The sequence below is a fragment of the Clostridium sp. AF34-10BH genome, assembly GCF_003478095.1.
Lineage (GTDB): Bacteria > Bacillota > Clostridia > Lachnospirales > Lachnospiraceae > Acetatifactor > Acetatifactor acetigignens.
The window spans coordinates 1-57,671 of sequence record NZ_QUEC01000014.1; the positions used below are offsets into that span (position 1 = coordinate 1).

The following is a 57,671-nucleotide window of genomic DNA, read 5'->3' on the forward strand; positions in this document are numbered from 1 at the left end:
TTCATAACTTGTTTGTGCCTTGAGCGAAGCGAAAGGAATGACAAAAACTATGAATCACAAAAAGAATAACAGAAGCTCATTTTCCGGCAAGATCGGTTTCGTCCTGTCGGCAGCCGGTGCCTCGGTAGGTCTGGGCAATATCTGGCGTTTCCCGTATCTGGCAGCCAAATACGGCGGTGGTATCTTTCTGCTGATCTATATTATCCTGGCGCTGACTTTCGGTTATACCATGATCGTGGCAGAGACATCACTGGGACGCATGACAGGCAAAAGCCCCGTAGGTGCCTTTCATACCTTCGGGAAATCCAAATGGTTGTCCTTCGGTGGATGGATCAACGCTATTATTCCTATTCTGATCGTTCCTTATTATTCCGTCATCGGCGGATGGGTGATCAAATATCTGGTGGAATATGCCAAGGGTCACGGACATGATCTGGCAGCAGACGGTTATTTTTCCACGTTTATTTCCAATGGTGTCTCTACAGAGCTGTGCTTTATCGTATTCACTCTGTGTACTCTGGGAATCATCTACGCCGGTGTCCGCAACGGTATCGAGCGCGTATCCCGCATTATGATGCCGATCCTGGTAGTGCTCTCCGTGGTCATCACAGTCTATTCTGTTACCAGACCGGGAGCACTGAGCGGCGTGAAGTATTTCCTGATCCCGAATCCTGCGAATTTCTCCTGGATGACCGTCGTAGCTGCCATGGGACAGATGTTCTACTCTCTGTCCATTGCCATGGGTATTCTCATCACCTTCGGCTCTTATATGAAAAAAGATGTCTCCATTGAAGGTTCCACGAAAAATGTGGAGATCTTTGATACTGCCATCGCGATCATGGCAGGTCTCATGATCATTCCCGCCGTGTTCGCATTTTCCGGCGGAGATCCCGATACCTTACAGGCTGGTCCTTCCCTGATGTTCATCACACTTCCCAAGGTCTTCGATAGCATGGGAATGGGCACCTTCGTAGGTATTATGTTCTTCGTACTGGTACTGTTCGCAGCCATGACCAGCTCCATTGCACTTACCGAAAGTGCTGTGTCTACTTTCGAGGACGAGCTTGGCTGGGGTCGTAAAAAATCTACCCTGATCATGGGTGTGATCATGCTGGCACTGGGAACGTTATCCTCACTGGGTTACGGACCGCTTGGTGCTGTGAAGATCATCGGCATGCAGTTCCTTGATTTCTTCGATTTCCTGACCAACTCCGTGATGATGCCTATTGCTGCCATCACCATCTGTCTACTGGTGTCCCGCGTCATCGGAGTAAAGGCTGTGGAAGAAGAAGTCATGCACGGAGAAGCCGCTTTCCGCCGCAAAAAGATATTCAATTTCATGATCAAGTATCTCTGCCCGGTATTTGCTGCGATTATTTTATTAAGCTCTGTGGCAAATGCATTTGGACTTATTTCTATGTAAGATGCCAGGGTCATAAACAAGAACCCCACGCTGTGCTCGCACAAACGTGGGGTTCTTGTTTCATGACCCGCTCCGATATTCGCATAAAAGGGAAGCGTCAGCTTCACGATATGCGAATACCGGGCAGGATTGTGAGAGTGCGCAGCACGGAGCAATCCGTCAGGCATCTTACATCTTACTATATGTTAATGATCCGTCCTGTCTCCGCATTTACTCTATGTGAAATTGAGATTACCGTTCTTCCTTCCGAGGCACGCTTCAGTGCCTGCAGCACCTCTTCCTCGGTCTGGGCATCCAGATTTGCCGTAATCTCATCCAACAGAAGGAGCTTCGGCTTCGCCACCGCAGCTCTGGCAATAGATAACAGCTGCCACTGTCCCTGGGAGAAGATCTCCTGGGTACAGGGAGTGTCATAGCCTTTTTCCAATTGTTCTATCGTCGCATCCAGTCCCGCAATTCTTGCAGCCCCCCGTACCTCTTCCATGGTAAAAGAATCGTCAAACAGCGTGATCTGATCCTTCACGGTACCGGGTACTCTATGAAAAGCCTGCTCCACATAGCCGTACAGGCTGCGCTTTTCATGTTCCGGAATCTGAAAAGCATCTCTTCCCTGAATCAGCACTTTACCCTCTCCCGGCTGATAGAGTCCCAACAACAGTTTGAAGACCGTACTCTTCCCTGCTCCGGTTCTTCCGGACAGTGTCACCTGTTCTCCGGGATATACTTGAAAATTTAAAGCCTGCAAAATCTTACGGTCATCATCCTCATAGCTAAAGGTCACATTTTGCAGTTCCACAAAAGGTTTTTCCGATCTATTCTGTGGTTCTGCCGGTTTTCCCCCGGAATTTCTCTCCGGCAATTCCTCCAACGCATAGAATTCATTGATCCGGTGCACACCCGCAATGGCGGACTGTATGGTCTGGATCTCCATTCCCAGACTCTCCACAGGGGTAAAAATCTGTGAGATATAGTTAATTACCGCTACCGCTGTACCTGCAGACATACCGAACAATGTCAGCACCTTTGCATTACCGGAGGCAGAAAACAGCATCACAACCGCCACCACGATAGCATTCAGGATCAGGATCACCGGGGAATAAATGGCATCATAAAAATTCGTGCGATCTACCGCGCGGTAGCTCTCCGCAATATATTCATCATACCGCTGCTCCATATAGCGCTCTTTTCCCAGCGTATGAATGGTACGGATATTGTGCAGCGTCTCCGGCACATGTCCGGATGCTCTGCCCACGGCGCAACGGTTCTCGATCTGGGCTTTCAGCATGTTTTTCTGCACCGTCCGGGTGAACCAATACAGAAATGGAAGCAGAACCAAAAGTACGATCGCCAGTCCTCTGTTTTTTAACCAGATCACCACCAGGATACTTATAATCTTACAGGCATCGGCGAACATACTGATGATTCCGGAGGTGAACAGGTTCTCCACCGTATCCGCATCCCCTACGAACCGGGATACGATAGTACCGGGTTCCTGCTTCGTCAGTTCCCCTGCCGTCAGGTTCGTATATTTCTCCATCATGCTGCTCCGCAGTGCATGTGTGATCTTCTGACCGAAGACCGTCAGCAGACCTTCCCGAAGGCTTTCGGTCAGACCGGTGAGCACTGTAAAAGCAAAATATAGTATCACCAATGCAACCGGAACTGCGTTTCCTACAGTGATCGTATCCACAATACTTCCGAGAATCCAGGGTGGCAAAAGTGCGGTTACAATGGCACCTACGACTGCCAACAGGATTCCCAGTGACAGCCCTGCATAACCTGTCACAGTCTGCCGAATCACGCTGCGGACATTTTTCACATTCTGTCTCTTATTTTTCTGCATGATCCGGACCTCCCTCCTGCGTACTGTGTGCATCAGCGCCATCTGCCTGTGCTTCATACAGTCTCGCATATTCCGGGAACTTTTCAAGGATCTGTTCGTGGGTTCCCGCGGTCACTTTTCCAGCCTCCATCCACAGCACCTGATCCATTTCGGGGAACAGATAGAGTCTGTGGGACAGCAGGATCACGATACTGTCCGCTGTAAACTTCCGCAGATTGGCGAAGACCTCTTCCTCCGTCTCACGATCCAGTGCGGAAAAAGGATCGTCCAGGATCAGGACCGGACGCTTATGGCACAGGGTTCTCGCCAATGCCAACCGCTGTGCCTGTCCACCGGAGAGCCGGATGCCGCCATTTCCCACAATGGTGTCCATACCCTCTTCCATCTCTGCCACTTCACCGTCGAAGCAGACTGCCTTCAGATACTTCTCCGGATCGTCATCATCGCCCAGCAGTATATTGTTACGGACACTGTCATTGAACAGCTCCGGATCATGTCCCAAATATCCTATCATGCCGGTGCGCTCCGCTTTGGTCATTTCGGATAATTCTTTGCCGTGGAAACGTATCCTTCCTTCGTAAGGGTATTCACAGAGAAAGGTCTTACCCAATGTGGACTTACCACACGCCACTGCTCCGGTGACACCGATGATCTGTCCCGGAGTGGCTGACAGATTGAAGTCCTCATAGATCTTCTCTCCGCCGGGATAAGCAAAGCTTACATGGGATACTTCCAGCGTTCCCGACTTCTGTACCAAGCTGTCGTCCTCATAAGTGGCTTCCTTCATCAGTGGCTTGATACGCTTCCAGGAGACCTGGGCTTTATGTACCGCATTGAATAGCTTCGCTGCATGAGAAGATTTCACGGCTAACTTCAAAAAGCAGGATAAAAACGTGGTAAACGCTGCCACATCCCATGATTTCCAGCCGGTGCCCAGCACATTTCTACTGCCGAAATACAGGATAAACAGTACGCCGATCATGGAGATGATCCGGTACAGCGGCGGAAATGCGGTACTCCAGATATTGGCCTTCACAGCAGATTTTTCATAAGCGGTAAGGTTCGCTTCATAGGCCTGCCTGCGCTCTTCCTCTCTGCCATAGACACGGTAAGTAACCGCATTGGTGGCTCTGTCCAGTGTTGCGGCATTTAAATCTCCAGATTGCTCCTTATAAGCAGCTCCGGTACGCTGCACGTTACGCTTCATCTTCTCCGCCAGCACATAAGATACCGGTAAAAACAGCATACCCAGAATTGCCAGACGCCAGTCGTAGAATAACAACATTCCTACATATGCTGCCAGTGCCACACCGGTATCGAAGATCTCTGTGGTAAATTTCCGCATACCCTCCGCACAGTCATCCACATCCAGGATTGCCTTGGTCATGACATTTCCGGCACCTTCTTCCTCCAGTTCGGCACGGCTTCTGTGCACCAGACTGTGGTACAGGATCTCTTTCATGTCACGATTCACATTATTGGCAAATCGTCTGACATAAAAACGTTTGATATAACGGGAAAGCTGCACGATGGCAATAGATATCACATACGCAGTCACCAGCACCAGCATATCTCGATATCCGGCGTTCCCACCCAGAATGTCCACCAGACATCCCGTCATCCGGCCCTCGAACCACGGTCCTGCCAGCAGTCCGAGATTATAGATCAGACCGGAGATTGTTACTGCCAGCAGCACCGGCCACTGGGTTTTGAAATAATACAGGATTTGATTCTTTTTCACTGCCTCAGATATCTGTTTCATCCTCTCCGGCTCCTTCTACCACACATTTTGCCACATTGACAAATCCTGCCCGACGTTCCTGCTTGGAACGCCAGTACAATGTATCCAGCGTCTTGCAGAATGCTTCCTTTTCTTCCTCCGGGAGTTCCGCCAGCAGCCATTCATAGAAGGCACTCTCGATGGCAGCCTTGGAATTTTTCAGCTGCTCTGCTTTCTCCGTAGCATAGAGCAACTGACTCCTTCCGTCTTCGGGATTGGGCTTCCGATAGAGATATCCCTTATTCTCCAGGCTGGCAGCCCGTCTCGCCGCAGCTCCCTTGTCGATCTTCAGCTGTTCCCGCACCGCCGCCTGGGTGATCCCCGGATTATGCCGCACCAGATGGATAAAGTCAAATTCCGCAGTCCCAATCCCATCTTCCTTCATGGTCTGCACCGTGAATTTACTCACTTCTCTTGCTATTTTCGTCATTTTTCGTTCTGTTGCATCCATGGTTCTACCTCTCTGTGTTGTATTCAGATAGCAGAAAAAGATGTACCTGCATCCAAAATGGATGATAGTACATCTTTTTTGTTCTGTCAATGACTTATTTGACGAGTTAATGTTGTGTTTCTGGTTATTTTAATCTATATATGTTAAAAAAACCGATCTACATTTAGTAGAAATTTTTTCTTATTATTTAACCTCAGCCATAATAAATACCTCTCTTTATCTACACTAGTAGAAATTCTTTCTTATTATTTAACCAAATGGCAGAAAAGCGAATGTTCAGTGATCTACACTAGTAGAAATTCTTTCTTATTATTTAACCACAAGTGTATCATGTGAAAGGGGGATATCTACACTAGTAGAAATTTTTTCTTATTATTTAACCCCTTATTTTGTGGTATTGCACAATTTGGGGCTTAATATGCTTATGTTTTATGCTCTTTTTTGTTATTATTTCACTAATTTTTTTTACAATAAACCTATCTACAGATATTTGAGGCTAGGTTTGTATTTTCTGTAATTATATTATCCTTTATTCGATCACTATTGTCAATTTCAAACACAGAATATTGTATCCTATGTCCGAATCACTTTATGGGCATTTGTTCCGTTCATCTGCGCTTCGGTCTGATAGGTCAGGTTGTCCTGACCTCCATATAATTTATGAAAATATATGGAGGCCGGGCATAAAATCTTCCATCTACAAATACCTTTTTTTCTGCATAAAATCAAACCATGTTTTATTATCCTGCACAAGTTTGTTCCTTGGGAACTGTTCGTTTTCCTTCCAGTTTTCTTTAATCTGTTTTACTTCATAAAGACCTTTCAGAGCAATACAATATGCACCATTTGCATCTGCATCCTGAGGCAAAGTTTTATCTGCTGTTGCGGTATCAAAGAACTCACCCTTATCATTTAATACTGGAGAAATCAGCCTGTCATATTCTCTGTCTTCCGACTCACTTCGGCTGTTCCGCATCTGAACTGTGAGTCGAAAAATATCAATAATTTCGGCTTCAATACCTTTTTCAACAATTTGACCTTTTAAATCTTTTCCGTCGTGGTACTCAATCCCTGCCCTCTGCAACATTTTTTCCATAGCATCGGTAAGTTCTACCTCCATCGATTGACTTGTATATTTTCCATTGACAACTATCCTCTTTAATCTCGTACCGTTAGTATACACTTTCCATTTTGTTGAAGCTAACATTGTTCCCTTTTTTATATAATTATTATAGTCAAATGAGAACTCAAACATTTTCTTATCCCTGTCATATCTTATTTCATCAAACTTCCCTACAAAATCCTGTCTGCTCTCTCGATTTGTCAGATTCTTAAATGAAAAAAGATTTACAAATCCTGTTGTTGGATCAATTTTAGAAGTATACCCAGCAGGAACATAAAAAATAAATCCGCACTGTTTCCCGACTTTTTTAAGGCTTTCCGGAATATAAGTTAACTGATAACCTCTTAACACTCCTCCTTCTTCACATACTTCTCTGTCTTTAAATACCAGATAATGCAATTTTTCAATTAACATCGTTTCAAACTTCTGATAAACCTGCCTCTCAACTTTAAATCTTCCTGTTTTAAATCCGTAATTCAAGTCTTCCATGGCTACAACTGCATTATATTTCACAACCAGTTGCGCAATATAGTGAATTACCATGGATAAGTAGCCTTCTTTTAACTCTTTGATTTTTTCTATTTCTTCCCAATTTTTTCTTGCTGCATCCCTGCTCTTCTCCCTATCCTTTAACTTCTGTTGATAATCATACCCATTAACAATGTTAAAGGAACGCTGCTCCCGTATATTCCCATGCACATCTACTACAGAAATATACAGTAGATTTCTTTCCCCTCTGTCAATTCCAATAATATGAATATCTTCTTTTTTAGCAATATATGCCAAAGTCCTTTCATTTACTGCAATATCACTTTTTGCCTTGAAATTAATGGTTATGGGAAGATGCAGAAAATAGTGGTCACAACAATAGCGATAATTTTTTACAATATCTTTTGTCGCAGTGAAGCTTTTAATCTTGCGTTCCTCGAGATATCTTTGGGCTTCTGTAGACAATTTTCCCCTTCCTATATGGTTCAAATAATTGTATATTTCTGTATAGTATTCCTCCGGTATGGAAACTCTGATTTCTTTATCACCTACCGTCTGTGTATAACTTCTATTTACCAAAACAGATCCCTTCTTATGTACAACCGGAGTTTTTATACTTGCTTTTCGGAAAAATAATTCTGCCTCTCCATTTAATTTCAAAACAATATCTTTGAGATTCTCTTCACTAAATAAATTTTTGAGATACATCGTATGCAGATTATCTTTTCCTGTGCTATGAACGGAAAAGTCTTTATTATATATCTGAAATAAAAATATTTGCCCCTTCTCATCCAGCTTTTGAATCTCATCAGCACTAATATACGTCCACTTAATTTGATACCCCTGCATTTCTACTTCTCTGTAAAATCCACTGATATCTTCATAGTCTTTGGTATCTGAAAAGTGAAAATCGTAATTCTTCCAATCAGGGTGTTTATGAATACATTCTTTATAGTAGTCAATCAAATCCCAGCAATATCCCAAATCAAATTTGGGCGATGACTTAATATGTCTCTTTTCGTTATATCCATCTAAAATGTGTTTTGACGGTTTATATGTCTCCTGACCTGACCGTGAAGTAATAAAAACCTTAGGCAACATTTTTGAAGGCCCCGGAAGAAGATTATAAATCATTTTTTTATAATCTCCTTTTTCTTCTTTTTCATGGCCTTTTATGATTTGTTTATCCGGTTTATTCCTTACATTAAAAATTCCCAAATAAAATTTTTGATCCCGCATCAGCAAAATTGCATTATTATCGTACTCTTTGCTTTGACTCCATCCGTTTGCCAATGTAGGAGAGCCGAAATGAAGCTTAAATTTTACTGTACTATATGGCTTCTGCGTAACATAGCTTCGAACATGATTATAAAGCGTTGTAATCCCCTCGAAGTCTTCCAAAACATCTTCTAACTCAGAATAAAAATAACTATCTTTTTCTATTATATCGCTTACGATAAAAGTCTGTCCCCACTGATATACATGCAAAAAGGAATCCAATATTGTCTTGATTTCCGTTGTCTTCTCCTTATTTTGCAGCAATTTTATGTCACTATTGCATACCAGCGGATCTGTAGAAATTTGTCCTGCCATATCACAAATCTCAGTAATACATTTTTTTGCTGATATTGTTCGATCCATTTCCGATCCATATAAGGAAATTATTTTATCTATATCAGCAATACTTCTATACTCTTCTTTTTTTGCAGCTGCTTCTGCTTTCTCTTCTTTCTTTTCCCCCTTACCGGGCAGCGCATCCATATATTCTTCTTTTATACATTTTCTTATAGTATCCCAGCTTCCATATAGCGCATTTGATATCTGCTCATATTTATTACTACTAATATATATCTTCCCCAGGTCATAATCATCACATTTTTGCCCTAAATGTACACATCTGCAAATAATTTCTTTCTCCTTCATTGTTTTTATAAATTCGTTTAAGGCATCATATACTTCCTGGTCTGATTCAAATCTAAACGGGATCTCATAATAGGAAGATTTTTTGCATAGTATTTGTTTATGTAGCTTTTTCATCCGAAAATCATTTTTGTTAATTCTATTTTTCTGGCAGAATTGATTCATATGTTCATTTATTTTCCCGCAAATGCCATTGTAATATTCTATTCCTGGCTGTGTTAATACTCTGTCATAGAAGTCTACCAAATATATATGTTTCATCTGCCATTCCTGCAACATATCTTTATATTCTTCTTCCATTCCACAGACTTCCTCCGGGTATTGTTGCTCTATTCGCTGAAACGCCCGCATATTCTGTAAATGAATTTCTGAATTTTCATTTACAATCCGAAAGCTTATGGCCGTAGAAATATTATCTTCAGAAAAATTGTTTCTCCGCTGATTAAAATAATTAGTAAATGCAGTAGCAAAACGCTGAAATAACACCCGTGTCTGCTCTTTCTCTGCCTTCTCCTCCTCAGTATACTCTTTATTATCTTTTATAAAGTTTGGAAGGATATCCGTAATTAATTTAGCATTAAACAGATCCTTAAATCTTTTATCACTGGTAAAATAGCAACAGATTTCTTTTCTTTTTTCGTTTTGTATTTTATCAAGATCTTTTCGTACTGATATGTCCTCCATCGTTTCTTCCATTTTTTGGAATAAGGAATTCCATTGTATTCCTTGAATTTGACCAAGTTTTTCCTCAATAAATGCCCTATAATAGTCATCCATGATTTCCTTTAATTCCTGTTGTTTTTCTGCTCGCAATTCATCATCACGGATGACCCCCATCTCTTCCATATGGATCTTTGTACTCTCTGTAGGAATCAATGCATTTCTTAATGTCTTTGATAAGGATTCTTTTCCAATAAAATCTTCAAGGCCTGTTTTATAATTCATATATTTTCCTCCCCTTGTTGTAAAATCTTATATCTAATTATATCCTCTACTATATTTTTTGTAAAGCTGTGTTATGCTATTTTTTCAAATAAAAACGCTCAGAGAACATTCCCTAAGCGTTTAATCATCATTTTATTTAATTGTGTTTATAGCATATATTTTCTTTTTAACCTGACAGCTTTAATCTACCAAAGTAGAAATTCTTTACGCCTTCAAAATCTCCGAAAGGTTCCTCTGGATCCCTGCCGCCACATCGGGCTTGTTCATGGAATAGACATGGACATGCTTCACTCCGTTCGCCAGCAGGTCGATGATCTGATCGGTGGCATAGGCGATGCCTGCCTGTTTCATGGCTTCCGGGTTGTCTCCGAAGCGGTCTACGATATTCTTAAAGCGCTCCGGCACATTACAGCCGGACAGTTTTACGGCATTTCTCACCTGTACGCCGCGGGTAATGGGCATGATGCCGGGAACGATGGGCACGGTAATCCCTGCTTCCCGCACACGGTACATGAAGTTGAAGAAGATATTGTTGTCGAAGAACATCTGGGTCGTCAGATACTCACATCCGGCATCCACCTTTGCCTTCAGTCCCTGAATATCCGCATTTTTGTTAGCAGAATCGGGATGAACTTCCGGGTAGCAGGCACCTCCTACGCAGAAATCTCCGTTCTCTTTGATAAAGCGTACCAGATCTGATGCATGGGTAAAATCTGTAAATACCTCCCCATCAAAATCCTTCGGAATATCTCCTCTCAGAGCCAGAATATTCTCGATTCCCGCCGCCTGCATTTCTGTAAGAGCTGCGCCGATACTGCTCCTGTCAGCACAGACACAGGTCAGATGCGCTACCGTAGGCACATTGTGCTGCTTCTGAATCTCTCCTGCCAAAGCAATGGTATGTCCCTTGGTACTACCGCCGGCACCATAAGTCACGCTCATATAAGCAGGCTGCAATGCCGCGATCCCCAGTGCTGCTGCCTCCACATTTCCGAAATCCGTACTCTTCTTCGGAGGAAATACCTCAAAAGAGAGCGTTGCTGTATCTTTATTCAAAATATCTCTGATCTTCATACAATTCTTCTCGCCTTTCCATCATCTACATACCTTCAGGCTACGTAATTACCCTTTGTTTTCCCGCAAAAAGATTGGCAGGAAATCCTGTTTCTCCTCTTCTGCGGTCTCACTCGCCGCAATGACATTCCGGATATTCTGCATCCGCTTATCCAGCGCTGCGCTCTGCTGCGCACAGTCATACAGCTCATCCTTTAAAAACTTCGACTGACTTTCCGGAATGTTTTTCTTATACTGCAGCTTGTGCTCCAGGCTTGCCCAGAAATCCATGGCTATGGTGCGGAACTGCACCTCCACATAGACCAGTTTCTTCGTATTCTGTAAAAAGATCGGCACCTGCACGATCAGATGCAGGCTCCGGTAGCCGCTCTCCTTGGGATTCTTTATATAATCCTTGCGCTCGATCAGAGTAATGTCATCCTGCCGTAAGAAACTCTCCGCCAGTTCGTAAATATCATCCGGGAAGGAACAGATGACCCGGACTCCGGCGATATCCCGGATATTCTCTTCGATGCCTTCCAGCGTCATGGGAATATTTTTCCGACGGATCTTACGCAGAATACTGTCATACGATTTGACTCTGGTCTTGATCCCTTCGATGGGATTGCGGTCGTATTCCAGGGAATACTCCTGATTCAAAACCTTGAATTTCGTCTCCACCTCCATGATGGCGCACTGATAATACGACATCAGTTCGTCCATGGGGCGCTTGTTTTTCTCAATCAGATCGAGGAATTGATCTGATAATAAATGTTGTTTGAAAAATTTACCTCTGATTGTATCCATGATATAACTCACTCTTTTATTGTCTCTATTTTTTGATCAATATTTTTTATGATAATCTATGATGAATCATAGATTATCATAAAAAATGTCTCCTTGCATACGGTATATCCATAGTATATACCATAGACAAGGCGGTATCAATCACTTCATAGTGAATCGATAGACTGCACCGAAAGACACCATATCTCGAGTTGAACATTTGTTCGATTTGTGTTATAATGTTATTGTGTAATCGAAACGAAAGCGGATGCGATTTTCCGATTGTTAGATGCCCTCTAGTAATACAAAGGAGGGGATGCCCATGAATACAATGGAAGTACTTACTCTGTTGTTAGTTGTCTTTGCAGCTCTATCATACATCGACAGACATGGTGACGATAATAACAAAAAGAAATAGCATCCCCCGACCAAAGTGAATGCTATTTCTTTTTAAGCTGAACTGAGGGCGAATCGGAATTTTCACTTCCGACCACCTTTCTAAGTAGATTATACACTATGAGGGGTTGAGAAATCAATCCCTCTTTTCATTGAAGAAATTTCTAGATGGTAGATGCAATGATCTGCATCTTCCCCTGTAATTCCACCTTACCGTATCCATCGGGCAGAATCAGATGGTCTCCCTTTTTCAGTCTGGTGCCGTTCAGGGTACCTTCTCCCTCTGCCACACTCATCAGCACAAAGGGCTTATCCTGCGTGCATTTATCCGCAGAGCATAACTTTAGCGGAGAAAACACCATTCTGACAGGCAAACGTACTTGCACCACCGCTTTTTTCTGCAATATGTTGGATTGACTGGATGCCGACGCCGTTTCCCTTTCGTTTGGAGGATTGAAAAACACCGTCCTTCTCCCTGATTTCGCCGTCATAGGCATTCTCAACTTCGATCAGAAGCAGCCGCCCGGCATGCAGGTATGCAGTGATTTTAATCTGCCGTCTGTCTGGTGCAGTGCGGATACTGGCTTCGAGCGCATTTTCCAACAAGTTGGACAAGACCAGACACATGTTGATCTCATCGATTGGAAGAGTCTGCGGCAGATCGAGCTTTGCACAAAAGGGAATGCCTTCGCGCTTTGCCAGGGCACAATAATAGCCGATGACGCTATCTGCTGCGCAGTTTTCGCAGAAGTGTATACCGAGATCCGGGATGCGGGAAATGTTTTTTTCAAGGTAGCTTTTCAATCTTTCCAGATCGCCGGTCTCAGCCAGTGCGGAAATTTGATTCAGTTGATGGCGCATATCATGCCGCGCCTGCCGCACTTCTTCGATGGCAGCTTTGAGATTCTCATAGCGCTGCTGCTGCAGGAAAAGAAGCTGGTTTTCCTGCTGTAATCTCGCGTTGCGGTTAAGACTGGTGGCCATTAGCAGGAAAATTGCGTTGAACAAGAGCAAAAGCAAAAGAAGTGCAATACTTATCACAATATATCCCTGCAATACACGACCGGTCCTAAGTGTCGTCTGATAGCGCGGAATCATAAAAAGGTTCAAAAAAATGAACACCAGCGGCAAAACCCAGAACACATACCATGTTTGCGCAAAATTATCATCCTCGACCATCACACGAACTGCATGGGTTGACGGATAGAACGCTGTCAGCACCAAAATCCAGCAAACAACATTATAAAATACACAGGCTGCAAGGCAGAACCACGGTTCGTCCTGTGGCAGCTGCATATGCAGAGCAATCATAACACTGATAGCTCGAGACAAGCTGTTGATGCATGCAAATACTGCGCAAACAGTCAGTGCAATTGTTCCGGATTTCCAGAGGGAGATTTTGAGCGTTCCGGTATATAGCCCAATTGCAAGCAATGTGATCCCTGCCAGGGCAGACGCAGTGGAAGCATGCAGCTGATAGCAGACGATCCCACCACCGATACATAATCCTGCCATCAGGGGGAGAATCCGGGCGGCAAGCTTTCCGGGGGACTGCTTCAGATAGGATTTTACAGGGAAATATGCAAGTAAAAGACCGGGGAGTACGACGGACAACTCCAGGATCGGACGCAGAATATCTTTCATCTCATACACCCCCTTGCAGCAGAAATTCCATAAATGCCTGCCTGGCAGGCTTCAAAAGTTCCTGGTTGACATATACGCGGCTACCGTCGGTCATGCAGAAAGCGGCGGCCTGAAAATCAACGGCATGTTCTAAATTGACAATCGTACCGCGGCCGCAGACAAAAAAGCGGGGATCTTTTTTCAGCGGCTCGGTAAATGCCTTAAAGCTTTGCCGCGTGGCAAGCGTTTTACCGGCAGTCGTGCGAATGTTGATCATATGAGCAAAATGCTCGGCAAAGATGATGTCCCTATAGCGAAGGCGAACGTCGCTGCCACTGACTTTCACCGTCAGAATCGGCTCAGGACGCGGAAGTTTAGCGAGCAGTTCAGCAAGCAGACCGGCAAGTTCTCCCTCGGAAAAAGGCTTCACGAGATAGTGAAATGCCCGCACCTGAAATCCTTCCAATGCATGGTCGGTAGATGTTGTGGTGAAGATCAGAAAGCAGTCTGCATCCATCTTCCGAAGTTCCTTTGCGGCATCCATGCCGCTTAATCCTTTCATGTAAATGTCCAAAAATGCCACAGTAAAGTGCCGTTCTTTTTCTGCTGCGAGAAAGCTCTCGCTGCTGTCAAATTCTAAAATCTCCGTCTCTACACCGTACAAGTTCAGCTGTCGCTCAAGCCGCATTTTCAACAGCGCACGTTCGGTCTCAATATCATCCACGATTGCTATTCTCATACTGGACTGACTCCTTTGTAAAAGATTCCAACTAAATTATATCATACCTGTCCAACACCGGCACCGTGAAAAAATCAGATTTCGTGACAGAATTGAGGCTTTCGTGCCAAACAACTTGAAAAGCGTTTGCATATCCGTATACTGACAAGCAGAAAGCATCAATGACGGCAGAAAGGAGGGAGTGCCGTGTACCACATTGCCGTGCTGACAAGTAGTGAAACACAGGAAGCCTTTTATATAGAGCAGCTTTCACGGTTCTGCTTTGAACGCGGTCTGTTTCCCAAAATGGACTGTTACCGTGGGCAGGAGTTGTTCTTTGATGTGGCGCGTATAAATGCGCCAACCTGCACTGTGATCGCACTTCCGGGGGTAGCAGGGTTGAATGCGGTGGAGCATCTGCGGACGCTTTTTCCCGAAATGCGCATCATCTGGTGCAGCGATCTGGATTTTTCCCTGCATGCGTTTCGGCTGCGTGTAGACTATTTTCTGTTAGAGCCAATAACAGAAGAAGCGTTTCAGCAGGGACTTTCTACATGGTTAGATGGGAAAAAAACGTCTGCCTTATTCCGGGTGGATCACAATAAACATAACATTGAGGAGGATTATTGATGAAAAAGAGAAAAAAGATTTATTCTGTATTTAGTTTCCTTCTGGCGGGAACACTGTGCCTATCTATGGCGGCCTGCGGTGGAACGCCCACACCGGCAGAGGACGAAACAACATCTTCTGCACCGTTATCCGGTGCACTGCCCGTGAAGGCTTTACAGCCAAAACACGTGGATGAAAACCCTTATATGGCAAAAAGTGATGCAAACATCCATCACGACGGCTACAACACCGACTCAACGGATGAAATTCTGCCGCTCGGCATCTATCCGGAAATCAATGTTTCCTTTGAGACAACGAACCCGAACGCCTCACCCGCGATTTACTTTGACAACTACGGTCACGCAGTCGTGCCATTGCTCGGCGGCATCGCCATCCGTGATCTGAATGCAACAGAGACGAAGACGCTCGGCTATTTTTCACCGATGCAGCATGATGGCGGTGGTTACGTCATCCAGAGTTCCTACACATTCCTTGACTCTAAAAACCGTATCGTCTGCCCGACGAGCAACAACCATGTACTGATACTGTGTACGACGGAGGAAGACGGCAGCGTCATTCCGGAATTCGAAAAGGTTCTGGATATCGATATCAAAGCGGCTGCTGAGACCGCGCTCGGCAAAGAGCTGACACAGAATCTTCTGTCCGTGGTCTTTGACTACGACGGAAACCTTTGGTTCGCCACCGGCGGCTTCCGGATCTATCCTGAGCGACAGCAGCAGGGTGTTCTCGGCTACATTGCCCACACAGCGATAGAATCGATTCTGAACGGCGAACAACCCGATCTTTCAAAAGCTGTCTTTGTTTACGGGCTGCCCCTTGGCGAGGGCGCAGAAAACGGCATTGCTGCCTCCAAAGACGGTGCGGTCATTCTGACGAACCAGAACTGCTACCTGTTGCGCGCGGAAGAAGGTGTGAACGTTGTGTGGTGCACGCCATATGAGAGTGTCGGTGCGAAGGTCAGCCACGATGGCGATAAGACAACCGGAGGCGGGCTTGCCTGGGGTGGTGGCTGCTCGCCCACACTGACACCAGACCTTGTACTATTCACCGACAACGCTGACCCCGTTAAGCTTCTCGCGCTCGACATGAAGACCGGAGAGGTCGTAGCCAGCATGCCTGTTTTGGATGATCTGCCCGATGGGTATCAGGTGGCGGTTGAGAACTCTGCAATCGTTTATGACGACGGTGAAGGCACCGTCAGCACGATCGTCTGCAACTGGTTCGGCGCCGGTAACGCAGGGCTTGCCGACCCTGACAATGACTCTTCGATTCAGAGCTACGCCAACATTTATGACCAGAACTGGCTGATGAAGGGTAATGTTATGATCGCCCCGGGCGTTGAACGGGTGGACACCTTAAAAACCGCTGATGGCTATGAAATGAAGAGCGTCTGGAGCCGGAACGATCTGCGCGACACGGCGATCATGAAACTCTCCACTGCAACAGGCTATATCTACGGTTACGTACAGGATTTGGATACCGGCATGTGGCAGTACATTATTTTGGACTTTGCAACGGGCGAAACCGTCTTCACGATGGATGTGTCCAACAAATACGGCTACAATAATATGGCCATCGGCATGTACACCGGCAGCAACGGAAATACGCTCTACTGCCCGACAGGCTATCTGGAACTGCTGCGTTTGCAGGATCGCTTCGTGTACCTGCCAGAGCTTCCGTACCGTGAGGTTGATCTTGATCAGGCGGCAAGAAATGTTCTTTCGCAGGATCAGTTTGCGCAGGATGGCGGTGAAGGTACGGTTGCAAGCTGGCACAACACCGCGACCATCTGCAACGTGCATCCCAACACCATGGTAGCCTTCCGTATGAACAACCTGTCCGGCAGTGCCTCCGATCTGACGCTCTACGCCTATGGTGCAGACGGCAAGCTGGAAAAGGTTGGCTCTGAACTGTGGTCGCTCACAGACGAGACCGGAGCAAATGTGACGGAGCTGACAGACGGCGTGCTCTATGAACTGCGCGTGACCGTCTCCGACGGCGGTGATTTCGACCTGAGCGAAACAGAAAAAGAAATCAAGCTATCCGTTGTACTTGGAAAGTAAATCTGTTTTAAAGACAGCTGTCATTTACCGGCTTTTGATCTGGCGTAAGCTTAGATCGTAGATGCGATGATCTGCATCCTGCCCTGTAACTCTACCTTACCGTAGCCGTCGGGCAGGATCAGGTGATTGCCCTTTTTTAAATGAGTACCGTTCAGGGTGCCTTCTCCCTCTACCACACTCATCAGTACAAAGGGCTTATCCTGCCAGGTCTCCACACGATGCTCCACGTCAATGCGGTATACGGTGTAGTAAGGACAGCGGATCAGCTGCTGGATCGCATCGTCCTTTTTCTCGGTATGCACCACGCTGTTCTCTGCGGATTTGGCAGGAACAGTGATAACATCGATACTCTGAGCGATATGTAGCTGTCTGGGCTGGCCATTGCTCAGTCTGTCATAATCGTATACACGGTAAGTAATGTCGCTGCTCTGCTGTGTCTCAAGAAGCAGTGTACCGCCCTTAATGGCATGTACGGTACCGGGATCGATCTGGATGAAGTCACCGGGCTTAATAGGGATCTCACGAATGAATTCTTTCCACTTGCCCTCATGAATCATCTGTTCCAGCTCTTCCTTCGTCTTTGCATTATGTCCGACCACCAGCGTAGCATTCTCCTTACAGTCTAAGATGAACCAGCACTCGGTTTTGCCCAGGGATCCGTTTTCATGTACCTTCGCATAAGCATCATCCGGATGCACCTGGATGCTTAAATCGTCCTTGGCATCAATGATCTTGATCAGTAACGGAAAACGATCCATTCCCGTATTGCCGAACAATTCCGGATGCTTCTCCCACAGCTCGGACAGCTTCATTCCCTTATAAGCGCCGCTTGCCACGGTGCCGTCTCCGTTGGGATGGGCGCTGATACCCCAGCACTCACCGATGTCGTCGCCCTCGATGGGGTACCCGAATTCTCTGTTTAACCGGGTACCGCCCCAGATATTGTGGGTGCACACCGGTGATAAAAAAATAATATCTTTGTTCATGATCATCTATCCTTTCCCATGATACTTACTATGTATTGCACTGCATCTTTCCCGTTATTCCGCTACTTAGCTTTGCAACGTCCGTTTCTGGAAAAATATTCTATCTGATATGTAACACATTTCTTCCGATCTGTCTACCTGACTTCCGTACTATGCCTATTCCGCTTCTGTTTCTGTTCTTACCCCGGATACAATCAATGACACCAGATAAAATCCGGCCTTATCGTTCTCGTGTGTCTCCGTGAGCTCGATTCTCACCCGGTGTTCCCCATAGGGCAGATGCTCCGCAATCGTTGCCAGTTCCATCTTATCTCCCCAGGTCTCATCAAAGGTTCCGTCCAACACGCACGCCGTCTCAGGGTTCTCATCCACCACTGCCGTGGCAATGGGTGCAGGTCCGTCCTTCACTCGGCGGTATTGCACGGCGGCACCGGTTCCCCGAAAAGCGAACTCCAGATAAGCTCCTTTTTCCCCGGCGCTCCATCCGTTGCGGAAAATATCCGTGATATCTCTCTGCGGTGTCATATCTTCTACAAAAACACTCTTCCCCGGTGTGGAATTAGAATATTGCAGTCTCACGCAATGCTCATAGGCATTTTCTGTCAGCGGAGCCGGGAAAATTTCCTGCGGCTCTTGCGTTTTATCATGGATCACCTTTTCCAGGAAGTTCGTGATCACGGATGCCACCAGTTCATGTCCCAGATCATTGGGGTGCAGGAAATCCGCAGTAATCTTCTCTGCCGGAAGTCTTCCTGCTGCCACTGCCGGATAGATGCTGTTCTGTATACTGATACAGGGCAGATCATAATGTCGTCCTACCTGCGCATGATAATATGCCGCACTTTTACCGGTATCATAATAGACATTATGGATCAGCACCATTGCCGGTGCGCTCGCACTGCCATAAATCTGCCTCACCAGGCCTTCGTAGGTCTCACAGAAATGCGGCGTACTGTGATCGTTCACGGAAAATTCTACAAATACCAGATCCGGCAGCCGCTGAAGCAGGTCTTCCTGTACTCTCGCCGCGCCGAACTGGGAATCGGTAGCTCCGATTCCGGCGTTCACATAATCAAATTCCGTATTGGGAAATACCTTTTTCAGCCAGCCAAATGTCCTTGCCGCATAACATTTGTCCGGATCCGTAGCGGAAAATCCCTGGGTAATGGAACCGCCGATAAATCCTACCGTAAGCCGCTCTCCTTTGGCTGCACGGTTCATAAAACCTTTCAGTCTGGTCAGGTTGCCCCGGTTCAGGATTCCGGCTTCTTTATCAATGATGTTCCCCGCACTCTTGCGGTTCTCATAGATGCTGTTTTCCAGAGTGCAATAACGTTTCGCCTTGTTTTTCAGAGTCTTGCCGATGCGGAAAATTTCCTCCGGGCGGTATCCTCTGGACTCCAGATAATAAATGCCGCTGTACAGGTTGATCGATACATCGGGGTATTTATCTCCGATCATAGCTTCGAACATGATCATAATATGACCGATCTTCTCTGCCGCAGCTTCCACATGATTGTCCAACAGCAATAGGAACTCATCCTTTTTCACATGGCACACCATTTCCTGTCCCTTCAGGTGCTTTTGAATGTGCGTCCCCAGATGGTACAGAAGGCTGTTTTTCACTTCCTCACTCATCTTCGCGGAAATCTCATCGTAATCCCGGATGCCCAGAAATACCTCTGCATACTGACCGTCCTGCCAGGGCAGGATCTGTTCCAGTTTTATCGAAAAGCTTTCCGTTGTCTCCACTCTGGCATATAATTCCTCTTTTTCCATCATACGCTGTCTCCAAAACCGCAAAGGACCCGCTCATCGCGGGTCCCTCGATTCTATCTTCTGCCTTCTTCCGTATCGCTTGTTGTGACCACGCTGTGTTCTTTGATATAGTCAACCACTTCATCGATGGTCGTAAACGCCAGCCCTACGTAGCTGTCTGCTGTGCCATAGTAAATGGCGATCTTGCCGCTCTCGGAATCATGGATGGTAGCGCAGGGGAAGCATACATTCGGTACAAATCCTCTCTCCTCATACCACTCTTCCGGTGTCAGCAGGAAGTTCTCACAACGATATTTTACGATGGACGGGTTGTCAATATCCAGGATCGCTCCACCGATGGAATAGACATAACCGTTACAGGTTCCGCTCACACCATGATAGAACAATAGCCATCCTTCGGAAGTCTCAATGGGAGCTGCACCGCCACCGATCTTTAAGGACTCCCACCATTCGGAAGACTTGCCCATCACATGTCTGTGTTTGCCCCAGAATACCATATCGGGGCTCTCACTGACGAAAATATCACCGAAGGGTGTATGCCCGCTGTCGGAAGGGCGGGACAGCATCATGAAATTGCCGTGTACTTTTCTGGGGAACAGTACGGCGTTACGGTTAAAAGGAAGGAACGGATTCTCGATTCTGGTAAACGTCTTGAAATCCGTGGTTTTCGCAATACCGATGGCTGCGCCGTAGAAATCCTGACACCAGATGATATAGTAGGTATCTTCTACCTTTACCAGTCTGGGATCATATGCATAAATCGGCATGAAAGGCTTGCCTTCTTCATCTACGAACTGGATCTTATTCTGATCAAAATCCCAGTGAATAGCATCCTTGCTGCGTCCTAAATAAATATAGGGAATACCGTTGACCTGTTCACCGCGGAACACGCCGATGAATTCATCCCCATAGGGCATTACCGCACTGTTGAAGATTCTGGCTACTCCTTCTACAGGATTTCTGCCAATGATAGGGTTCTCACTGTATCTCCATACCGGTGCACCGGTATGTCCTTCCGGTTTATCCTGCCAGGGTACATTAGGTACTGCAGGGCTGATCATCTTAACTTTGCTCATTCGAGTTACCTCATTTCTGCGTTATTTATCTTGCTTCCTGTTTTAAGAACTCTTCATTTCTGCGGATGAGTTCACATCTCTGTGCCACACACTCCACGCTTCTTCCGGGATCGGAAGGGGTGTGGAATACATAATCCACAAGCTTATCTATGGTAGTCGTTGCCACATGCATGCGGGTATCGCTGGATGCGTAGTAGATAAAGACTTCCCCCTTCTCATTCGCGATAGCACCGTTGGTAAATACTACGTTTGAAACATCTCCCACTCTCTCTTCCCCTCTGGGACCGATCAGCAGGCCCGAAGGCTCTGCGATCACTTTTGCAGGATCTTTCAGATCCGTTGCAAAAGCATAAATGACGTAACGTAAACCGGCTGCGGTATTACGTACTCCATGTGCGATATGTATCCAACCTCTGTCTGTTTTGATGGGGGTAGCGCCCGCACCGTTTTTGGCCTCGGTAATGGTGTGATATTTCCGCAGACTGGTCATGCGCTCTTCGTCGATCACTGCATGAGTGATGTCGTCGCACAGTCCGAAACCGATTCCTCCGCCGCTTCCGGTCTCGATGAAGTCATCCATCGGTCTGGTGTAGAAAGCATATTTGCCATCCACGAATTCCGGATGCAGCACTACATTTCTCTGCTGGGGAGAACGAAGGGTCTTTAAATTCTCCAGTCTCTCCCAGTGCTTTAAGTCTTTGGTTCTTACAATACCGGCAGCTGCTACTGCTGCGGACAGATCATTTACGGAGGTATCCTTGCTCTCGGAACAGAACACACCGTAGATGTAACCATCTTCATGCTTGGTGAGACGCATGTCGTACACATTGGTCTCTTCCGGACAAGTATCGTCCAACAGGATGGGATAGTCCCAGAAACGGAAACCATCGACACCGTTGTCACTCTCTGCCACACCAAAGAAAGACTTTCTGTCGTTGCCTTCGATACGGGCTACCAGATAATACTTACCGTTTAATTCAATCGCACCGGAATTCATGACCGCATTGATTCCCAGGCGCTCCATGAAATAAGGGTTGGTCTTGGGATTGAGATCATATCTCCAGGTCAGGGGAATATGTTCTCTGGTCAGAACCGGATATTCATAACGGTCATAAATACCGTTGTAGAAATCAGACTTTACATTTTTCCGGGAAAGCAGCTTCTCCTGCTTCTCTTTTTCTATGTAATAACGCTCTAACATATTAGGTATCCTCTCTTAAAATAAATCAATTATTCTGGAATACGCTTCATAACCTCCTGGAGGTCCCCCGTTACAGTTTTATTCGGGAATACGCTTCATGATCTCCATGCACATCCTGCCGTTATGGTAAGGGCATTTCCAAGGCTCCACAATGGGGCGGTCAGGATAGGGATTTCCTTCCGGATCCACTTCCCAGAACCATTCGGAACCGGGTCTCTTATCGATCACATGATCTCTGATAAATGCCCATTCCTTCTCTGCGGCTTCCAGATATTCCGTTTTCTCCGGCTCTTTCTCATAGCCGTTTAAGAAACCGATCACGGTCTCCGCCTGTACCCACCAGACTCTGTGTACATTCACGACACCTCTGTCACATTCATTGGCCAGAGAGTGTCCGTCGAATGCCACCTTATAGATCTGTGCGGTAAGGTCTCTGGTGATGGCATACATCTTCTGCGTCAGTTCCGGATCATCCAGAACCTTGCAGCCTCTGTCGATCAGCCATGCCGTCTCGATGTCGTGGCCGTAGGAATGCAGATTCAGAATGGTATTATAATGCTTATCGAAAAATACTTCCTGTCTGTGGAGCTTCGGATTATAAACTTTCTCAGCGAACACATCCATGATCCACAGAAGGCGTCTGCGCACTTTTTCATCCCCGGATACCCGGTACAGCTCCGTATAAGCTTCAAAAACATGAAGCAGGGTATTCATGGTCTTGTCTGCCAGAACACCGTTCTCCGACAATTTCTCATTGGATTCCGGTTTAAAGTCTCTGGTGAATGCTTCCAGATATCCCACCTCATCCATACACGTAGTCTCAATCAGAGTAAACAGCTTTTTCGCCAGCTCCAGGGCTTCTGCATCCCCGCTGGCCTCATAGTAAGAGGACAGCGCGTAGATGCAGAATGCCTGATTGTAGGTATGTTTTGTGGTATCCTTCGGGGTTCCGTCATAGTTTAGGGACCAGTAGATACCGCCATATTCTTTGTCCAGACAATGGTCTTTCAGGAAATCGTAGCCGTGCTTTGCTTCCTCCAACAGACTCTCGTCCTTCAACAGTGTATATGCGTTGGAGAAGAACCAGGTGATCCTGCTGTTCAGGATACAGCCTTTTTCCGCCTTTTTATCCAGATTCAGATCGTAGTCCAGAAAACCGTAATAACCGCCGAACTCGTCATCCCGCATCCCTTTCCAGAAAGGAATGATTCCTTCGGTCAGATGCTTTTTGATCTCTTCTCTCATTTTCTTTGTTTCCGCATTTTTCATGTTCCACACTCTCCTTTGTATTAACCCTTGACAGCGCCGGAGGTGATTCCACTGTAAATCTGTTTCTGACAGAGCAGGAATACGATCAATGCAGGCAGCAGAGACATCAGTACACCTGCACAGATCAGATTGTATTTGCTGCCAAGAGGTCCGGTGAAGGTATACAGGGAGGTTGCTACCACACCGAGAGTCCTCTTGTCCTGCAGATACAGACTGGCGCAATAATACTCGTTATATACGCCTACTCCCTTAAGCACCATCGAAGTTACGATAGCGGGCTTCAGAAGCGGAAGAATGATCTTCCAGTAAATGGTAAAATAGGAGGCTCCGTCAATAAATGCGGATTCATCCAACGATACCGAAATGTTTTCCATGAACTGGATGAAGATGTAGATGGAGATAACATCCGTACCCATACTCATAATGATATAACCATACAGATGATTGATAAATCCAAGGTTACTCATGATCTGGTACACAGATACCTGCATGGCAATTCCGGGAAGGAGGGTTGCGAACAGGAACAGGCTGCGGATCAGGCCGTTGCCGGGGAACTTGAATCGGTTCAGTACATAAGCGAGCTGTGTTCCCACCAGGACGGAGCCTAACAGTACAAATACCAGGATGATCGCTGAATTCAGATAGGCTCTGCCCATATTGGCACGGTTAAATGCATCAATAAAGTTCTGGAAGTTCAGCCAGCTTTCCGGCAGGGTCATAACATTGGTGCTCTGATATTCTGCATCGGTCTTGAATGCTGTGATGACACAGGATACAATAGGCAAAAGTGCCACGAAGGAGAAAAATACCAGGCTGAAATATTTAATGATGATCCAGATGACAGCGCCTGCGCTGTAATGTTTGTGGTTAGTTTTCATCTTTGCCATTTTACACTGCCTCCTTCTTCCATCTTCTCTCTCTTCTGAGCCGTTTTCTTCTGGTATATTCTTCATTATCCGCATCGGAGCTTCTAAATACCAGTTTGAAGAAAAGCTTTTGTAAAATTGTTGCTGCAAAAATGATCAGTAACAGTACCACCGCCATAGCAGACGCCAGACCTACCTGCTGGTTGGTATGTGCGATCTTGTCCATCAATACGAAGTAGGTTGCGGTTCCGCCGCCACCCTTGGTGATAACGTAGGGAGGATCGAAAGCACTCAGGGAACCTGTGATAGACAGGATCACGTTCAGCGTAACGATGGTCTTAATGCTGGGTAAGATAATATGTATAAACTGTTGGAATTTATTGGCACCGTCCAGCTCTGCTGCCTCGTACATCTCGGAGTCCACGGACATGATGGCACCGATGAAGAGTACCATGTTGTTGCCGTAATAACGCCATACCGAGGAAGCCACCAGAGAGATATTGTTAACGCTCTTGTCCTTCAGCCAGAACGGAAGACTTTCTAAGTTAAATCCACACCACTGTAATACCGTATCGAATACAAATCCTCTGGTGTAGAAGAATTTGAAGATAAATCCAATGGCAATACCACTGATCAGATAAGGGAAGAACATGAATCCCTTGAACATATTGCCAAACTTGGTCTTAAAGCTAAGGATCGTTGCCAGGTACAACGCAAGTACCAGCTGCACCATTGCGCCTGCCATGTAATAAAGGCTCAGCTTCAAAGCACTGAAGCATTCATCTTTCTTAAATACGTCGATGTAGTTCCGAAATCCTACAAACTGTCTTTTGTCTACCGGGGTAGCATATTTCATTTTATAAAAACTGAATTTTACCATCTCTCCAAAAGGAAGATAGGTGAACACGAACAGCAAAAGCAGGGGAATGATCATGAAGGACAGTATGACGATGGTCTGTTGTCCGTTCCTGCTCTTTACCCATTTTTTCATGCTGAAGGGTTTTTTTGTTTTCTTCATTGTCTCTGCACTCATCGAAATACCTCCATACCCTTCTCTCTTAGATAAGAGGGAACCGGATAAATGGTTCCCTCTCACTTCAGAAGATTAAATTAGTTACCTATTAATTACTGGATCTCTACACCACAGCTCTCCTGTGCGGAAGTCCACTCTTCGTTCCACTCGTCGATGATCTCATCATAGGTCTTGGAACCATCTGCTGCACACTCTACCAGCTCCTGCAGCTTGGTCTCACCGTTGTTGTTGATGTTAAGACCACTTTCAGCATTCAGCTCGTTTAACAGATCCTCTTCGCCTTCGATCGCAGGCTCATCCACTACAAAGTCGATACCCTTGAATGCTGCGTAGAAATCCGGTAATCTGGTATCCTTGATAGCAACGGGAAGTCCGCCGCAGTCATAGGAGAATCCGGATTCTTCTGTCATGAACTTAACGAAGCACAGAGCTGCTGCCTGATTGTCTTCGGTGGTGCTGGCATTGATACCAAAGCTGTAGTCAGGGCCTACAGATGCTGCCTGCTTACCGCTGGTCAGGGTAATAGGGAAAGGCATATAAGCGATGTCGTCAGCGTTGTCACCGGCTTCCTTCATCTGAGGAACTGCCCAGGAGCCAAGAACCATGCAAGCGATCTGACCATTGTTGATCATACCCTTACAACCTTCCCAGTCCGTGGTGGAGTAGTCTTCCTCGGTAAGGCCTTCAGCAACTGCATCGTACATTACTTTGTATACGTTGTAAGCGCCTGTTCCGTCGCCGGGATCAGCAAAAGGATTGGCTGTGTGCAGTAACTTCTGGTTCATATAAGTGCTGTCTCCGGTAGCACTGCCGCTGATAGCGGGATCCCACTGGCCGCCCATTGCCCAGCCAGCTGCGTAGTTGGTGTACAGAGGAATGATGGAGCTGTCATACTCTTTGATCTGCTTTAATGCTGCGATGAAATCTTCGGGAGTCTTAGGCATCTCAGTGATTCCTGCTGCTTCGAATACTGCCTTGTTATATACGATACCACCGCTAACACCTGCGGTGTAAGGAACACCGTATACAGTGCCTTCGTACATCTGGTTGTAGTAGTTCAGCTGTCCGTCCATCTCGGTAGTAGTTCCAAGAGGAAGGAAGTATGTGCTTAAGTCAGCCTTGTCAACTGCGGGGATAAACATAACATCGCCCCAGTCACCACCCTGCAGACGAAGCAGCGTATCACTTGCATAGTCGGTGATACCTTCAATATCAACAGTGATGTTGGGATACATCTCGTTGAATGCATCAATGTAAGTCTGGAAAGGAACTGCTGCGCCGTCCTCTAACAGGTCGGTACGGTTAGTCAGGACCTTAATGGTCGTGGTAATGTCGGTGTAATCCTCACCCAAAGTAAGCTCTGCGTAATTCAGGCTGGTAACCTCTGCAGGTGCTGCAGCCTCGCTGGAAGCTTCTGCAGTTGCGGGAGTGGTGCTTGCTACAGAACTCTCAGCGGCGCCGCCGTTGTCTGTGCTTCCACATGCTGCCATAGACAGTGCCATGACTGATGCTGTGGAAAGAGCTAAAAACTTTTTCATCTTCATAAGAAATCCTCCTAGTTTTCCGAAGGAAAATCCGAGTCCTCTGACGAGGAGAGGATTTAGCCTCCTTGTTTTTTGCTATATTTGATAGCGTTTACTGTTTTGTAACTTAATTTAATTATACATAATCATATTAATTAATCATCAACTATTCTTGTTTTTAATCTCTTATTCTTGCTATTTTCGTTATTATCTTCTATTTTCACAAGTTCTATGCCTATGTTTTGTACATATTATACAATTAAAGTAATTAATTTGAATTAAATTAGCTGATTTAATTAACTAATTTTGTTTTCTTTGCATCCTTTGTCATTGAAACAGCTTAAATAATGGCTTATAATGTATTTAAGCTTAATTAATTTTTTCAAAAAAGCATGTTTCTAGTGTGAAAAATAAATTCTTCACATGAAGTTTTGTTCCTGCACAAGCTGCTAAAGCAGCCGAAGTTTGAAGATTGCGGAAAGGCAAGGTTTTTGTATGAACATTTCCACCACTTTTCTCAATGCATTGAGGCACACTTCCTCCGATGTGGAGGGGCAGCGTTCCCCGGAAATCCTGCTGGGGCAGATCTATAAAGTATCCCTGGAAGACAAGAGCTTTTTACTGCCCCTGGCCGGTGGAGAATTCCGGCTCTCGGATCCTTTCTATTATGAATGGAACCCTTTTCCCTCATATCTGCTGCTTTACACCTTAGAGGGCAGTGCCGTCCTTACTACCCTGGGCAGCGAGGTGGTCCTGGATCACGAGCATCTGTTGTTCTTAGATTGCAGCCAGGGGTTCTCTCTCCGGCTGTTGCAGGGAAAGTGGCGTTTTCAGATGTTTTTCTTAAGTGGAGCGGAGCTTTCTTCTTATTATAGCATATTTCAGGCTGCTTTTACCTGTTGTTACCCGATTCCCATCGGCTCCTGCGTTTCACAGCGGATGCAGCAGCTGACCAAATTTTCATTCACCCCGACTCCTGCAGAGCAGATACAGCTTCACCGGGAGCTGACCGACATGTTCGTAGAACTGATGCTGTCCGCCCTGTCCGTCTCCCGGGATGTGAAGCCCATTCCTTCTTATCTGCTGTCCATGAAAGCGGATTTTGAGGAAAACTATGCTGAAAATCACTCTTTGGAATACTTTGAGCAGACTTTGGGCATCAGCCGCTACCGTCTGTGTCGGGAATTCTCCGCTACATTCCATACTTCCCCGCTGCAATATCTTCAAGGGAAAAAAATAGAAGCAGCAAAATCACTGCTCCTATCTACGGATAATCCAATTCACGAGGTGGGGGCTATGGTAGGCATCGACAATACCAATCATTTCATCCACCTGTTCAAAAAGCACACCGGTGTCACACCCTTCGTCTACAGGCAGAATGCACCGCAGTCTATACGTGAGACACACTGTCCTTCAGTACCAGTCGGCCTTCCACCACGGTAACTCCGGACTTATAATTATCACTGGTGATCTTCTTGATCATATTATGAAGGGCTCTTCTCGCCATCTCTCCCATATCTACTTCATACGTAGTAATGCGGATGTCGCTGAGGCCGGGATACAGGTAGTTATCAAAACCTACCACGGAAATATCCTCCGGCACACGGTATCCGTTCTCTCTCAGCTTCTTGATGAGTAAGCTGGCGGTCAGATCGCAGTTGCATACGAAGGCCGTGGGCATATCCTTGGGAATCTGCAACATATTCACCGTATCGATCTTGCCGGTCTCAATATGACGGTCATCCAGCACCCATTCTCTCTTTTGTTCCAGCCCCAGTTCCAGCAATGCTTTCTGGTAACCGAAATAACGATCCGTGATACTCTCGGTGGCAAGTAAAGTTCCCACATAAGCAATTTTGCGATGTCCCATCCGATACAGATAGTAGGTCAGCTCATAGGTTCCGTAGTAGCTGTTGGAGATCACAGAGTCACTGGCTTCCCTTCCGTTATAATAATCCAGATAGATCACCGGGATCCCGGCTTCTGTATTCAGATGCTGCAGGTAAGTATCCATCATCTTACCGATAACGATAATGCCATCCACCTTGCGTTCCTGTACCAGCTTCGGCATTCTGCCGTTCTCTTCCTCTGACATTCCGATGACCTCCAGCATGGTAAAGCATTCCTTTGCCGTGGCTCTGGTAGCTACCACCTGGTACATCTGCCAGTAAAACGATTCATATTTATCAAGGAATCTCTCAGAGATCAGAATACCGATATTGTAGCTCTTCTGGTTCTGACTTTTTCTTGCCGCTGACGGCTGCTGATAACCCAGTTCCTCCGCAATACTGCGGATCTTCTCCCGGACTTCCTCGCTGACACCCTTTTGTCCGGACAATGCCTTGGACACTGTTACTGTGCTGACTCCAACTCTCTCTGCGATATCTGCTAATTTTACTGCTTTTGCCATAATCTTGTACTCCTTATCGCTGTTTTTTACACATTTCCCGATAAATCGTCAATTATACTTCCATATTAGATTTCTAAAAATCGTTTGTCAAGGCATGTCACTGCCTTAATTTTACACCTCGGTCAGGTGGATCAGCCTGCTGCGATAGTCCCCCCACAAAGGTGCCACCAATAATCCCGCCTGCATCAGCACATCACCGCCAGAGACTTCCCCTGTCTCCTCGATACGGTACTGCTTCTCCGGTGCCAGTCCTTTCAGACGTACTCTTCTGCTGTGGAAGTTGGGCCGGGAAAGTACCTGTACATAGGTTACCAGTGCCTCTGTCCGATCCTTGGAGGCTACCATGTAACAGTCGTAGTTTCCATTTTCCAGGAAAGAGGCGATCCGGTAATAGTCCCCTCTGCGGATCAGATCGTTGTATTTGTGATACATGGCGGTCTGTGCGGGAATCTGCTGTCTGTCCTCCTCCGGGATCTTCGTGATATCCAGTTCGTAGCCAAAGGTGCCTGCCAGCGCCACATGCCCTCTGGTCTCGAAAGGTGTCACTCTGCCCACCGTATGATTCGGGCAGTCCGACACATGGGCGCCCATGGTGGACAGCGGATACAATAACATTGTTCCTTCCTGGATCTTCAACCGCTCGATGGCATCCATATCATCGGAGCACCAGATCTGCGGACTGTAATACAACATACCTGGGTCGAATCTCGCTCCGCCACCGGAACAGTTCTCCAGAAGCAGATGAGGGAATTCTGCCAGCAGTCTCTCCTGCAGTTCATAGACTCCCAGCACATATCTGTGATACAGTTCACCCTGACGGTCTGCGGGCAGTTCCACGCTTCCCAGATCCGACAGTTGCCGGTTCATATCCCATTTTACATATTCGATATTGGCGCTGTGCAGCACTGCCGCCACGCTTTCAAAGGCATGGTCTCTGACTTCCTTACGGGACAGATCCAGAACATACTGGTTCCGGCATAAGCTGCCTGCCCGTCCCGGAATGGCGATGGCCCAATCGGGATGCTCTCTGTACAGATCCGAATCCGGGGAGATCATCTCCGGCTCAAACCAGATACCAAACTTCATTCCCAGAGCATTGACCTGATCCACCAGAGGCTTCAGGCCTCCCGGAAGCTTCTGTTCATTGACCTTCCAGTCACCCAGGCTGGTACTGTCATCGTTACGGTGTCCGAACCAGCCGTCATCCATGACCAGCATCTCAATGCCGAGCTTTGATGCCTGCTTTGCAATCTTTAATAATTTATCGGTGTTAAAATCAAAGTACGTAGCTTCCCAGTTATTGATCAGAATCGGACGCTTTTTATCCCGGTATTCTCCACGGATCAGATGCTCGCGGTACATATCATGATAATGATGTGTCATACCGCTAAGCCCCTCTGAAGAATAAGTCATTACTACTTCGGGCGCAGCAAAGCTTTCTCCCTGCTCCAGCTTCCATACAAAATTCTCCGGATGGATCCCCATAGTCATACGGATGGAGTCGAACTGTGACAGCTCTGCCTGTGCCAGAAAATTGCCGGAGTATACAAAGTGCATACCGTAGACTTCACCGGCATCCTGCGTGGCATCCGCAGAAAGCAGTGCGATAAAGGGATGCTCCTGATGGGAAGATTCTCCCCGCACGGAGCCAACACTCTGTTTGCCGTGCATCAGACTTCTTCTCTCCATCTGGCGCTCTCTCCCCCAGGAGCCGTGCAGCGTAAGAATGTCATACTTTTCATCCGTGCCGTCCAGATCCAGACAGGCAGACATAACTTTTGTCACATAAATAGGCTGCCCTGCCGTATTTTTCAGGATCACACTGCGGGTGATCACATCTTCCTCTTCAAATGTAGTATAGATCAGGTCTGCAGCCAGACCGATGACCGGATCCGCCAGATGTAGGATCAGGGTATCGCAGTCCTCATCCCCCGGAAATGTGGAAGGAAGTCCCGGCAGTGCCGGCTTCTCCTTTACGATCTCATGAGAGACATACTGTAACTGCACTCCTACATGTCCCTGTGCTGTCCGCACGGAAATGGCGCTTTCTCTGTAATCTCCCAGACCGTTTCCCGGATATTCCATGGGGAAAGAATCCAGAAATGACACACGCTCTCTGTTATTCTGTGACGGAACGAAGGGTGCTTCTCCCATACGCAGCAAATATACCGGTGCCGGTGTATTCTCGGTATACTGCAATTTCTGACCGTAATATACGTGTCCCACAAAATTCTCCTGATCTACAATTGCCAGAAGATAGCTGGTGTGTTCCGTGTCCAACCAGAAGGTTCTGTCCTGTTCGATGTATCTGATTGCCATAATTTACCTCTTCCTTTATAAAAATTAATAACCAATAGCCGTTTTCACAATATCGGTTCTTCCGGGCATTTCCGAATAATAAATCGCCCAAGGGTTCTGTCACAAATATAAAAAAGCAAACGGTGCTTCCGGTTCTGTCTTCAAAAACTGCATCAGCATCAGTCCACAGCGCATGGACACCCGTTCTTCCCGCAGGATACGAAGTACTTCCTGTCTGTCTGCCAGGATCACCTGAATATCCTCGGTATTTTCCATCTGCTGTCCCACATTCTCTGTCACGGTTCCGAAAATCATGCTGCCGCTCTCGTCTGTCAGCCCCTGTGCCAGGAAAAATCCTCTTCGGAAAGCCGGTTCTCCGCCTTCGTAGACTTCCAGTTTCCAGCCGGTCTCCTCGATCATTTCCCGACAGGCGGCCTCCGAAGCGGTCTCCTCCGGCTCGATCAGTCCCGCCGGCAATTCATACAGATAATCATTCACGGGATACCGGTACTGACGCACCAGCACCAGTTTCTCTCCGTCCTCTGTCACTGCGTAGACCGCCATGCCCTCGGGGCGCATACTGTGGGTCTTGTGTTTGATATTGTTTTCATCATTTCGGGACGCAAAATAATAATGAAACGGTGTTCCGTCCCGTCCCAGGGCATCAATGTGATACAGGTTCAAAAACGGATTGTCCGTCTGTTTCTCGATTCCCCGATAGTGTTTTCTGTCATTTCCTTTTGCGTCCATGTTTTCCATGCCCTATTTATACTCCATGTCTTTCTGTTCCCATCGTGCTCTGTCATCCACGTTCCCACAGCGCATCATCTGCCGCAGGCGCAGGCAGCCGTGACGGAACTACTGTAGGATCTCCTCCAACAGTGCCACTGCCAGCTCCGGATTCTTCATGCCATCCGCCAGCCCCACGGCTGCGGTCTCCTGATACCATCCGGTCTTCCTTACCCATTCGTTGTTCTCCAGCCGGATCCCTGCCACAATCGTTTCTCCCGTCATGGTGTGCACCGTGATCTGCTGATCCTCGTATTGGGCCAGCAGTTCCTCCGGCAGATAATCCCGCAGGTCCGCCAGATAATCCGTGCCGCCCATGAGCTTCAAAAACTCTTCGTCAGAAAAAAACACATCCACCGACCGGGTCATGAACAATACCTGGATCGTGCTGAGATTCGTGGAATCCACATCGGAATCCGAGTTGGGATCGATCCAGATCGTATAGTTTAAGTTGACCACATCCCGTTTGGAAGTCACACCGTGCTCCCGCAGGAAATCCGTAAAATAATCCGGACCGGTGGCTTCGATGTGCTCTCCGTCCGTATTCACTGCCATGACTCCCATGACGAAGCTGGTCTTGGTGGCAAAATGTACGATCAGGAAAATAACAACAGCAATCCCCGCTGCCACACCTATGGTGATCCACAGGTAATAATCTATAAAATACTGCCATTTCTCGGCAGGAGACAGTTCTTTCCGTTGCTCTTTCTGCCGGATACGATCTTCCTTTTCCAAGTTGCTGTCTCCCTTCCGTTTCTCAAATCTTCCGTCTGATAATATCCTGCTTTTAGTAATATATCAGTCTTTAGTATATCAAACTAATTTAACCTTGTATAGCAGACTTTTTAATATATTTTAGGCTCAATTTTGTTAAAAATAAACAGAAAAAGCCCTGCCATGCACTTAAATTAACATGGCAGAGCTTTGTGTTTTCTATTTGTTCGATCAGATAAGAAGGGGAAATGCTTTAGCGGTCCATCTCCGCAATACGTCCGGTGGACTTGTGCTCCTTGATGATCCCCTGGATCTCCTTTAAGTCGGTGCACAGCAGGTCACCGGGGATGGTGTTCTTAAGTGCGCTGATGGCATTGCCATATTCCAGTGCTCTCTGATACTCACCGGAATGTGCCAACAGTCCGTACAGGACACCGGAGATATAAGCGTCACCGCTTCCGATGCGGTCTACGACTTCGATATCGGTGTAAGGTGCTTCCTCATAATAGGTATCATCCTTGGCACTGTAGATAATGGAGCCGAAGGTATGACGCTTCGGGCTATGTACAATACGCTGTGTGGATGCCACGATGGAGATCGGATACTCCTCCGTGAAGCTCTTCATAATGCTCTTGGCATCGCCTTCCTTCAGGAAGGTCAGACGCGCCGTGTCCTCGGAGCAGAAGAAGATGTCCACATAAGGCAGAATGGATTCGATGCATTCCTTCGCCTCAGCACCGGTCCACAAGTTCCCACGGAAGTTCACATCAAAGGAGATGATGGCTCCCTGTGCCTTGAAACGCTTGATCATCTCAACAGCGGTTGCTCTCAGCTCGGGGCTCAGCGCCAGTGTAATGCCGCTGGTATGGAAACAGCGGGTATCGCTGTAGATCTTGTCATCATAGTCATCAACGGTCAGCTTGTTGATGGAGGTATTCTTACGGTCATATACAATACGGGGCTTTCTGGGGTAAGCACCATTCTCATAGTAGTACACGCCCAGTCTGGCATCCTTGTCATCATCGTATACCAGATAGTCATCGCTGACACCGCAGAGACGTACACGGTTCTTGATATATACACCCAGGTCATTGGCCGGAAGCTTGGAAATGATACCGCAGCGCAATCCCAGCATTGCCGCACCGGTAATGGCATTCAGTTCTGCGCCTCCTGCCTGCTTGCTGAAGCTGTCGCCTCTGGTAATACGCTCATTGTCGGGCGGTGATAATCTCAGCATGATCTCTCCCAGGGAGAGCAGGTCAAATTCCTTCTTCTCAGTCAGTTCCATAATATAAACTCCCATCTGCATATTTTGCCAAATGCTTTATCAGAATTTCACCGCTACTCCTTACAGTGCAGCATTGAAACCCCTTACATTTTTCTTTACATTTGTACTATATCACATATACACAGCCCCGGTAAAGACACTGGACATTAATTAAAAATTTAACGAATCCACATATTCAAAATAATCATCCTCGCTGGCAAATAAGATATATTCATTCTCCACATATCCCATATATCCGCTGGCAGTCACATATCCTTTCATAAAAAATACCTCCTTATCAGAATCCTTTCGTTCCCTGTTCTGATAAAAAGGTATCATTTTTAAAGTCCCATAAAACTCTCTTAATTATTCTGAACCGGCTCTGTTTCCAGCACCAATTCTTTCATTTCTTCCAATAATTCCTCGGTTCTGCCCATCAAAAGCTCCGCATCGGTCTCCACCAGTCCCGTCTTTTTATACTTATAGGTAAAAAACGGATTGCCGTAAGCGGTAAAGCTTAATTCGTCCTTATGCTTTTTCAGGAAATCCGGAATCTTGCGGGGATCGATCTTCGCATCCGGCCGGAAGTTGAAGGTAATGCGTTCGTTCTTGCCCTTGATCTCCGTCATGTCCAGACCGTGGGCCGCCATACGGATCAGGGCGATCCGCAGCAGATTGTCCACTGCCTTGGGGATGTTGCCGAAGCGGTCCAGCAACTCATCCTTCATGTCATCCCGTTCTTTTATCGTCTCGATGCCGGCGATCCGTTTGTAAATATCCAGCTTCTGTGTCTCGTTGACAATGTATTCCGCCGGAATGTAAGCATCCACATCCAGATCGATCACCGTAGCGAAATCCACTGCCGTATGAATGCCCTTCAGGTTCTGCACCGCTTCGTTCAGCATCTTGCAGTACAGGTCATATCCCACGGCCTCCATATGTCCGTGCTGACTTAATCCCAGCAGATTACCGGCGCCGCGGATCTCCAGATCACGCATGGCGATCTTGAAGCCGCTGCCCAGATCCGTAAATTCCTTGATGGCCGCCAGCCGCTTTTCCGCCACTTCTTTTAACATCTTATCCCGCTTGTACATCAGAAAAGCATAGGCATTCCGGTTGGAACGCCCCACACGGCCTCTGAGCTGATACAGCTGGGACAATCCCAGATTGTCCGAATCGTGGATGATCATGGTGTTGACATTGGAAATATCCAGTCCGGTCTCTATGATGGTGGTGGACACCAGCACATCGATCTCTCCGTTAATGAAATCAAACATGATCCGCTCCAGTTCGTGTTCCTTCATCTGTCCATGGGCGTATGCAACGTTGGCTTCCGGCACAAGCTTTGCGATCTGTGCCGCGATATCCGCAATATTGTTCACCCGATTGTAGACATAGTAGACTTGTCCGCCCCGGGCCATTTCCCGGACAATGGCCTCTCTCACCAGTTCGTCATTGTATTCGCAGACAAAAGTCTGGATCGGCAGTCGGTCATTGGGGGCCTCCTCCAGCACGCTCATATCCCGGATACCGATCAGGCTCATATGCAGTGTCCGGGGAATGGGGGTTGCCGTCAGGGTCAGCACGTCCACGTTTTCTTTTAATTTCTTGATCTTCTCCTTATGGGCCACACCGAAACGCTGTTCCTCGTCAATGATCAGCAGACCCAGATCCTTGAACTTCACATCCGCAGATAATACTCTGTGGGTACCGATCACGATATCCACCATGCCCTTTTCCAGATCCTTCACCGTCTTTTTGATCTCCGATGGCGTACGGAAACGGCTCATCAATGCGATGTTGATGGGAAAATCCTTCATTCTCTGCACAAAGGTGTTGTAATGCTGCTGTGCCAGAATGGTGGTGGGCACCAGATAGACCACCTGTTTTCCCTCCTGCACAGCCTTGAAAGCGGCCCGGATGGCGATCTCGGTCTTGCCGTAGCCCACATCTCCGCAGATCAGGCGGTCCATGATCCGATGGCTTTCCATATCCGCCTTGGTGTCCGCGATGGCATTCAGCTGATCCTCTGTCTCTTCAAAGGGGAACATTTCCTCGAACTCCCGCTGCCACACCGTATCTTTTCCAAAAGCATAGCCCTCGCTCTGCTGTCGGACAGCGTATAATTCCACCAGATCCTTCGCCACGGCGCTGACGGCACTGCGTACCTTCGTCTTGGTGTGTTCCCATTCCTTGCCGCCCAGTTTGTTCAGCTTCGGCTTCTTCGCTGCATCGGCGGAGGCGTACTTCTGGATCACATCCAGTCCGGTGGCCAGAATGTACAGATTGCCGCCGTCCCGGTATTCGATCTTGAGGTAATCCTTGACGACCTTGTCTACCTCTACCTTCTCGATGCCCTTATAGATGCCCAGTCCGTGGGTCTCATGTACCACATAATCCCCGATCTTCAGGTCGTTGAAATCATTGATCTTCTGCCCCTGATAGAGCTTTTTCTTCTTTTTCTTACGCTTCTCCGCTCCGAAAATATCACTCTCGGACAGCACCACGAATTTCAGCCAGGGATACTCAAAGCCCTTGTTCACATGCCCGTAATAGGTCAGGATCTCTCCCGGCTGTACTTCCCTCATGGGGTCTTCTGTGTATACTGCTGTCAGTCCGGCATCCTCGGTGTTCCGCAGATCCTCCGCCAGACGTCTGGCTCTGGTACGGGAACCGGACAACAGCAGCACCCGGTAGCCGTTCTTTTTATATTTTTTCAGATCCTTGACCAGTGCTTCAAAGCTGTTGTTATAAGGGGCGATGTTGCGGGCAGCAATATCCACATGCATTTCTTTCTTGAAATATCCGTACTTGGTCTCCATGGTAGCCAGGGTCACCACGGCATTTTTCTCTAAAGTAGCCGCTACCTGTTCCCCACTGTAGAGAATGTTCATCTGTCCCGGCAGCACATAACCTTTTCTGGCACGTTGTTCCATGCTCTCCCGGAATTCCAGTTCGATGGCATCCGCCTGTTCCTTCACTCTCGCCGGTTCATCGATGTAGAAGACAAGAGAACGCCCCGCCATATCTGACAGCAGTTCCGGCATGGTTACCGTATTTTCATAAAAATAACGGATGTAGCCTTCCAGATTGATCTTACTCTGGAACTCCAGCAGCTGCTCTTTCAATTCGCTGACCTGTGTGGCGATCCTGTGGGCTTCCTCCGGCTGGTGGGCATCCCGGAAGATTTTTTCCTGTTTGTCTGCTTCTTTTTCAAGCTTACTGATGCCCTTGCGGATCTGCTCTTCCGACAGTACAAACTCTGTGGCCGGGTAGACAGTGATGCTTTCCAGCTTCTCAATGGAACGCTGGCTCAGGATGTCGAAGCTGCGGATGGACTCCACCTCATCTCCCCACAGTTCGATACGATAGGGGTTTTCCTCCGTCAGATCAAAGATATCCACAATGCCGCCACGGATGGAGAACTGCCCCGGGCTTTCCACCTGATAGGCTTTCTCATATCCCATAGCCACCAGTCTGGATGCCAGTTTGCTCTCGTCCAGACTGCCGCCCCGCTCGGTGCGGATGATGTCTTTCTCCTCCCACAATACCTGCGGTGTCATCAGTGCCGCATAGGTGGTAACAATGGTGACCGGCTTACCCTCCACGACTCTGCGCAGGGTCTTGATCCGCTTCTGCACCAGCTGATTGCCGTGGATATCCGCCTGGAAAAAGATCAGGTCCTTCGCCGGATACAGCATGACATTTCTGTCATAAAAGCGGTATTCCTCGTAGATCTCTTTGGCCTTTAAGTCACTATAAGTAACGATGACCTTGTATTTCAGGCCATCGCTGAGTCCGTAGATCATATGAAGTTTCTGGGAGTCCACACAGCCGGACAGAGCTACGGTTCCTTTTCCCTGTCTGGTCACTTTCCGGATCTCATCATATTCCGCCAGTTCTTTCAGTGGCGCAATCAGTGCCTGCATCGCTTTTTCCTCTTACTATACAACCGTTACGCTTTCTTACTGTTAAAATGGTTCATGGCTGCATCCGCATTCTCAGTGATGATCATACGGATAGCTTCTGCTGCGGTCTTCGCCGCTTCGTCCATGATGCTTCGTTCCTCCGCCGGAAAATGTCCCAGCACGTAGTCTGCCAGATCGAAATTCTTCGGCTTCTCTCCCACGCCCATACGCACGCGGATAAAAGTATCATGCCCTAACATTTTGATGATATTCTTGAGGCCGTTATGGCCACCGGCGCTGCCTTTTTTGCGGATACGGATCTGTCCCACATCCAGACTGATATCGTCGGAGATCACGATCAGTTCCGCGGTGTCATCCACCTTGTAATAATCCACGATCTCCCGGATGCTCTCACCGCTCAGATTCATGAAAGTCTGGGGCTTCGCCAGGATCACCTTCTGTCCGGCCACATAGCCCTTGCCGATCAGCGCCTTATGCTTACTCTCCATGACGGCGATATTTTCTTCCTCTGATAATCTGTCTATGACATCAAACCCGATATTATGTCTGGTATTTTCATATTCTTTGCCTGGATTTCCCAACCCTGCGATAATATACATAGCTTTCTCCTTACTTCCTTGCAATCAATGCACTATCCTATATTTTCGCATTTTTATGTGGAAAATGCAACTATTGGTTATTTTGCACAAATTTTATTTTCGGGAAAACAGCCAATTTCCGCATGGCATATTTCGTTACTTATTTTCCGAATCTAAAGTATCTATTCCCGGCATTGTATTTTATAATAATAGTGGAGTGTTACCAAAACGGTAAGCGGTTCACCTTTCGCCAAAATGATGACATTTTGAGAGCTTCCAGTATTATTGGAGGTGATACAGATGGGAAATCTATTGAAAGGTACATAAGATGCTGGAAACAATGGTAGGCATTGTCGGTATTGTTGTTACGATCATCAGTATCATCGTAACGCTTATCAGTATCGTACAGACTGCACGGAAACATAAACATCAAAAAAGCAACCGCCCTCGCCAGGAATAGGTTGCTTTCTTGATCTGTAACTAAAAACCAGGTGAACCGTTGCTGTACGGTAACACTCTTTTCTTTTATTATTATCTTAACACTCTCTTTTGATTTCGTCAATAAAATTCACCATTTACAAAAATCCTTGTACCCGGGCTTGACTTTTTCCGGAATACTGATATACTGATAAGGCTGAAACGCCCTGAAATCAAGGCTTTTCGGAAATCCATTCGTGTGTTCGGGACCTTCCACACGTAAATAAAAACTAAAGGAGAAAACAAATGAACAAGAAAGTACTGTACCTCGTACACGGAGCGGTGATTGCTGCTCTCTATGTTGTGCTGACCATGTTAGCCAACGCTCTGGGACTGGCAAATTATGCCATTCAGGTCCGCTTCTCGGAAGCCCTGACTATTCTTCCCGTATTTACCCCTGCTGCCATACCGGGACTTTTCCTGGGATGTATCATCAGCAATACCATGACCGGCTGTATGCTGCTCGACATTATCTTCGGCAGTCTCGCAACCCTGATCGGTGCCTTCGGCACATATCTGCTGCGTGATAAGAACAAATGGCTGGCTCCCCTGCCTCCCATCATCGCCAACACCATCATCGTTCCTTTCGTGCTGGCTTATGTGTATCATTTAGAGGGTAGCATTCCTTATTTCATGCTGACTGTGGGTATCGGTGAGATCATTTCCTGCGGAGTGCTCGGCATGCTGTTACGCACCGTGTTACAGAAATACCGCAAATACATTTTTGACGTACAGAAATAAGCGGTCATCCCGCCAAAAAGGCGTCCGGATCCTTTCACAGGTTCCGGGCGCCTTTTGCTGTCCACTTGTATTTAATTATCTATTTTCATATAGGAAATAAAATGATTGCCGTTCTCCGCGAACCATGTTGTAGCATCGTTCATTCCCTTTTTGTACAACTTTCCGGTGGACGGCTCCATGATGACAACGTTGAATTCATTAAATCCGGTCACCAGCACCGCCTCGCCATCCTCCAGGATCGCCAGTACCGGAATATCCTGATTCACATAATACAGTACCGCATCCAGACTACAGCCGCTCAGATCCAGTACCTGTACGCCTGTCATATTTTCTTCCAGAATCTGTATTGCCGTCTTGCCCTGCGCCAGGTCATATTCGGTGTTGCGGGTGATTCCGGCATGCCGCAGGATATTGTCCAGACATACCGTCAGGCTGTTCTTCTGGTCCGTGACACTTTCTTCCTTGATTGCCATGATCTGGTTCCTGCTGACACGATTGCCCTTCAGCCATACCGTAATTCCTCGGTCGTTCGCAACAACCCCGGCGGAATCGTAGGCTTCCTTCACCGCTTTCCCGGGAGCACTGTAAATGCCCTGTACCCCATAAGCATTGTATACATAATATCTGGAAACTTCGCTGACCGCATCCAGTGTCAGTTCTCTTCCGCCCTCAAATACGACCTCCTTCGGATTCAGCACCTTGATAGTCTTGGTATCAATGGTTGTCTTGGTCTGTATCTGCACATATCTCTCATAAATATCAATATCCGCTGTGACTACTTTATTCTGTCCCGGCTCTTCTTCCACATTGTTCATGATCTGGTCATCCAGGATCTCCTGATAGCTGCCGTTCTCAGAACGCTGTATTCTCGACAGGGTGATCTGATTGCCCTCGATGGCGCAATCCACGATGTAGATGCCATCCTGTCCGTATTCCTTCAGATTATCTCCGGAAGAATTGCTGATGCAGACCTTATACATGGGGTAAAAGATCTGTCCGGAATTCTCTGTCCGGATGTCGCTCTCCCTGGCCACGCCGTAGATAATATCTTCTCCCATGAAGCCAAGCGGCCGGATAGCCTCACCGTCCTCCGCCCGGATCACTGTCTGTTCTCCGGTATTCAGATTCCGGACATTCAGCTGGTTGCTGTGGTTGATGTCATCCCCTTCCTGCCATACGATGATCTCATGGTTCTCCGATACCTGAAGGCTGTCATCCTGTCTTATACTTACCAGCTGTTCAGCGCTGCGATTCTCCAGATCCACATCATAGACACCGTTTTCCAGGAAAAAATATACATGTTGCTGTCTGTTCCGGTACAGCAGCTGTTCCATCTCATCCTTCAGCACCGCATAGCTCTTGGAATATGGGATATAGACTTCTTCCTCGATCGTATTCAGCGAATTGTCATAGCTGATGATCTGAATGCCGGTCTCTCCCTCATGTCTTCCGCGATTCATGTAACCATACACGGCAAATTTCACATTACCGCCCTCGTCTACATCCAGAATCTTGATGCCATGATTGTCATACAGAGTCCGCCGGTCGGCATTATCTTTATCATAGAAGGAGAAGATCACTGTCAGTCCGTTGGTAGCCGCATTATAGCTGAGTAACTGCCCCATATCGGAGAACACCACGGTATTGCCATCCGCGCTCTCCATCATATCCACATTTTCATCCGTGATTCCCAGAAGGATCTTGTCATTGGCATACATCCGGGTAGTATCCGGGATCTGTGTCATGGTACGCTCATAATCCAGCAGATACATTCTCTCCGAAGTATATCTGACTCTGTAATACTCTTCGACATTGTAGTATATCTTATTTTTGCCCTCTCCAGTGGATACCACAAAATCCATCAGCAGAGAGGCCACATTCCCACTGATCTGTGTCAGCCGGATGGAAGCCGCGTCCTCCTGGACCGGTTCCAGACTGCCCCAGGTGATCTGCTGAAAGCTGCTGTGAATATTCACTTTATGAAAAGTGCCGTTATCTGTCAGCTTGGAATTCGGTTCCAGATATTTCGTCAGTTCCTTGGCCACTTCCTTGTCGTATAATTTTCCGTGGAAATCTGTCGCAAATTCCAGGATTTCCGAAATATGCACATCATCATTCCATAAAATAGTCGTATAATAATATACCTTCTGTTCCCCTTCCAGTTCCAGGATCAGGGTCAGACTGTATTGTGTATTCGTGTCGATCAGGTCTTTTAACGTAAGGGAAACGGAAAAGCTTTTCCCATTTGCCTTCCATCCGGTGACTTCACTGTTCTCGATCAGCCGGCTGCCGTCGATGCTGCGAACCTCTGTCGAGATCCCCGTAATTTCTCTTCCGAACGTATCCACGGTGAAATTCGCCTGTCTGCCCTCCCCCAGCAGAGTAATGCAGTCCTTCTGGTAAGCCACATCCATCTCCACGGTATTTCCGTGCAGTTCATTGCATGCCACACCGCCGCTTTCCATGGTGATCATAGGCAGAGTGGCCGGAGCCATCTCCATGGTCATATTGTTATGTCCCTGATTCATAATGCTGCCGATGATCAGTGCTGATGCCAGAAATACTACAACACACACGGCAATTCTAATGATCGTTTTCTTCATTCTTGATTCTTCACTCATTCATTATTCAGCAATTTTTCCAGTGTCGGTGCCACATGGAGCAGTTCCTCCACAGTACCGATATCTGCGCTTTTCTTCGGGCGCATACCGTTCTTTTTCACTGCCCGGATCAACAGATTCTTCGGGGTATGTTCCATATCGATGAATTCCAGGATCTGGGTCTCATAGCCCTGTTGTTCCAGCAGATTTGCTCTCAGAGCATCGGTGAGCAGTGCTGCCACGCGCTCCTTGATGATGCCGTATTTTAACACTGGTTTTAAAGGATCACATTTTATCTGCCGATTCAGTTCATGCTGACAACAGGGAACCGCCAGAATGACTCTGGCCCCCCATTTTACCGCCTTGTCTAACGCATAATCTGTGGCAAGGTCACAGGCATGCAGGGTCACCACCATGTCCGCCACATCTGTGCCCTCGTAGGTACTGATGTCTCCCCTCTCGAACTTTAATCTGTCATACCCCAGCTTTTCCGCCAGTTCATTGCAGTGCTGGATCACATCGGTCTTCAGATCCAGTCCGGTCACCTGGATATCTCTATGCTGTAATTCATGCAGATAATAGTACATTGCAAAGGTAAGATAGGATTTGCCGCAGCCAAAATCAATAATGCGGATGGTACGGTCTTTCGGCAGTTCATCGATCACATCCTCGATAAATTCCAGATACCGGTTGATCTGACGGAATTTATCAAATCTCGCCCTGGTCACCCGGCCGTCCGGGGTCTGCACGCCCAGTCCTACCAGGAAATCCACCGGCTTTCCTTCCTCTAAAATATAATGCTTGGTACGGTTGTGAGCCAGTGCCTGCAGTTCCTCCTCTTCAGAAGCAGCCGCCCCCTCCGTCCGCGGTGCCTTGCCACTGTTTTTCACCTTCAGTGTCAGCTTGCCCTTTTTGCTGACCAGAGCGGTGGCCTGCAGGGTCTTCGCTGAGAATTCTCCCTGCCGGAACTGCTCCTGTAAGGCGGTGCAGATCCGGTCCGTCATCTGTTCTGCTGTAAAATTCTCGTGAAACGCCTGAGTTCCTCTGTAAGCAGTCTCCTGGAACAACAGTTCCTCCCGGATCAGCACCGGGCGGATCTTTACCTTCTGGGTCTGTTCCGGATGACGGCTGTTGCTCAGGATAATCTGCTGCAGATCTTTATTCAAAATTTTCTGTAAAAGTATTTTCAGTTCTTCCATGGTTTATCCTGTTTTTCAAATGTTTTGCGCATATTATAGCACGCTTTCCTATAAGAACGCAATCATTCCCCGTCGTCCACCGTGTCTCCTTTTGTAGATCTCATTGCACACCAACACATGGATCAGATCCTTTGATACTTTTTCCGCTTCCTGTTCCAGGATCGTGCTGATCGTATCCGCTATCCGGAACAGACTCAGGCGGTCCGGATATTCATCATAGATCATGCTTCCTTCATAGTCGTATTTGTCCAATATTTCCGCAATTCTGCGCTGACAGCGTCTGACCTCTCCGGGATAGGTCTGCTGCAGATATTCCAGATCATTTAAGATCTCGTTTTCATCCATTCTTCCCGGATAGCCCGGAAGTGTCATAAAAAAAGGCCTTGATACCATATCCAAATGCCTCATGCTTTTTTATAGCATATGCGTAAAAGAAAAAAGAGGTGCTGCGAAGCTTATCGCAGCACCTGAATTCTTGCCATTGCTCTCTGCAATGCCGTCTCTGCCCTGGCAATATCCGTCTCCGGCGTCTTGCTGCGCAGTCTCTCTTCCGCACGGTGCAATGCTGCCTCCGCACGGTTTTCATCGATCTCATTCGGCCATTCGATAATCTCTGCCAGAATGGTAACTCCTTCGGGAAGGATCTCGGCGAATCCGGAATGCAATGCTGCCTCCTTCTCTCCGTCCTTCTCCGTAATATGCAGGATACCCGGCTTCACGATCACCGTCAGGGGAATGTGGCCCGGAAGGACACCAATCTGTCCTTCCGTGGTATTGAATTCTACCATATCCACAATTCCCTCATAGAATACTCTTTCCGGGGTTATGATACGAAGTGTGAATTCTTTATCTGCCATATCTGTACTCCCCTCTCATGCTATGCATGAACCTTTGCCAGTACATCATCAATGCTTCCGGCATTCAGGAAGTAGCTCTCCGGAATATCATCATGCTTACCGTCCAGGATCTCACGGAATCCACGGATGGTCTCGCTGATAGGTACATATTTTCCTTCCAGACCGGTGAACTGTCCTGCCACGAAGAAAGGCTGGGACAGGAATCTCTGGATCTTACGGGCACGGGATACGACCAGCTTGTCTTCCTCGGACAGCTCATCCATACCGAGGATAGCAATAATATCCTGTAATTCCTTATATCTCTGCAGGATCTCCTGTACACCGCGGGCGGTCTCATAATGCTCCTTACCTACGATTCTGGGATCCAGAATGCGGGATGTGGACTCCAGAGGATCCACTGCGGGATAAATTCCCAGTTCTACAATAGAACGGGACAGAACCGTGGTGGCATCCAGATGTGCAAATGTGGTCGCAGGTGCCGGGTCTGTCAGGTCATCCGCAGGCACATAAACTGCCTGTACGGAAGTAATGGAACCGTTCTTGGTGGATGTGATACGCTCCTGGAGCGCACCCATCTCTGTCTGTAATGTAGGCTGGTATCCTACTGCGGAAGGCATACGGCCTAACAGTGCGGATACCTCACTTCCGGCCTGGGTGAATCGGAAGATGTTGTCGATGAACAACAGCACATCTTTTCCGCCCTTGTCACGGAAGTACTCTGCCATGGTCAATCCGGTCAGACCGACTCTCATTCTTGCTCCGGGGGGCTCGTTCATCTGTCCGAATACCATGGTGGTCTTGTCCAATACGCCGGACTCCTGCATCTCGTGGTACAGGTCGTTACCCTCACGGGTACGCTCACCTACACCGGTGAATACGGAATATCCGCCGTGCTCGGTTGCGATATTACGGATCAGCTCCTGGATCAGTACGGTCTTACCTACACCGGCACCACCGAACAGACCGATCTTACCACCCTTCTGATAAGGGCAGAGCAGGTCAACGACCTTAATACCGGTCTCTAGCAGTTCTGTGTCCGTAGACTGCTCTGCGAAGGTCGGTGCGGCACGGTGGATAGGCTCGTAAGACACTCCTGCCGGTACCGGCTTGTTATCAATCGGCTGACCCAGTACATTAAATATTCTGCCCAGGGTATTCTCTCCTACCGGTACGGAAATGGGAGATCCGGTGGCGATAGCCTCCATTCCTCTCACAAGTCCGTCGGTAGTACCCATGGCAATACATCTGACAGTGTCATCACCCAAATGCTGGGAGACTTCCACTACCAGTTCTCCTCCATCTCTGGTAGGGATGCGGATCGCGTCATTGATCTCGGGAAGTTTGCCCTCATCGAAGCGTACATCCAGTACGGCACCGATGACCTGGGTGATCCTTCCTTTATTCTCTCCTGCCATTTCTACCTCTTTCCTGCCCACTATGCGGGCATTTCATAATCAACTCACATTTTGCACTTATGTCCCTGACAGGTTTGTATCATTCCTAAGCAGACCGTAAAGAAACGTCGGCACTTAATGAGCGCTTCAGCGCGAATTTAGTACCGCTACGTTTCGATCCGAGCGAAAGCGTGTCTGCGTGGAAGATACAAAGCCTGTCAGAGAAAAGCAGTGCAAAATATAAATATTAAAGCGCCTCTGCGCCTGCAATGATCTCTGTAAGCTCCTGGGTAATGCTTCCCTGCCTTGCGCGGTTGTACTTCAGTGACAGATCACTGATCATATCCTCCGCATTGCTGGTGGCATTATCCATGGCCTGCATACGGGCACCGTTCTCACTGGCTGCCGCTTCCATCAGTGCACCATAGATCAGACTGGATATATATTTCGGTATGATCATATCCAGTGCTTCCACATCTTCCGGTTCGAAATTCATCAGCGCATCGGCACCCTCTGTGGATGCACCCGCCTCTGCATCATATTCCACGGGCAGAAGCTTCAACAGCTTCGGCTCGTGGCTCACCGTGTTCTTGAAGTGTGTGTATGCCAGATAAATCTCGCCGATCTCTCCGGCTGCAAATGATGTCAGCAGTTTGTCCGACAGAAGCATTGCTTCGGCATATGTGGGCTCTTCGATGACCTCCGGATAGGATTCCTTCACGGTATATCCCTTTCTCTCCAGAATCTCCCGGCCCTTATTACCGATGGCATAAACCACAACGTCTTCTGCCTTCCACTCCTCCTGTCCAGTGATCAGCTTGGCCACATTGGAGTTGTAACCGCCTGCCAGACCTCGGTTGGAGGTGATGACAATGACCGCCTTTTTGGGGGAAGCCCCCGGAACGAGATACTTATGTTCCAGATGACCTACCCTGGACAGGATATTGTTTACGGTATCATACATACAGTCAAAATACGTCTGAGAACGTTCTGCACCTGCTCTGGCTCTCTGAAGCTTTACCGTAGATACCAGCTTCATGGCCTTGGTGATCTGCTGTGTGCCCTGAATGCTGGTCTTACGGCGCTTGATATCACGCATTGATGCCATAGTTACCTCTCATTCTGCCGTATATCACGGCTGACACACTTATTTCAGAAACTCTGCCTTGAAATCATTCAGTGCCTTCACAAGCTTTTCTTCCGTAGCATCGGAGATCACCTTTTCCTCAGCGATGGCTGCGGGGATCTCGGGATGCTTCGTATCCAGATAATCGAAGAACTCCTTCTCAAATCTGGTAATATCCTCTACAGGCACATCCAGCAGGAATCTCTTGGTTACTGCGTAGATGATGATGACCTGATATTGTACCGGCATGGGCTGGTACTGAGGCTGCTTCAGCACTTCTTTGATCCGTTCGCCCTGTGCCAGCTTCTCCTTGGTATCCGCATCCAGTTCGGATCCGAACTGTGCGAAGGAAGCCAGCTCTCTGTACTGGGCAAGCTCGGTACGGATAGGTGCTGCGATCTTCTTCATAGCCTTGATCTGTGCGGCACCACCTACACGGGATACGGACAAACCTGCATTTACCGCAGGACGGAAACCGGAGTTGAACATTTCTGTCTCCAGATAGATCTGTCCATCGGTAATGGAAATAACGTTGGTAGGGATGTATGCAGATACATCGCCTGCCTGGGTCTCGATGATGGGAAGTGCCGTCAGGGAACCTCCGCCGTATTCGTCGCTCATGCGGACTGCACGCTCCAGCAGTCTGGAATGCAGGTAGAATACGTCACCGGGATATGCTTCACGTCCGGGCGGACGACGAAGGAGCAGGGAGAGTGTACGGTATGCGGTAGCATGTTTGCTCAGGTCATCATATACCACCAGTACGTCTTCTCCGTTCTCCATCCACTCCTCACCGATCGCACAACCGGAATAAGGAGCGATATACTGTAAGGGAGCCAGGTCACTTGCCGTGGATACCACAACGGTGGTATAAGCCATGGCACCGAACTCCTCCAGTGTTTTTACGATATTAGCCACGGTAGATGCTTTCTGACCGATAGCTACATAGATACATTTTACATTCTGACCCTTCTGGTTGATGATCGTGTCGATCGCAATAGCGGTCTTACCGGTCTGACGGTCACCGATGATCAGCTCACGCTGACCTCTTCCGATGGGAACCATGGAGTCGATTGCCTTGATACCTGTCTGGAGCGGCGTGTCTACGCTCTTACGAGTGATTACACCACTTGCCACACGCTCAATCTTACGGAATTTGTCAGTCTGTACGGGGCCTTTACCATCAATAGGCTGTCCTAAGGAGTTCACTACTCGTCCAAGCAATGCGTCTCCTACGGGAACCTCTACCACACGTCCGGTGGTCTTGACGATATCACCCTCTTCGATATTGCTGGCACTTCCCAACAATACGACACCGACATTATCTTCTTCCAGATTCAGCACCATGCCATATACATCGCCGGGGAACTGTAACAGCTCACCCTGCATGGCATTTTCCAGTCCATGTACACGAGCGATACCATCCGCTACCTGAATGACGGTTCCGACATCGGATACATCCAGCTGGGAAGAATATCTTTCGATCTGTTCCTTAATGACGGAACTAATTTCTTCTGGTCTTAAATTCATGGATCTGTCGCACCTTTCTTTCAGCCGGTCATCCCAGCTGAATATTTAATAATTGTTTCTTCATATCTTCCAGTTTGGTCCGGATACTGCTGTCCACCACCCGGTCACCCACCCGGATCACCATTCCGCCGATCAGCGTCGGATCCACATGGTAATACACATCAAAGGTCTGATAGGAAGTCGTAGCCAGCAGCTTATTTTTCACTGCCTGCTTCTGGGCCTCCGTCAGCTCCACTGCGGTATCCACATATGCGGTTCCCATCTTTTCAGATTCTCTGACCAGTTCGGTAAAATAAGCAAAGATTGCCTTTAATGAGCCGTAACGTTCCTTGGTCACCACGATCTTCAGAAACTCTGTCAGATCATCACTGACTCTGCCACGGAAGACCTGTTCCACCATGGAGAGTTTTTCCTGTTTGGGGATTCCGGGATGTTTCATCAGCTTGTCAAAATCCGGATTGTCTTCCAATATTTTCTCAAGCTGTGCGGTCTCATTCATTAGCTGGATCGCATTTCCATGGTCGACTGCCGCTTCGAAAAGGGCTTCTCCATAGACTTTGGAAACTAATTTTGCCATGTATCCTCACCCATTTCCTTCAGCGTCTCTTCGATCAGGCTGTTCTGTCTGGTGGTGTCTATGGAAGCGCCTACCAGCTTACCTGCCATGACTGATGCCACGGATACGATCTCCTGTTTGATCTCATCGGACATTTTCTGCTTTTCCAGTCTGGCTTCTTCCTGTGCTCTCGCCAGGATTCTGGCTGCCTCTTCCTTGGCCTGTGTGACGATACGCTCCTCGTTCTGAAGAGCCCGTCTTCTGGCATCACTTAAGATGTCCTCCGCCTCTTTGTCGATGTCCTTCAACTTCGCCTCATACTGTGCCTTCAGTTCTGCGGCCTTTTCCTGATTGTCCTTTGCCTCTTCCAGTTCTCCCCTGATCTTCTCTTTACGATCATTTAAGAACTTTCTGGCCGGATTGAACAGAAAATAGCTGAGTGCCAGGAACAATACGAAGATGGCAATGATCATCAGGCAGGAGTCTGCCAGCAGCTGCCAGTCCAGGTCAAACAGTCTTGACATGGTCTCGCCTTCTGTTAATAGTATCATTTTCATCCGCATTCCTTTCGTTTAATCAGGGAAGTAAGGGCTTTACGAACAGCAGCAGCATAGCGATCAACAGACCGTACAGACCGGTGGTCTCGGCAACTGCCTGTCCCAATAACATGGTAGAAGTGATCTCGGACTTTGCTCCGGGATTACGTCCTACTGCTGCAGCAGCGTGTCCTGCTGCGATACCCTGGCCTACACCGGGTCCGATACCGGCAATAACTGCCAGACCAGCACCGATTGCAGAACAGCCTAAGATAAAGTTTTCATTAAAATCCATAGTAAATCCTCCTATTATTGAGATTCTTATCAGAATCTTTCTAGCATAGTTTCAGATAGCCATACCTGAACAGTACAGCTTTAAGCGTCTCCTCTTGCATTGGCAATGTAAGTCATGGTCAGCATACAGAATACGTATGTCTGGATGGCTCCGGAGAACAGGTCAAAGTATACATGCAGTGCTGCGGGCCACGCTGTAGCGATCACACCCAACAGTCCGTAGATCAGTGCCATCATTACCGTTCCGGACAATACGTTTGCGAACAGACGTAATGAAAGGGAAATCGGTACTGCGATCTCACTGATCAGGTTAATGGGCAGCCAGATCGGCAGCCAGGGGGGCAGCGGGGAACACATGCCTTCCCAGATTTCTTTCGGCTTCTGGTACTTGAACTGATTGTAATGGATCAGCAGGAAGGTCAGAACACCGAGAGGCAATGTCACACCGTAGTCCGCTGTGGGGGGACGCAGGCCTAACAGACCGGAAATATTGCTCACCAGAATGAAGATGAAGATCGTTCCGATGTAGTTGTAGAACTTCGGTGCGGCCTTGCCCATGGGAGCATCCACCATGGCATCCAGCTTCTCCACGATCAGCTCCACCACATTCTGAAAACCTTCCGGCACTTCTCTGGCTTTGGCCATCTGGCGGTTGGCAGCAATGGCAAAACCAATGATAAGCAACATGACGATCAGCACACACACATGTGTGGTCGTTATCCATACCTCATGGCCGAAAAAGGAATACTTAAACACGCCATGTATCATAAAGTCGATATTGTCGGCACCGGATAACAGAATTCCATGTTCCATTGTTTCACCTCCTTATTGTTTATTCTGTTGTTCCTCTGTCACTTCTCCATCCTTCGGGGCTTCCGCTTCTTCCGCAGTCTGCGGAGCAGTTTTGTCTTCCGCAGTCTCCTCCGGCATCGCCTGGGGTATCGGATCCGTCTCGTGGAACAGTTTATTGCATAATTTATGGGTAAGCGGCTGTAAAAATGCCGTTACTTTCATACATATAACATAGGTGAAAAAGAAAATCAGAGGATTCATCACTCCGGTCTTCATCATCACCAACAGGAAAAAAATCAACATGACATATCGTAAGACATAGGCACGGATGATCATTTTCGTAGCAGTCTTCTCGGGCTGGTCCAATGCCCGGTCCAGGGAACGGTACATATGATATGTGGAAACCAGCGCCAGCAGAACGCCAAACCACAGACTTTTGGCATACATTGCTTCATCCTTTGCAATAAATGCTCCTATGATCTGCGCTGACACTCCCAGGAACAAGATCCCAAGATCCATCTCCAGAACCGTTCTATTTATCTTTTTTAGTGTGTTTATCATCGCCGTCTTCATAAATTGTCCTGGCCATCCGGTATACATTCTGCCCTCCGGCCACAGCTCCCATACAGAAAAGCAGGATCATCCAGAAGTCCGTTCCGAAATGTTTATCCAGCCAGATGCCGGCTGCGGACATCAGGCAGATCGGTACCAACATATTGATACCAAATTGCATGATCAGTGTGATCGCCCGAAACACCTGTCTGTCGTAGGGTTTCTTTTTTCTTGACACTGTGTCCTCCTGTGTTGATTTCTGCTCTCAGCATTTATTTTTGTACATTTTTGAAAATATTTTCCCACTGCAGGGCAAACCTATAGTCATTATAACGAAATCTTAACATGATGTCCAGTAAAATCCCCCTGTCTAAATGGTAAAAAATCTATAAAATCCTGTGAAAAAAAGATTGACTTGAAATCTCTCCGGAAGTACTATTTGAGTAACTATTCAGTGACTTTACACCCTTATAGAAAGAAGGATGACGCGAATGAAGACTACAGACATCAAAAGACAGCTGCGGATCCGTATCGCCACCCCTGAGGATGCTGCAAGGCTGGTTGCCATTTATGCCCCTTATGTGGAAAATACCTCTATTACCTTTGAGTACATCGTTCCTTCCGCAGAAGAATTTGCGGACCGGATCCGTCACACTCTTACCCGTTATCCTTACCTGGTGGCTGAACTGGACGGGGAGCCGGCAGGATATGCTTACGCATCCGCTTTTAAAAGCCGCGCTGCTTATGACTGGTCTGTGGAGACTTCCATCTATGTCAGCCGGGATCTTCGAAGCAGCGGTGTCGGCAGTCTGTTATACGAAAAGCTGGAGGAATACCTGACCGCACAGCACGTCTGCAATGTCTGTGCCTGCATCACCTACCCCAATCCTCCCAGCATCGCCTTCCACGAAAAGCATGGTTATAAAACCGTGGCACATTTTCACGCTTCCGGTTACAAGCAGGATGCATGGCATGATATGATCTGGATGGAGAAGACGCTGTGTCCTCACACGATCCCTCCCAGGCCTTTTATCCCGTTTCCGGAACTGTGACCGTTGTAAAGCACACCGCACAAAGGAGAAACTCTATGAGCAACGAACTTCAGATCTACCGTAAACGGCTGATCCCGGAAGAATGCATTTTATTAAAGGATGATATTATCGTCGAGCAGAACGAAGACTACATTCTGACCAAATGGAAGACCTTGAATCCCAAGACCACATTTTCCCACGGCTGTTCCTGCTATTATCTCAAGGAAGGCTTCAAGATCAGCAAGTTCTACCGCCATGACGGTTCTCTGCTGTACTGGTACTGCGATATTGTGGAATATACTTCCCGACCGGAAGATAATTCCCTGATCGTCACGGATCTGTTGGCTGACATTATCCTCTATCCCGATGGAAGGATGCATGTCGTGGATCTGGACGAGCTGGCCGAGGCTCTGGAAAAGGGGCTGATCACCCAGGCTCAGATGAGTGCCTGCCTGCGCCAGCTGAACAACCTGATCACCATTATCTACCGGGACAAGTTCGACAGGCTGCAGAATCCGTTGGATAGGAGCGGGCTGTAGCTGCAGTGCTTACTTTTTGCTCCCTGGTCAGAACTATTCAGAGTAACACATTCGCAAAATAAATGAGAGCATAGGCTCTTACGGACACAAGTGTCCGACGAGCTTCTGCTCTCACTTACTTTACTCTGAATAGTTCAGCAGGTTTCCGATGCAGTGTCCCAGAATCGTCAACAGTGTAATATCTTCATCCGACCACTTACGGTTGCGGTTGAACACATCATAGTTCACGATCACATTCGGCACTCCCTCTTTGCGGCAAAGACATTGCAGGAAAGCACCGATCTCCTGCTTCTGCATCACGGCAAATGCCGCCGGATCCTGGGATCTGAGTTTCAATGTGTTGGATTCTATAAAATTATCATCATCCCCGAATAGCGCAAGATACTTCTCATCTTCAAAAAGTCCTCTTCCATCCGGTACTTCTACCATGTAATTACCATTCCGGCATACTAGCTGCGCTCCCGACTCTGAATAAATCGTGATTCCATCCAGATCAAACAGACTGCGGATCTGCTGCAGCCGTTCTTCCTTTTTTACAATGGAGTTCACATCGGATACACACAGTTCGGTGATCATCTTCGTGATGACTTCCCGCTTTTTCTCCTTAGATACCGCATAGGCCATAGCCATGTTCTGCATATCGTCGCTTTCCAGCTTGCCGTGAAGTCTCTCTTCATAGATGATATGGCGGTTCTTGCCTTTTTCCTTGGCCAGATAGAGGGCCTTATCCGCCTTGCGCATCAGTTCCTCGTATTCGCTTCCATCTACCGGATACTCTGATACGCCAATAGAAGCTGTCGCATGGGTCTTCGGATCAAATGCCAGAGCAAATTCCTTCGCAATGGTCTTCAAAAGTGTCTTCAGCTGTTCTCTGGTCTCCACTTTCTCCAACAGGATCACATACTCGTCTCCGCCGAATCGTCCGATCACGCCCCGCTGTCCCACCAGCACCTGCATGATCTCCGCCACTCTCCGGATGACCTGGTCACCAAAAATATGCCCGTAGGTATCATTGATATGTTTGAAATCATCAATATCAATGATCACCAGCCATCTGGTACTATGATCCTTGCGGTTCAGCTGTTCGATGGTGTACTCTGTCCATGCCCGCTTGTTCAGCAGACCGGTTCCGGCATCTCTGGCTGCCGGAGTCAGATAATAGGCTTCCTTCTCCCGGTTTCTGTCCTGGGTTATGATGCCCGCTACCATATCACGCTTCTTCGGGATCCGTGCGCCTTTGACCTTCCATATTCCCTTGTCCTCCTGCCCGCTGACGAATTCCATCTCGAAGAAATCGTCCCCGTTACGCAGATGTGCGCAAAAGGTCCGCAGCTGATCTTCCAGTCTGGAAATATCACTGCCCTCATGTGCCTGTTCCACATTCCGGATCAGCGCATTCATAGGCCCTTCAAACTGGTTCATGGCCCGCTCGTTGACATATTTATAGACCGTAATACTGTCCTGTTCGATCAGATATTCAAAAAAGTAAACATCTTCCAATGTCATAAAATGACGGTACTTCAGAATGCTCTGCTCCAGTCGTAAATTCCGGTTCTCCAGATCATGAATATCTGAAACGGTGATCTGATACAACGGAATCCCGTTCTCCGTCTGTTCACTCTGTTCCAGACGCAGATACACATTCCTTACACTGTCCTTCAGATTGTGAAGCACCGTGATCAGTTCCAGCGGTTGGAACGTATCCGCCTCCACTGCTTTTTTCAACAGCTCCCCGTCTTCCGGCAGAAGCAGTTCACTCACCGGCCGGAAAGAATTCTCCCCTACGAATTCATAGAAAAATTCCGACGCCTTGGCTGCTACCAGATCCTGCCTTACGAAGATCTTCCAGTCCATGATTCTATTTGCATAACCCTTTTGTTCTACGCTGTTGAGTCTCATAGATTTTCGCTTTCGTTTAATAAAATACGTGTCCGCCGATATTGATACCTGTCAGTCCTTCCACCGGTGTGCGGAAATATACACAGTTTCCTACATTGGTCACACCGGACATAGCCTCGTCTGCCGCCTGGTAGCAGCGGCTGGTGGCTTTATTGGTGGCCAATGCCAGTTCCAGACGTCCGCTGGCCACCGGTGAGAACTGTTTGTTCTGATAGATCACTCCTACCACTGTGTTGGGATAAACAGAACTTCTGACACGGTTGATAACCACACTGGCTACCGCCAGCTGACCGTCATAGGGTTCTCCGCCCGCTTCACAATAGATCAGATTTGCCAGCAGATAACGGTCTCCCTCTTCAAAGGAGATATCCGAAATGTCCCGCCAGGTTGCGTTTGCCGCCTTCTGGGACATGGCGATCTCTTCTGCCAGCTTTTTCCGGAGTGTTTCCAGATTTTCTTCTTTTTGTTTGATCTCCTGTTCATATGCCAGGGCTCTCTGCTCTGCTTCCGAAATATCCCCGGCATATTCTGCAATGCTGTTAGATGTCTGGCTGATCAGACCGGACACCTTGCTTTTCTCGGCTTCCGCTGCCACCTTCAGACTATCCAGCTCCGTTTTCTCTGCCTGCAGTCTCGCCTCTTCCTCTTCGATCAGCTTGCGGTTCTCTTCGAATTCCTGCAGTTTCTTCTGGTCATAGGCTGCGATCCGTTCAAAAAAGTCCGCAGCGTTCAGCAGTTTATCGAAGCTCTGGGCATTCAGCAAAGCGTTGATGTAACTGGTCTCATTCCGCTCGTACATATCCCGTACCCGGATCACCATACATTCATACTGCCATGCTTCCGTAGCTTTCGCCTCTTCCAGACTGGCCTGGGTATCCGCAATCTCCTGCTCCTTGTCTGCGATCTGCTGTTCCAGATCTGACAGATTATTACTGACTTCCGTCAGCTGACCGTTCAGATTATTCAGTTGTCCCTTGAGGGAATTCTGTTCTCCCTTCAGGTTCTCCAGATTATCATTTTCCTCATTCAGCTGATTCTGCAGGTTGTTTTTCTCTTCCTGCTCTTTCTGAATCTGCTGCCAGGTACTGCTGGTAGCTTCCACTTTGATATCTTCTGAAGAAAAGGCTCCTGCAAGGATCACTGCTGTAAGCAGCACAGCTGTCTTCTGTAGGCGCTTCAACCGTTTTACTCCTTTTATCTGTTGCTTCAGACCTCGATGCGTATCATGCGGCCCGTCTTACGGTACTGCGCGTAATTCACTCCGGCCGCGTCAAACATCCGCTTGGCTGCCCGGTTGGACGGAGTTCCCGCATACTTATCGCTGTCATATACCACCGTGCGGATCCCCGCCTGGATAATGGCTTTCGCACATTCATTGCAGGGAAAAAGAGAGACATACAGCTTCGTCCCCTCCAGGGAACCGCCACGATAATTCAAAATAGCATTCAGTTCACTATGTGTTACAAAGGGATACTTTGTCAGATTCCTGTCATTGTCGTTCTCCCTCTCCCAGGGGAACTCATCGTCGGAACAACCCTTGGGGAAGCCGTTGTATCCCATGGACAGGATCTTGTTGTCCGGGCTGACAATGCAGGCTCCCACCTGGGTATTCGGGTCCTTGGACCGCATTCCAGACAGGTGGGCCACCCCCATAAAATATTCATCCCAGCTGATATAATCGCTGCGTTTGGCACTCATGGGTGTCTCCTTTATTTGGTACCGAAAATACGGTCTCCTGCATCTCCCAGTCCGGGAACAATGTATCCATGATCATTCAGCTTCTGATCCAGTGCTCCGATATAGATATCCACATCCGGATGTGCTTCCTGCATAGCTTTTACACCTTCGGGTGCAGCGATGATGCACAGCAGACGGATGCTCTTGCAGCCCTTGTCCTTTAACAGCTGAATGGCTGCGATGGAAGAACCGCCGGTAGCCAGCATGGGATCTACCACGAATACCTCACGCTCTGCACAGTCTGCAGGCAGCTTGCAGTAATATTCTACAGGCTTTAAGGTCTCAGGATTGCGATACAGGCCGATATGTCCTACTTTTGCAGCAGGGATCAGGGATAACATACCGTCTACCATACCCAGACCTGCACGCAGGATAGGTACCAGTGCCAGCTTTTTACCCTTTAACTGCTTCACGGTGGTCTTGCAGATAGGGGTCTCGATCTCTACTTCTTCCAGAGGCAGATCCTTGGTTGCTTCATAACCGATCAGCATTGCGATCTCGCTGATGTTCTGTCTGAAGTCCTTGGTACCGGTCTCCTTTCTGCGGATGATTCCGATCTTCTGCTCGATTAAGGGGTGATCCATAACTACTACTTTTGACATATTGTTGTCCTCCTGTGTTTTGTATTTGTTATAATGGTATTTCGTTGTTCGTGTCTGTGTAATGCATTAAACCTCTTCGATCAGGCTGATTCTGCGGCTGTGTCTCTCTTCTCCGGAAAAAGGTGTATTCAGGAAAGTCTCCACGATCTCCAGCGCCAGGTTCTCACCGACAATGCCTGCACCCATTGCCAGCATGTTGGCATCGTTGTGCAGTCTGGTCATCTTCGCCGACAGAGGATCGGAGCAGA

General features: G+C 47.6%; 50 protein-coding genes (1 of these 50 running past the window's edge). 8 read left to right on the forward strand and 42 right to left on the reverse strand.

All coding sequences use genetic code 11. The features are described from left to right. Positions 1-49: 49 nt before the first annotated feature. Complete coding sequence (locus tag DWZ61_RS10490) at positions 50-1,423, forward strand: sodium-dependent transporter (protein ID WP_118538410.1); 1,374 nt, start codon at positions 50-52, stop codon at positions 1,421-1,423. Between the two features lie 178 nt (positions 1,424-1,601). Here DWZ61_RS10490 and DWZ61_RS10495 read toward each other — a convergent pair whose 3' ends face one another. The 9 genes from DWZ61_RS10495 to DWZ61_RS10535 all read right to left on the reverse strand — a co-directional run bounded on the left by DWZ61_RS10495 (position 1,602) and on the right by DWZ61_RS10535 (position 14,571). Further along, on the reverse strand, positions 1,602-3,266 hold the full coding sequence (locus tag DWZ61_RS10495; RefSeq protein WP_118538412.1) for an ABC transporter ATP-binding protein: 1,665 nt from the start codon (positions 3,264-3,266) through the stop codon (positions 1,602-1,604). After that, positions 3,253-5,028 (reverse strand): ABC transporter ATP-binding protein, encoded by a 1,776-nt coding sequence (locus tag DWZ61_RS10500; RefSeq protein WP_118538414.1) that lies wholly within the window; start codon positions 5,026-5,028, stop codon positions 3,253-3,255. Before DWZ61_RS10500 ends, DWZ61_RS10495 begins: the two co-directional genes overlap by 14 nt. Then, a complete protein-coding gene (locus DWZ61_RS10505) occupies positions 5,012-5,497 on the reverse strand; it encodes a MarR family transcriptional regulator (RefSeq protein ID WP_118538416.1) in 486 nt (161 codons plus the stop codon). The genes DWZ61_RS10500 and DWZ61_RS10505 overlap by 17 nt, the downstream gene beginning before the upstream one ends. A 697-nt stretch (positions 5,498-6,194) precedes the next feature. After that, positions 6,195-9,974, reverse strand: coding sequence for a type V CRISPR-associated protein Cas12a/Cpf1 (gene cas12a / locus DWZ61_RS10510; protein ID WP_118538418.1), 3,780 nt, complete (start codon positions 9,972-9,974; stop codon positions 6,195-6,197). Between the two features lie 204 nt (positions 9,975-10,178). Continuing rightward, on the reverse strand, positions 10,179-11,048 hold the full coding sequence (gene metF, locus DWZ61_RS10515) for a methylenetetrahydrofolate reductase [NAD(P)H] (RefSeq protein WP_118538420.1): 870 nt from the start codon (positions 11,046-11,048) through the stop codon (positions 10,179-10,181). Between the two features lie 48 nt (positions 11,049-11,096). Further along, positions 11,097-11,834: a GTP pyrophosphokinase family protein gene (locus tag DWZ61_RS10520; RefSeq protein WP_118538422.1), complete on the reverse strand. Its 738-nt coding sequence runs from the start codon at positions 11,832-11,834 to the stop codon at positions 11,097-11,099. A 539-nt stretch (positions 11,835-12,373) separates the two neighbouring features. After that, positions 12,374-12,505, reverse strand: a complete 132-nt coding sequence (locus tag DWZ61_RS10525; RefSeq protein WP_337631275.1) for a hypothetical protein — start codon at positions 12,503-12,505, stop codon at positions 12,374-12,376. Positions 12,506-12,533: 28 nt separating this feature from the next. Continuing rightward, entirely contained in the window at positions 12,534-13,853 is a 1,320-nt protein-coding gene (locus DWZ61_RS10530; RefSeq protein ID WP_118538424.1) for a GHKL domain-containing protein, read from the reverse strand. Between the two features lies 1 nt (position 13,854). Continuing rightward, complete coding sequence (locus tag DWZ61_RS10535; RefSeq protein WP_118538426.1) at positions 13,855-14,571, reverse strand: LytTR family DNA-binding domain-containing protein; 717 nt, start codon at positions 14,569-14,571, stop codon at positions 13,855-13,857. A gap of 186 nt (positions 14,572-14,757) precedes the next feature. Between DWZ61_RS10535 and DWZ61_RS10540 the strand changes: the two genes are divergently transcribed. Together DWZ61_RS10540 and DWZ61_RS10545 are read left to right on the forward strand one after the other, a co-directional pair. Beyond that, entirely contained in the window at positions 14,758-15,180 is a 423-nt protein-coding gene (locus tag DWZ61_RS10540; protein WP_118538428.1) for a response regulator, read from the forward strand. Next, on the forward strand, positions 15,180-17,243 hold the full coding sequence (locus DWZ61_RS10545; RefSeq protein ID WP_118538430.1) for a hypothetical protein: 2,064 nt from the start codon (positions 15,180-15,182) through the stop codon (positions 17,241-17,243). The genes DWZ61_RS10540 and DWZ61_RS10545 overlap by 1 nt, the downstream gene beginning before the upstream one ends. Before the next feature lie 50 nt (positions 17,244-17,293). On the opposite strand, the gene manA is transcribed toward DWZ61_RS10545, so the two are convergent. The 8 genes from manA to DWZ61_RS10585 all read right to left on the reverse strand — a co-directional run bounded on the left by manA (position 17,294) and on the right by DWZ61_RS10585 (position 26,997). Continuing rightward, positions 17,294-18,229: a mannose-6-phosphate isomerase, class I gene (gene manA, locus DWZ61_RS10550; protein ID WP_243026390.1), complete on the reverse strand. Its 936-nt coding sequence runs from the start codon at positions 18,227-18,229 to the stop codon at positions 17,294-17,296. Between the two features lie 156 nt (positions 18,230-18,385). Next, on the reverse strand, positions 18,386-20,011 hold the full coding sequence (locus DWZ61_RS10555) for an SGNH/GDSL hydrolase family protein (protein ID WP_118538433.1): 1,626 nt from the start codon (positions 20,009-20,011) through the stop codon (positions 18,386-18,388). A gap of 50 nt (positions 20,012-20,061) precedes the next feature. Next, on the reverse strand, positions 20,062-21,084 hold the full coding sequence (locus tag DWZ61_RS10560) for a glycoside hydrolase family 130 protein (protein WP_118538435.1): 1,023 nt from the start codon (positions 21,082-21,084) through the stop codon (positions 20,062-20,064). Between the two features lie 25 nt (positions 21,085-21,109). Further along, positions 21,110-22,285, reverse strand: coding sequence for a hypothetical protein (locus tag DWZ61_RS10565; RefSeq protein ID WP_022154803.1), 1,176 nt, complete (start codon positions 22,283-22,285; stop codon positions 21,110-21,112). A 78-nt stretch (positions 22,286-22,363) separates the two neighbouring features. Beyond that, positions 22,364-23,554 (reverse strand): AGE family epimerase/isomerase, encoded by a 1,191-nt coding sequence (locus DWZ61_RS10570; protein ID WP_118538437.1) that lies wholly within the window; start codon positions 23,552-23,554, stop codon positions 22,364-22,366. A 20-nt stretch (positions 23,555-23,574) separates the two neighbouring features. After that, positions 23,575-24,441 carry a carbohydrate ABC transporter permease gene (locus DWZ61_RS10575; RefSeq protein WP_242993539.1) on the reverse strand — a complete coding sequence of 289 codons (867 nt, stop codon included), beginning with the start codon at positions 24,439-24,441 and terminating at the stop codon, positions 23,575-23,577. 1 nt (position 24,442) lies between these two features. After that, on the reverse strand, positions 24,443-25,453 hold the full coding sequence (locus DWZ61_RS10580) for a sugar ABC transporter permease (RefSeq protein ID WP_022313615.1): 1,011 nt from the start codon (positions 25,451-25,453) through the stop codon (positions 24,443-24,445). 92 nt (positions 25,454-25,545) lie between these two features. Then, positions 25,546-26,997 carry an ABC transporter substrate-binding protein gene (locus DWZ61_RS10585; protein WP_118538439.1) on the reverse strand — a complete coding sequence of 484 codons (1,452 nt, stop codon included), beginning with the start codon at positions 26,995-26,997 and terminating at the stop codon, positions 25,546-25,548. A gap of 474 nt (positions 26,998-27,471) precedes the next feature. Between DWZ61_RS10585 and DWZ61_RS10590 the strand changes: the two genes are divergently transcribed. Further along, on the forward strand, positions 27,472-28,419 hold the full coding sequence (locus DWZ61_RS10590) for an AraC family transcriptional regulator (RefSeq protein ID WP_118538441.1): 948 nt from the start codon (positions 27,472-27,474) through the stop codon (positions 28,417-28,419). Here the strand turns inward: DWZ61_RS10590 and DWZ61_RS10595 are convergent. The 7 genes from DWZ61_RS10595 to pth form a co-directional block, all read right to left on the reverse strand. Beyond that, complete coding sequence (locus tag DWZ61_RS10595) at positions 28,367-29,386, reverse strand: substrate-binding domain-containing protein (RefSeq protein WP_118538443.1); 1,020 nt, start codon at positions 29,384-29,386, stop codon at positions 28,367-28,369. The two genes, DWZ61_RS10590 and DWZ61_RS10595, sit on opposite strands and share 53 nt — an antisense overlap. Positions 29,387-29,497: 111 nt before the next feature. Then, positions 29,498-31,705, reverse strand: coding sequence for an alpha-galactosidase (locus tag DWZ61_RS10600; protein WP_118538445.1), 2,208 nt, complete (start codon positions 31,703-31,705; stop codon positions 29,498-29,500). 99 nt (positions 31,706-31,804) lie between these two features. Continuing rightward, on the reverse strand, positions 31,805-32,443 hold the full coding sequence (locus DWZ61_RS10605) for an NUDIX hydrolase (protein ID WP_022313611.1): 639 nt from the start codon (positions 32,441-32,443) through the stop codon (positions 31,805-31,807). Positions 32,444-32,542: 99 nt separating this feature from the next. Then, positions 32,543-33,208, reverse strand: coding sequence for a hypothetical protein (locus DWZ61_RS10610; RefSeq protein WP_117465744.1), 666 nt, complete (start codon positions 33,206-33,208; stop codon positions 32,543-32,545). Positions 33,209-33,440: 232 nt separating this feature from the next. Then, complete coding sequence (locus DWZ61_RS10615; RefSeq protein ID WP_181968658.1) at positions 33,441-34,475, reverse strand: sugar kinase; 1,035 nt, start codon at positions 34,473-34,475, stop codon at positions 33,441-33,443. 341 nt (positions 34,476-34,816) lie between these two features. Then, the gene (gene mfd, locus DWZ61_RS10620; protein WP_117568895.1) at positions 34,817-38,383 is read right to left on the reverse strand and encodes a transcription-repair coupling factor; all 3,567 of its coding nucleotides are present in this window, start codon (positions 38,381-38,383) and stop codon (positions 34,817-34,819) included. Between the two features lie 26 nt (positions 38,384-38,409). Continuing rightward, on the reverse strand, positions 38,410-38,982 hold the full coding sequence (pth, locus tag DWZ61_RS10625; protein WP_117465743.1) for an aminoacyl-tRNA hydrolase: 573 nt from the start codon (positions 38,980-38,982) through the stop codon (positions 38,410-38,412). A 307-nt stretch (positions 38,983-39,289) separates the two neighbouring features. On the opposite strand from pth, the gene DWZ61_RS20390 reads away from it, so the two are divergent. Both DWZ61_RS20390 and DWZ61_RS10630 read left to right on the forward strand, forming a co-directional pair. Then, positions 39,290-39,421, forward strand: a complete 132-nt coding sequence (locus DWZ61_RS20390; RefSeq protein WP_279220499.1) for a hypothetical protein — start codon at positions 39,290-39,292, stop codon at positions 39,419-39,421. Positions 39,422-39,684: 263 nt separating this feature from the next. Next, the gene (locus tag DWZ61_RS10630; protein WP_118538447.1) at positions 39,685-40,179 is read left to right on the forward strand and encodes a QueT transporter family protein; all 495 of its coding nucleotides are present in this window, start codon (positions 39,685-39,687) and stop codon (positions 40,177-40,179) included. Between the two features lie 71 nt (positions 40,180-40,250). Here DWZ61_RS10630 and DWZ61_RS10635 read toward each other — a convergent pair whose 3' ends face one another. The 13 genes from DWZ61_RS10635 to DWZ61_RS10695 all read right to left on the reverse strand — a co-directional run bounded on the left by DWZ61_RS10635 (position 40,251) and on the right by DWZ61_RS10695 (position 51,853). Then, entirely contained in the window at positions 40,251-42,782 is a 2,532-nt protein-coding gene (locus DWZ61_RS10635) for a hypothetical protein (RefSeq protein ID WP_118538501.1), read from the reverse strand. 14 nt (positions 42,783-42,796) lie between these two features. Next, complete coding sequence (locus DWZ61_RS10640; RefSeq protein ID WP_118538449.1) at positions 42,797-43,978, reverse strand: SAM-dependent methyltransferase; 1,182 nt, start codon at positions 43,976-43,978, stop codon at positions 42,797-42,799. 48 nt (positions 43,979-44,026) lie between these two features. After that, positions 44,027-44,371, reverse strand: coding sequence for a hypothetical protein (locus DWZ61_RS10645; protein ID WP_022312602.1), 345 nt, complete (start codon positions 44,369-44,371; stop codon positions 44,027-44,029). A gap of 62 nt (positions 44,372-44,433) precedes the next feature. Beyond that, on the reverse strand, positions 44,434-44,835 hold the full coding sequence (gene atpC / locus DWZ61_RS10650; protein ID WP_022312603.1) for an ATP synthase F1 subunit epsilon: 402 nt from the start codon (positions 44,833-44,835) through the stop codon (positions 44,434-44,436). Between the two features lie 20 nt (positions 44,836-44,855). Continuing rightward, positions 44,856-46,250, reverse strand: coding sequence for a F0F1 ATP synthase subunit beta (gene atpD, locus DWZ61_RS10655; protein ID WP_022312604.1), 1,395 nt, complete (start codon positions 46,248-46,250; stop codon positions 44,856-44,858). 226 nt (positions 46,251-46,476) lie between these two features. After that, complete coding sequence (gene atpG / locus DWZ61_RS10660; protein WP_022312605.1) at positions 46,477-47,337, reverse strand: ATP synthase F1 subunit gamma; 861 nt, start codon at positions 47,335-47,337, stop codon at positions 46,477-46,479. 39 nt (positions 47,338-47,376) lie between these two features. Next, positions 47,377-48,885 carry a F0F1 ATP synthase subunit alpha gene (gene atpA, locus DWZ61_RS10665; protein ID WP_022312606.1) on the reverse strand — a complete coding sequence of 503 codons (1,509 nt, stop codon included), beginning with the start codon at positions 48,883-48,885 and terminating at the stop codon, positions 47,377-47,379. A 28-nt stretch (positions 48,886-48,913) separates the two neighbouring features. Further along, positions 48,914-49,462, reverse strand: coding sequence for an ATP synthase F1 subunit delta (gene atpH / locus DWZ61_RS10670; protein WP_022312607.1), 549 nt, complete (start codon positions 49,460-49,462; stop codon positions 48,914-48,916). After that, positions 49,450-49,992 carry a F0F1 ATP synthase subunit B gene (gene atpF, locus DWZ61_RS10675; protein WP_227062102.1) on the reverse strand — a complete coding sequence of 181 codons (543 nt, stop codon included), beginning with the start codon at positions 49,990-49,992 and terminating at the stop codon, positions 49,450-49,452. Before atpF ends, atpH begins: the two co-directional genes overlap by 13 nt. A 25-nt stretch (positions 49,993-50,017) precedes the next feature. Beyond that, a complete protein-coding gene (atpE, locus tag DWZ61_RS10680) occupies positions 50,018-50,272 on the reverse strand; it encodes an ATP synthase F0 subunit C (protein ID WP_022154830.1) in 255 nt (84 codons plus the stop codon). 80 nt (positions 50,273-50,352) lie between these two features. Next, the gene (gene atpB, locus DWZ61_RS10685) at positions 50,353-51,084 is read right to left on the reverse strand and encodes a F0F1 ATP synthase subunit A (protein ID WP_118503654.1); all 732 of its coding nucleotides are present in this window, start codon (positions 51,082-51,084) and stop codon (positions 50,353-50,355) included. A 12-nt stretch (positions 51,085-51,096) separates the two neighbouring features. Next, positions 51,097-51,624 carry an ATP synthase subunit I gene (locus DWZ61_RS10690; protein WP_182427052.1) on the reverse strand — a complete coding sequence of 176 codons (528 nt, stop codon included), beginning with the start codon at positions 51,622-51,624 and terminating at the stop codon, positions 51,097-51,099. Further along, positions 51,596-51,853 (reverse strand): AtpZ/AtpI family protein, encoded by a 258-nt coding sequence (locus tag DWZ61_RS10695; protein WP_022312611.1) that lies wholly within the window; start codon positions 51,851-51,853, stop codon positions 51,596-51,598. The genes DWZ61_RS10690 and DWZ61_RS10695 overlap by 29 nt, the downstream gene beginning before the upstream one ends. Positions 51,854-52,106: 253 nt before the next feature. Here DWZ61_RS10695 and DWZ61_RS10700 point away from each other — a divergent pair, with 253 nt between their 5' ends. Together DWZ61_RS10700 and DWZ61_RS10705 are read left to right on the forward strand one after the other, a co-directional pair. Beyond that, positions 52,107-52,667, forward strand: a complete 561-nt coding sequence (locus tag DWZ61_RS10700) for a GNAT family N-acetyltransferase (protein WP_118503658.1) — start codon at positions 52,107-52,109, stop codon at positions 52,665-52,667. Between the two features lie 35 nt (positions 52,668-52,702). Continuing rightward, positions 52,703-53,185 carry a DUF402 domain-containing protein gene (locus DWZ61_RS10705; protein ID WP_022312613.1) on the forward strand — a complete coding sequence of 161 codons (483 nt, stop codon included), beginning with the start codon at positions 52,703-52,705 and terminating at the stop codon, positions 53,183-53,185. A gap of 120 nt (positions 53,186-53,305) precedes the next feature. Here DWZ61_RS10705 and DWZ61_RS10710 read toward each other — a convergent pair whose 3' ends face one another. The 5 genes from DWZ61_RS10710 to rpiB all read right to left on the reverse strand — a co-directional run. After that, on the reverse strand, positions 53,306-55,084 hold the full coding sequence (locus DWZ61_RS10710; protein ID WP_118538451.1) for a GGDEF domain-containing protein: 1,779 nt from the start codon (positions 55,082-55,084) through the stop codon (positions 53,306-53,308). A 16-nt stretch (positions 55,085-55,100) separates the two neighbouring features. Further along, the gene (locus tag DWZ61_RS10715; protein WP_118538453.1) at positions 55,101-56,264 is read right to left on the reverse strand and encodes a cell wall hydrolase; all 1,164 of its coding nucleotides are present in this window, start codon (positions 56,262-56,264) and stop codon (positions 55,101-55,103) included. 26 nt (positions 56,265-56,290) lie between these two features. Beyond that, complete coding sequence (locus DWZ61_RS10720; RefSeq protein WP_118538455.1) at positions 56,291-56,782, reverse strand: dCMP deaminase family protein; 492 nt, start codon at positions 56,780-56,782, stop codon at positions 56,291-56,293. Positions 56,783-56,793: 11 nt separating this feature from the next. After that, positions 56,794-57,423, reverse strand: a complete 630-nt coding sequence (upp, locus tag DWZ61_RS10725; RefSeq protein ID WP_118538457.1) for a uracil phosphoribosyltransferase — start codon at positions 57,421-57,423, stop codon at positions 56,794-56,796. A 66-nt stretch (positions 57,424-57,489) separates the two neighbouring features. After that, positions 57,490-57,671: the 3' portion of a ribose 5-phosphate isomerase B gene (gene rpiB, locus DWZ61_RS10730; RefSeq protein ID WP_022312618.1), read on the reverse strand. It continues 250 nt past the right edge of the window; only the last 182 of its 432 coding nucleotides appear in the window; the start codon falls outside the window, past its right edge; it ends in the stop codon at positions 57,490-57,492.

What these genes read in the sequence shown, in the direction of transcription:
- DWZ61_RS10520 (WP_118538422.1), bottom strand. Translation starts at nt 11,834, where the DNA reads ATGGATACAATCAGAGGTAAATTTTTCAAACAACATTTATTATCAGAT.
- upp (WP_118538457.1), bottom strand. Translation starts at nt 57,423, where the DNA reads ATGTCAAAAGTAGTAGTTATGGATCACCCCTTAATCGAGCAGAAGATC.
- metF (WP_118538420.1), bottom strand. Translation starts at nt 11,048, where the DNA reads ATGAAGATCAGAGATATTTTGAATAAAGATACAGCAACGCTCTCTTTT.
- DWZ61_RS10565 (WP_022154803.1), bottom strand. Translation starts at nt 22,285, where the DNA reads ATGTTAGAGCGTTATTACATAGAAAAAGAGAAGCAGGAGAAGCTGCTT.
- DWZ61_RS10710 (WP_118538451.1), bottom strand. Translation starts at nt 55,084, where the DNA reads ATGAGACTCAACAGCGTAGAACAAAAGGGTTATGCAAATAGAATCATG.
- DWZ61_RS10500 (WP_118538414.1), bottom strand. Translation starts at nt 5,028, where the DNA reads ATGAAACAGATATCTGAGGCAGTGAAAAAGAATCAAATCCTGTATTAT.
- DWZ61_RS10525 (WP_337631275.1), bottom strand. Translation starts at nt 12,505, where the DNA reads ATGAGTGTGGCAGAGGGAGAAGGTACCCTGAACGGCACCAGACTGAAA.
- atpB (WP_118503654.1), bottom strand. Translation starts at nt 51,084, where the DNA reads ATGGAACATGGAATTCTGTTATCCGGTGCCGACAATATCGACTTTATG.
- DWZ61_RS10635 (WP_118538501.1), bottom strand. Translation starts at nt 42,782, where the DNA reads ATGAAGAAAACGATCATTAGAATTGCCGTGTGTGTTGTAGTATTTCTG.
- DWZ61_RS10700 (WP_118503658.1), top strand. Translation starts at nt 52,107, where the DNA reads ATGAAGACTACAGACATCAAAAGACAGCTGCGGATCCGTATCGCCACC.
- DWZ61_RS10640 (WP_118538449.1), bottom strand. Translation starts at nt 43,978, where the DNA reads ATGGAAGAACTGAAAATACTTTTACAGAAAATTTTGAATAAAGATCTG.
- atpC (WP_022312603.1), bottom strand. Translation starts at nt 44,835, where the DNA reads ATGGCAGATAAAGAATTCACACTTCGTATCATAACCCCGGAAAGAGTA.
- DWZ61_RS10530 (WP_118538424.1), bottom strand. Translation starts at nt 13,853, where the DNA reads ATGAAAGATATTCTGCGTCCGATCCTGGAGTTGTCCGTCGTACTCCCC.
- DWZ61_RS10555 (WP_118538433.1), bottom strand. Translation starts at nt 20,011, where the DNA reads ATGATGGAAAAAGAGGAATTATATGCCAGAGTGGAGACAACGGAAAGC.
- atpA (WP_022312606.1), bottom strand. Translation starts at nt 48,885, where the DNA reads ATGAATTTAAGACCAGAAGAAATTAGTTCCGTCATTAAGGAACAGATC.
- atpD (WP_022312604.1), bottom strand. Translation starts at nt 46,250, where the DNA reads ATGGCAGGAGAGAATAAAGGAAGGATCACCCAGGTCATCGGTGCCGTA.
- DWZ61_RS10545 (WP_118538430.1), top strand. Translation starts at nt 15,180, where the DNA reads ATGAAAAAGAGAAAAAAGATTTATTCTGTATTTAGTTTCCTTCTGGCG.
- atpF (WP_227062102.1), bottom strand. Translation starts at nt 49,992, where the DNA reads ATGATACTATTAACAGAAGGCGAGACCATGTCAAGACTGTTTGACCTG.
- DWZ61_RS10490 (WP_118538410.1), top strand. Translation starts at nt 50, where the DNA reads ATGAATCACAAAAAGAATAACAGAAGCTCATTTTCCGGCAAGATCGGT.
- DWZ61_RS10605 (WP_022313611.1), bottom strand. Translation starts at nt 32,443, where the DNA reads ATGGAAAACATGGACGCAAAAGGAAATGACAGAAAACACTATCGGGGA.
- DWZ61_RS10560 (WP_118538435.1), bottom strand. Translation starts at nt 21,084, where the DNA reads ATGAGCAAAGTTAAGATGATCAGCCCTGCAGTACCTAATGTACCCTGG.
- DWZ61_RS10575 (WP_242993539.1), bottom strand. Translation starts at nt 24,441, where the DNA reads ATGGCAAAGATGAAAACTAACCACAAACATTACAGCGCAGGCGCTGTC.
- DWZ61_RS10570 (WP_118538437.1), bottom strand. Translation starts at nt 23,554, where the DNA reads ATGAAAAATGCGGAAACAAAGAAAATGAGAGAAGAGATCAAAAAGCAT.
- manA (WP_243026390.1), bottom strand. Translation starts at nt 18,229, where the DNA reads ATGAACAAAGATATTATTTTTTTATCACCGGTGTGCACCCACAATATC.
- mfd (WP_117568895.1), bottom strand. Translation starts at nt 38,383, where the DNA reads ATGCAGGCACTGATTGCGCCACTGAAAGAACTGGCGGAATATGATGAG.
- DWZ61_RS10705 (WP_022312613.1), top strand. Translation starts at nt 52,703, where the DNA reads ATGAGCAACGAACTTCAGATCTACCGTAAACGGCTGATCCCGGAAGAA.
- DWZ61_RS20390 (WP_279220499.1), top strand. Translation starts at nt 39,290, where the DNA reads ATGCTGGAAACAATGGTAGGCATTGTCGGTATTGTTGTTACGATCATC.
- pth (WP_117465743.1), bottom strand. Translation starts at nt 38,982, where the DNA reads ATGTATATTATCGCAGGGTTGGGAAATCCAGGCAAAGAATATGAAAAT.
- DWZ61_RS10595 (WP_118538443.1), bottom strand. Translation starts at nt 29,386, where the DNA reads ATGGCAAAAGCAGTAAAATTAGCAGATATCGCAGAGAGAGTTGGAGTC.
- atpG (WP_022312605.1), bottom strand. Translation starts at nt 47,337, where the DNA reads ATGGCATCAATGCGTGATATCAAGCGCCGTAAGACCAGCATTCAGGGC.
- DWZ61_RS10645 (WP_022312602.1), bottom strand. Translation starts at nt 44,371, where the DNA reads ATGGTATCAAGGCCTTTTTTTATGACACTTCCGGGCTATCCGGGAAGA.
- DWZ61_RS10580 (WP_022313615.1), bottom strand. Translation starts at nt 25,453, where the DNA reads ATGAGTGCAGAGACAATGAAGAAAACAAAAAAACCCTTCAGCATGAAA.
- DWZ61_RS10690 (WP_182427052.1), bottom strand. Translation starts at nt 51,624, where the DNA reads ATGATAAACACACTAAAAAAGATAAATAGAACGGTTCTGGAGATGGAT.
- DWZ61_RS10495 (WP_118538412.1), bottom strand. Translation starts at nt 3,266, where the DNA reads ATGCAGAAAAATAAGAGACAGAATGTGAAAAATGTCCGCAGCGTGATT.
- DWZ61_RS10505 (WP_118538416.1), bottom strand. Translation starts at nt 5,497, where the DNA reads ATGGATGCAACAGAACGAAAAATGACGAAAATAGCAAGAGAAGTGAGT.
- atpH (WP_022312607.1), bottom strand. Translation starts at nt 49,462, where the DNA reads ATGGCAAAATTAGTTTCCAAAGTCTATGGAGAAGCCCTTTTCGAAGCG.
- DWZ61_RS10615 (WP_181968658.1), bottom strand. Translation starts at nt 34,475, where the DNA reads ATGGAACTGACTGAGAAGAAGGAATTTGACCTGCTCTCCCTGGGAGAG.
- DWZ61_RS10630 (WP_118538447.1), top strand. Translation starts at nt 39,685, where the DNA reads ATGAACAAGAAAGTACTGTACCTCGTACACGGAGCGGTGATTGCTGCT.
- DWZ61_RS10590 (WP_118538441.1), top strand. Translation starts at nt 27,472, where the DNA reads ATGAACATTTCCACCACTTTTCTCAATGCATTGAGGCACACTTCCTCC.
- DWZ61_RS10585 (WP_118538439.1), bottom strand. Translation starts at nt 26,997, where the DNA reads ATGAAGATGAAAAAGTTTTTAGCTCTTTCCACAGCATCAGTCATGGCA.
- DWZ61_RS10535 (WP_118538426.1), bottom strand. Translation starts at nt 14,571, where the DNA reads ATGAGAATAGCAATCGTGGATGATATTGAGACCGAACGTGCGCTGTTG.
- DWZ61_RS10720 (WP_118538455.1), bottom strand. Translation starts at nt 56,782, where the DNA reads ATGAGTGCCAAACGCAGCGATTATATCAGCTGGGATGAATATTTTATG.
- DWZ61_RS10600 (WP_118538445.1), bottom strand. Translation starts at nt 31,705, where the DNA reads ATGGCAATCAGATACATCGAACAGGACAGAACCTTCTGGTTGGACACG.
- atpE (WP_022154830.1), bottom strand. Translation starts at nt 50,272, where the DNA reads ATGGATTTTAATGAAAACTTTATCTTAGGCTGTTCTGCAATCGGTGCT.
- cas12a (WP_118538418.1), bottom strand. Translation starts at nt 9,974, where the DNA reads ATGAATTATAAAACAGGCCTTGAAGATTTTATTGGAAAAGAATCCTTA.